Below are 52,634 nucleotides of genomic sequence, written 5' to 3'. Positions count from 1 at the left end.
TATGGCCCACTCAAAGAGAAGCAAGAAACTTAGCTGGGGGCGAAGCCCCCGGCAAACCATCACTAAATACTAAAAATATCCATCGTCCCGATGGAAAACCCTGCTACACAACTTTCTTGACGCTACCCGTTTCTCCAATTCCTGTAGAGAATAGGTGCACTTTTGTCCTTATTGCGGTTCTGCAGGGAAGCGGGGGATTAATAGGTGTACTTTTGGCGTTATTTTTGGGGCGGCTCCGTTATATGACTTTTTCCCTCGACGTTATCTTAATTTCGCCGACGCACCTGTCGCTTAATTACTCATCACACTCTCGCCACCCCTGCACACGACTAACCTTATTACTTATCACGCCCTCGCCACCCTACACACGACTAACCTAATTGCACATCACACCCTCGCCACCCTGCACACGACTAACCTAATTGCACATCACGCCCTCGCCACCCTGCACACGACTAACCTAATTGAACATCACGCCCTCGCCACCCTGCACACGACTAACCTAATTGCACTTCACACCCTCGCCACCCTGCACACGACTAACCTAATTGCACATCACGCCCTCGCCATCCTGCACACGACTAACCTAATTGGACATCACACTCTCGCCACCCTGCACACACTAACCTAATTGGACATCACACTCTCGCCACCCTGCACACGACTAACCTAATTGGACATCACACTCTCGCCACCCTGCACACGACTAACCTAATTGCACATCACGCCCTCGCCACCCTGCACACGACTGACCTAATTACTCATCACGCCCTCGCCCGCTGCACACGACTGACCTAATTACTCATCACGCCCTCGCCATCCTGCACACGACTAACCTAATTGCACATCACGCCCTCGCCACCCTGCACACGACTAACCTAATTGCACATCACGCCCTCGCCATCTTGCACACGACTGACGCCCTCGCCCGCTGCACACGACTGACCTAATTACTCATCACGCCCTCGCCCCCTGCACACGACTGACCTAATTGCACATCACGCCCTCGCCACCCCCCACATCACGCACTCTCTTACTCATCACACGACTTCCTCCCCCGCAACCTCTGCCGATTTTTAACCGATCTATCAACCTTCATCTAACGCCACAACCTCCGGCCTAGCGAACTTGCATCTTTTGCGCTCCGCGCGCGCATTCGTTGCGTTTTCGCCGCAAAAGTTTGCGGGGCTGGCTGCAGCGTTTGCGCGTTCGCAGGGACGCCTCCGCCTTATGATAGATGCATACGAAGCAGGGCAGATATAGCCCGCGATCGATCATAAGGAGGATCTCGAACGATGATTCAATTAAAGCAAGCAGCGAAGGTGTATGAGCTGGAGGCGGGAAGCTTCACCGCGCTGAAGGAAACGGATCTCCACATTGCAAAGGGAGAGTTTGTCGCGATTATGGGACCAAGCGGCTCGGGAAAAAGCACGCTGCTCCAGCTGCTCGGCGGCTTGGACCTGCCGACCCGAGGCTCCATCGCCATAGATGGCGTCGAATTGAGCGGCCTCAGCGAGAAAGAGCGGACGTTGTTCCGCCGCACGAAAGTCGGCTTTGTCTTTCAAAACTATCAGCTGCTGCCGATGATGACGGTTGCCGAAAATATCGCGCTTTCCCTTGCGGCGAATAAAACGCCGAAGTCGGAAATCGACGTCACAGTCTCCCGTCTAATCCGCGAGGTGAATCTGGACGGTAAAGCGGCAAGCTTCCCGTCACAGCTTAGCGGCGGGCAGCAGCAGCGCGTGGCGATCGCAAGAGCGCTGGCGATGAAGCCGAGCCTGATTCTGGCGGATGAGCCGACGGGCAACCTTGACCGGAAGAACGGTCAGGACGTGCTGCAGCTTCTTTCCCGTCTCAATAAAGAAGAGGGCATGACGGTCGTTATGGTCACGCATGACCGAGACGCGGCTCAGACGGCGGACCGCATCATCACGATGGTGGACGGCGAAGTCGCCAAGGAACGGGAAGGAGCGGGAGCGCGTTGAATCTCTGGCAAATCGCATGGCGCAACCTGATGCGCCGCAAAATGAGGACGATGCTGACCATCCTCTCCATTATGATCGGGGTAGCCTCCACCTTCGCGGTGATTGCTGCCGTTGATTCCGCAAAGAAGGCGTTCCCGCTGTATATGAAAGAAGCCTTCGGCAGGGCCGACTATTCGGTGCTCGGTACCGAGGCTTACTTCGACGAAGACGTCTATGAAGACGTTAGCCGAATAGAGGGCGCGCAGGCTGTCTCCTATCTGAAGCAAAGCTCTACGCTCGTGTGGGAGGAGGAAGGGGTAACGGCCATCCAAAAACGCGTCGACCTCAAGGGCTTCAGCCGGCTGGATACCGGACTGACCGGCTTCAAGGTCGTCGAGGGCGATTTGAGTAACGACGGCGCCGTTATTACGGACCGCACGGCAAAGGTATGGAAAGCGGAGGTCGGCGACCGCATCGCCTTCGCGACGGATAACGGCATAAAAGAACTGAACATTAGCGCTATCGTCAAATATACGGCCTCGCTAATGGGGCCGTCCAGCTGGATGATGGCGAAGTACCACCCGTGGACGGTCGCCGTTCCGCTTGAATCCTTGCAGGAGTGGTACGGCAAGTCCGGGAAGGTCGAAAGCATTCTTGTCCAAGCGGAGAAGAGCGCCGAACTGGACGCCATCGGACAGCAGCTCGACAAGCTTGCAAGAGCAAGCGGCGAGGTCTATATTCAGCCCACCATTCTGGACCTTGACGCGCAATACAAAGATGCCGATACCTTTTTCTTGGCCTTGTACATAGCCGGGTTCCTAGGCATCGCGCTGAGCGCGTTCGTTATTTTTAATACGCTGTATGTAAGCATGAAAGAGCGGCGAAACGAGTTTGCCGCAATGAAAACAATCGGCTATACGCCGCGCCAGCTAAGTAACTTTGTCTTATTCGAGGTGCTGCTGCTAGCGGTCATCGGAACCGTCCTCGGTCTAATCATCGGTTTTGGTCTTGCGATTTTGCTGAAGGCCGTCATCTTTATGGTATTCAGCGTCCACGCCGACGTCGGGATGGAGCTTTGGAAAGGTCTTGTCATTTCCTCGCTAGCGGGCTTGGCCGTTCCCGTCCTCGCGTCCCTGTACCCGATTCGGCAAGCCGGGAAGGTCAGCGTCGTTGCCGTGCTTAAAGAGAACAGCGCGGAGAAAAGAAAAGGCGGCAAGTGGCGGCTGCCGGCAGGTCTGCTGCTGATCGGGTCGAGCTTCTTCATCAAGCATCTGCTGCTCGTTGTGCCGCTTTTGGCCGGAATAGCTCTCGTGTTCCCGGTTTTGTTCCAAGCTTTTTCGTTCCTGCTTCGGCCGCTCTATCGCGCGGTATTCGGCTTCAGCGGCGAGATGGCGGCGCGCAACCTGAACCGCAGCTTGGGCCGTACGTCAATGACGGCCGTCATTCTGAGCATCGGCATTGCCATGGTCGTGCTGATGAGCTCGCTGAACTCGGCGTTTATTCAAACCTATGAGCGCGTCATCCACGCGACCTACGGCGGCAACCTGGACATTATGTTCCATCATATTGAACCGACTGACCTGGAGGAAATGAAGCAGGTGGACGGCGTTGCCGACGCGGTAACCTATCCGCTGCAGGCCGTCGTCTGGACGCTGGGCGGAAACGAGCGTCTGCTGCCGGTATATGGCGTAGGCGCGGATTGGATCGACCGCTTCCCCCTATTCGATGCGGGCGAAGGGACGCAGCCAAGCGAGCTTATTGCGAAGCTTCAACCGGACGAGATTATGCTCGACCGAGCGGCGGCAAGCGTATGGGGCGGAGAAGTCGGAGAGTCGCTCACCTTGGATACTATCGACGGTCCGAAGCCGTTTAAGGTGGTTGCCGTAATCGAGACGATGAAAAACAGCGGCTACGGCGCCATTATGAAGAACGAGCACTTCCGCGAGCACATTGGCCTGAAATATGAACGGAACGCCCTAATTCTGAAGGACGAGTCGGCGTCTCCGCTGCAGCTTCGCGAGAACCTATTCGATCAGTTCGGCTCGCGGATCGAGAGCATGTTCGGGCCGGAGGATTGGGTCTCGGTGGTCGGCGCGACCTATACGGGTTCGTTCAGCATTGTGAACTTCCTGATTGTGCTGTCGATTCTCATCTCCGGCATGGGCATCGCGAACACGCTGCTCATGAACATTATGGAACGAATCCGCGAGCTCGGCATGATGCGGGCCGTCGGCGTGACGCGCAGGCAGCTGATCCGCATGATTTTGCTGGAGGGCTTCGGCATCGGACTGACAGCGACTGTAATCGGTTGCGCCTTCGGCGTGCTGCTCATCTACCAGACATCGACTTTCCTTGCGATTAATTCGCTGACGTATACCTTCGGCGTGTCCTGGATGATTATTGGCGCGATTGCGTTGTTCGGCATCCTGGTCAGTCTGGCGTCCAGCTTTGCTCCGGCATCGAAAGCAGCTAAAACTCCATTAAGCGAGGCGTTGCGTTATGAATAAAAAGGTAATGATTCTTTCTGCGATAGTAGCCGCTCTCGTTCTTCTAACGGCATGCGGAAGTAACAACAGCTGGGAGAATGAGGAGGTGACCGTCGTCAGCGACCGGCTGATGGCGGACACCGTTAAGGCGGAATGGACGATTGAGAACGGAGAGGCGGGCAAGGACGCGCTGATTCGTATTGCAGTCGAAAATAAGGACGGCGAGCCTATTGAAGCGTTCGACCTGAATCATGAGAAGCTGCTTCATTTGATGGTCATCAGCAAGGACTTGTCTTATTTCAACCATATCCATCCCGAGCACGTCGGCGGAGGCGTATTCGAAATCCGGAACGTATTCCCCGCAGGCGGCGACTACCGGCTCATAGCCGATTTGAAGCCGGCTGGAGGCGACGCCATGACAAAGATGGAATGGGTCTCGATCGAAGGCGCTGAAGCTGAGGCGGTCCCTGTAACTCCTAACCTGGAGCCGCAAACGGCTGGAGGCACAAACGTCAAGCTGTCCATCGATAAGCTAGGGGTGAAGCAGGAGACGACGCTGCGATTTGCCATGACGGATGAGCAATCGGGGCGCCTCGTTACCGATTTGGAGCCGTATTTGGGAGCGATCGGCCATGTCGTCGTGCTCTCCGAGGACGGGGAACGGTACGTGCACGTCCATGCCGAAGAGGGGCAGGGCGCCGGGCCGGTGGCCGTATTCGAGACGGAGTTTCCATCAAGCGGCTTGTATAAAATATGGGGCCAATTTCAGCGGCAGGGTGAAGTGTTTACGGTGTCCTATGTCGTAAATGTCCAATAAGGAGGCGCATAGCCATGGAGGAGCTCCGCAAGTTCTTACCCTATGCGGACAGACAGAAAACGTTATACGCGATCGGGTTTGCCGGAAGCCTCTTCCGCTTCCTTATTCCGCTGTCCGTACCTCTTGTCATTAAATATTTGTTCGACGAACTGCTGCAGAACGGCGAACTAACTGATATAGAGAAGACAGAGAAGGTGCTGCTCGTGTTCGGCATCCTGCTCGCCGTATTTTTCTTGGTTCGCGGGCCGATGGAATATGTCCGGCAGTTTTTCATGCACAAGGCGAACAACAATATTATCAGACAGATGCGCATGGACGTGTTCCGCAAGGTGCACAGGCTGGACGCCGGGTATTTCGCGAATCATAAAAGCGGAGAGATCGGGGCGCGGTTTTTCGAGGATATCGAAAAAATACGGGGACTGATGACGGCGCTCTTCGCGAACATCTGGATTGAGATGATCGTGCTGGCGTTCGTCATAGCCGCCATGCTGTTGATGAACGTGAAGCTTGCCTTTCTTGCCGTATTGTTGGTCGGCATTCAATTTGGGCTCGCTCATCTCCTGGCCAAGCGGCTGAAAAGAACGACGCGCGAGGTCATGGAGTGTCGTTCGGTGCTGAGCGGCTTCGTCTACGAAAAAATCCAGGGGGCCGTACTGGCCAAACTGTTCGCCGCCGAAAAAAGAGAGGAGCTGGCGTTTGAGGACCGGCTGCGGCGCTACGACACGTTAACGGACAGACAGGCGCGGCATCAAGCGCTGACCATCTCGTCCGTCAATGTGCTAAGCGACGCGACGCCGTTTATGATCGTCATGATCGGCGCGCTGCAGGTCATTGACGGCGGTCTCACGCTCGGCAGCTTGATCGCATTCTTCGCCTATGTGGACCGGATGCGAGCGCCGGTCGCCGCGCTGGTTCAGGCGTTCCCGTCAATTACCGAAGGGAGCGTCGCGCTCCAGCGGATCTTCCGGTTTCTCGAGACGCCATCGGCTATCCGAGAGATCGAAAAGCCGGTGCCGCTCAATAAGTTCGAACAGGCTATTGAATTCCGCCACGTCCGGTTCTCGTACGATGGGGGCCGGGAAATTGTGAAGAATGTCTCCTTCGCGATCGAGAAGGGGAAAACCTACGCGTTCGTAGGCGGGAGCGGCGGCGGGAAAAGCACGATTATACAGCTGCTGCTTCGAATGTATGACGCGGGAGGCGGCGCTATCCTGATTGACGGACGCGATATTCGGGACTATTCGCTCGCAAGCTTGCGCAGCCGGATGGGCGTGGTGACGCAGGATCATTTCCTGTACAGCTGCTCGATCAAGGACAACATCAAGCTGGCCGGTCCCGACGCGTCTGACGAAGAGGTGGAGGCGGCTGCGCGGAAAGCTTTTGCCCATGAATTTATCGCGTCTCTATCACAAGGGTATGACACGGAAATCGGCGAGCGGGGCGTAAAGCTGTCCGGCGGCCAGAAGCAGCGCATCGCGCTGGCCCGCGTTTTTTTGAAAAATCCGGATATCATTCTGCTGGACGAAGCGACAAGCGCGCTGGATAACGAAAGCGAAGGCGCCGTGCAGGAGGCGATAGAGGCTTACGGACGCGACAAGACGGTCGTTATGATCGCGCATCGGCTCTCAACGGTATTGCATGCGGATACGATTTTTGTGCTGAAGGAAGGACGGATTGTCGAGCAGGGCAATCATCAGGAGCTGCTTCAGCAAGGCGGGTATTATAAGGAGCTGTGGGCGATGCAGACCGAAGAGGAGCTGCCATCCCCGGCGAAAGAACCGGTCGTTGTATAGCGACGCCGGAACTTTGGCTATAGTCAAACAATACCATGGGCTCGCGGCAAAGACGCTTTATACTGGTGAAAAAGCATGAAGGGAGTAAAGCCGATGCACAAGCGTCTGCCAGCCTTGCGGTCTGTGCTGGAGCCGAGTGGTCTCTCGCTCTTTTTGGCCCCGTTTTATGGGGTCGGCGAATGGAAGGAATGCGTGTTCTGGCTCCATGGGTTAAACGATACGTACCGGGTTCGAACGACGGAAGGGTTATTTATTTTGCGCGTGTGCCGCACAGAGTTGCGGGAAGAGGATGCCGCTTACGAGACGGAATTGTTAATGGGGTTAAACAAGGCGCTTGGCGATGGGGCAACGGGGGTGTCGGAGGCGGTCTCGAGAATCGACGGGGGGCTGTATACGATGCTTGAAGCGCCGGAAGGCCATAGGGCGGCTATATTGTTCCGGTATGCCGAAGGGCAGGAGAATACTCTGCATGATGAGGCGTCATGCTTTGTTTTCGGTAAGTCTGCCGCCGAGCTGCATTCGGCCATGGACCGGGTTCAGACGCGTTCCATTAACAGATTTACCCTTGATACAAGCTTCCTTATCGATCAGCCTGCAGCAAAAATTATCGAATATATAGGCGCCGGACACTGCGCCGCGCCGTTTCTTCGCCAATTCGCGGAGACGCTCAAGGAGCGGATCGCTGCTGCTGCGGCAAAGGGGCTGGACTGGGGGCTCTGCCACGGCGATATGCATGGCAACAATAACGCGTTTCAACGTGACAATGGCTTCATTCACTATGATTTTGAGTGGGCGGCTCCAGGCTGGCGCGCTTACGATTTGGCACAGGTGCGGATCCGCAAGCGTCAGCCGAGGGAAGAGGACCGCGAGCGTCTATGGCAAGCCGTAATGTCCGGCTACCGTTCGGTTCGGCCATTCTCTGCCCAGGATGAAGAAATGATCGATACGTTCGTATGGGTCCGACGCCTATGGGTGATGGGTCTGGATGTTTTGTTTATCCCAAGCACTTCCGGTGCGCTGGATTACGGGGAAGAGTGGCTCCAAAGCTTTGTAGACGAGTTCCGAAGCGCGAGGTTGGAGTAGGGCGAAAGCATGAACGGTCCCGCCTGTACACTTTTCCCATCCAACAGCCCAATAAATATTTGGAAGAGGCTAGCAACCCTGATGATATTTTTAACGTTCAATAGATAGCGTTTGTATCATGGAGAGGAGCTAACGATATGAAGCAGCTGTTTATGGGCATATTGCTCGTTATGGCGCTAGCCGTTTCATCTTCACCCGTTCATGCGGCGGCAAAGCCTATTCAAATCAAAATTGACGGAGTCGTGGTCGCGTCCGACGCAGAGTCCGAAATCAAGAATAAGCGCACGATGGTGCCCCTGCGTATGATTAGCGAATCGCTGGGAGCCCAAGTCGAATGGTCGAAACAGGGCATTATCATTACGAAAAAGGACACGCAGATCAAGCTGAGACCTGACAGCGACAGCGTAACAACGAACGGGAAAACGCTGCTTCTGGACGCGGCGCCATACATTAAGAACGGCCGGACGATGGTTCCGCTTCGATTCTTTTCAGAAACGTTTGGATGCGGGGTCGATTACAAAGATGCCGTGGCGGCGGTCGATTGCGGAGCGTTGGTTATCCGCGATACCGAAATAGAAACGATGAGGCATGAATATCATATGACCATGGGCGGCGTTGTGCGGCAAATGGAGGGGAATGCGCTGAATGCGGCAATCTATGATGCCTTTATCGAGCACAAGGGCGGCTCGGTTGAAGCTCCCGCCGATTATTCATGGATGTACACGATAGATGTTCTTGGCTCCTATTACAAAGCCGGACAATATGATTTTTTGGACGCGGATGGAAACAGCGTGAAGCAATACGATATTTATTCCTTGATCAAAGCCTTTCCGGCGGAACTACTAGAGGGGCGTCCGGAGGTGCTGCTTCATGACGTTACGGATAACAAGTGGTATTTATTCAGCGATAAAGGGAAAGAGATCATTAGTGAGATGATAGATACGGCTGATCATTACGGTTTCCTGCAAGTGATCAGCAATACGGTGGCATAAGGGAACGGCGAGGCAGCCTGGTGGAGCTGGCCTCGCCTTTTTTTAAGCTTCGTGCCATCTCCCCATCATAATGGTGTTATAGTAAAGCCCGTCCGACAGCAGCTTGTCCTTTTGAAGCACGCCCTCGATTTCAAAGCCGAGTTTTTTATAGAGGGCAATCGCCTTTTCATTCGTTTCCAGCACGTTTAGCGTCACTTTTCGGATGCCGTTCCGGTCTGCCCAAGCGAGCGATTCCTTCAGCAGGTTATTTCCGATGCCGTACCCCCAATACGCCTGCAGAACGCATACGCCGAATTCAGCCTTATGGGAGAACCGCTTCAAATCCGTCCCTTCACAGCGCGAAAATCCAACGATCCTTCCTTTTGCTTCGGCAACCAGAAATAGATTTCTCGGCCTCTCCGTGTCCATTCCGATCACTTCCTTGAATCCAGCGGGATCGATGAACGCCTCGCCCCTATCCCGGTCCATATTTTCCGTTTCGCCATCGATCTGAAGCCGTACGGCAGACAATTGCTCGGCATCGTCCGCGACGGCGGAACGAATGGTGTACGCAAGTTCTTTTACCTCAAAATGCCGGTCATTGATTCTCATGATGATTTCCTCCAAATGATGCAAAAAATCGATGAATTAAAGGTAATCGATTCAGCCGTTTTTTTCAATTGTCCCGGCGGAATGGAATAACGGATTGACGTGACACCAAATGGTGTCTTATAATGGGATTGTCACCAGACAGTGTCCCAGTAGAGGGAGAGGGTGTTGTGAGCGAGAATAACCCGTTGCGGGATGTGTTTGACGCGATTGCAGATCCAACCAGACGCCGGCTCATTCAGTTATTAGCAGAGGCGGAGGAGCTTCCGCTGCATGAATTAACGTCGCAGTTTTCAATGGGCCGCACAGCGGTATCGAAGCATTTAACGATTTTAAAAGAAGCGGGATTGGTGCTGGACCGGAAGGTCGGCCGCGAAACGCGGTTTCGGCTAAACGCTGCGCCGCTTAAAGAAGTTCAAGATTGGGTAGCTTTCTATAGCAGGTTCTGGAGCATCAATATGCTGCGTTTGCAGCGGCTATTAGAGGAGGAAGAAGAATGAGTTTAACCTTATCCATGGATTTTCAGTTCAAGACATCGATCGAGAAGCTTTGGTCCGCCTTGACGGATTCCAGCAAGCTTGCCAAGTGGGTGGCTAATATTCATACCGGTCAGCCGATGGAAAATGATTTTGAACCCGTCGTGGGCCGCCGTTTTCAATTCCGCACGCAGCCGAATGAATATTGGAACGGGATTATCGAAGGCGAAGTCTTGATCGTGGAAGAGCCGCATCGGCTATCCTATACTTGGGCGAGCGGCGAAAAACATACGGTTACCTGGACGCTGCAGGATCTGGGAGACGGAAAGGTTAACCTTCACCTTGAACAAACCGGAATTTCCAATGCGCCGGCACTGAACGGGGCTAAGTTTGGCTGGAGCAAGTGGTGCGGCGAGCTTGAAAAGGTTGTGGCCTAAACGGTAAAGGTAGAGGCGCGCCGGTTGCCTGTCAGCCGGAGCCGCAGGAGCCCGCGAACGCCGCGGGCTTCTCGCTTTTCGGATAGAAAGGGGGATCTGGATGGTTAAAGGCGAAAGAAATACGAAGATCGATCCTTATTTCAACAAGCTCAAGAAGTGGAAGGAAGAGTTCGGGCTGTTAAGGGAAATCGTGCTGGATTGCGGGCTGACCGAGGATTTCAAATGGATGCACCCTTGCTACACGTTCGACAATAAAAACATCGTATTAATTCATGGCTTTAAGGATTATTGCGCGCTGCTGTTCCACAAAGGCGCGTTGTTAAAAGATCCCCACGGAATCCTTGTCCAGCAGACGGAAAATGTACAAGCGGGGCGCCAAATTCGGTTCACCGGCGTTCAACAAATCGAAGAGATGCAGCTGATTTTGAAGGACTATATCGATGAAGCCGTCGAAGTTGAAAAGGCCGGCTTGCAGGTGGAGTACAAAAAAACGAAGGAATACGCCATTCCTGAAGAGCTGGAAAATAAATTCGTGGAAATTCCCGATTTGAAAACGGCGTTTGAAGCTTTGACGCCGGGGCGGCAAAGGGGCTACATGCTGTATTTTTCCTCACCCAAGCAGTCCAAAACCCGAGAGTCGAGGATTGAGAAGTATTTAGGGCATATCCTGAGCGGAAAAGGATTGGACGATTAGTTGATATCGGTTAAACTCCGGGCTTAGCGCGGAGTTTTTGTTTTTTTAGGATTTCCTATTCCAGAGCGCTGCGTGTTAGGATGATAGAGCGGAAAGGAGGCTCCCGTTCATGGAATCACATCTAGCTGAACGTATTAAGATTTCGCCGGGCTTTTGGGAGGGATTGCGACAATTAGGGATTTCCGCTCAGGATATAGCTCGAAAAGCGCGATTGCCGCTTACCGTTATGACCGATTCGGCTGGCGTCACCGCCGATCATTATTTTGCAATCTGGGAGGCCTATTCCGATCTCATCGGCAATACGGCTGAAGGCATTATCAAGCTTGCCGCCGCTTTTGAGACAGCGAAGTACCCGCCTGCCGTCTTAGCGATTTACCACGCTCGCGACTATCGCGACGCTCTATATCGTATGGCTCGTTACAAGCAGCTCTGTCCCCCCGAAAGGCTGCGCATCGCCGAGAATGGAGAGGACTGTTCCATCGAATTGGAATGGCTGAGCTCCGATCGACCCGGACCGCCCGTGCTGATCGGAATTACGCTCGCGGCTCTATTGGAATTTGGGCGCAGGGGCACTGGCCGTCTTTTGGCTGCGCGCTCTGTCGAATTTACGCATTCGATGGGCAATATACAAGCTCTTGAAGCTTACTTCGGGTGCCGGGTGCGGGTTGGCGCCGAACGCAACCGAATGACGCTGTTTCGAAGCGACTTAGACCTGCCTTTTGTTTCGTACAACGAGGAGCTGCTGGAAGTTTTGACTCCGGCGTTGGATCAGTCGCTGAATGAACAACAGCGTAAGCTTTCCCTTATAGAGAAGGTCAAACAAATAATAAAAAACGGTCTATCAGGCCGTCCCGACATTCAGACCGTCGCTTACGGGCTGGGAATGAGCGGCCGCACGCTGCAGCGCCGCCTTGCTGACGAGGGGGCGACCTTCAAGCATCTATTGGCGCAAGCCCGTCATGAGCAGGCAAAGGCGTATTTGGCGGATCCATCGCTCGATATTAAAGAAGTGGCTTTTTTGATTGGCTATGAGGACCAAAACTCATTTTACCGCGCTTTCCGGCTTTGGGAAGGCGACACGCCTTCCCATTGGCGGTCTCTCGCGTACAGGAGCGAAAGCAGCTAGTATCATTTCATGAATTGGCGCGCAAGGCAAGAATGTTGGCATAGGACGCTAGTTACGGCGCGGTTCGGACAAGGTAAGATGTTTTCTATCCAAAGCACCAACACGATATTAGTCATGGATAGGAGAACAGCAAAATGGATATGGGATTAAGCAACAAAACCGCGCTCGTTACCGGATCGACGAAAGGCATAGGCAAAGCGATTGCGATTGAGCTCGCCAGAGAAGGGGCGAACGTGCTCATCAACGGGCGAAATGCGGAGGAGGCGGAGCGGGTCGTAAACGAAATAAAGGCGGAATTTCCGGACACCTCTCCTCAAAATGCCGCAGCCGATCTTGTGGATAGGAAGCAAAGAGAAGCCTTATTCGAAAAATACCCCCGCATCGATATTTTAGTTAATAATATGGGCATTTACGAAATAATGCAGTACGAGGACACTAGCGATGAAAGATGGGAAGCCTATATCCGCACAAATGTGCTGGCCGCAAACGGACTGTCTAAATTTTATTTGCCTAACATGCTGAAAAACGATTATGGCCGCATTCTATTCATCGCCAGCGAGGAAGCCGTCATGCCATCAGGACAAATGCCCCTGTATGCGATCACCAAATCCATGCTGTTGTCATTGTCCAAAAGCTTGTCAAAGTTAACAAGAGGAACGGGAGCTACTGTCAATACGATCATGCCGGGGCCGACGCTCTCCGAAAAGGTCCATCAAATCATTGAGGGATTATACCCAAGCGAGACCATGACGTTTGCAGAGAAAGAGAAGCAATTTATGGCGGCAAACCTGCCTCAATCGGAAATCCAGCGGTTTATTAGGCCTGTTGAAATCGGCAGACTGGCGGCGTTCGTATGCAGTCCCCATTCATCCGCGTTCAAAGGCTCTCCGATCCGGATGGATGGCGGAATGGTGCCGACGATTTTCTAGTTTTCAAAGCTTGCAGCCGGTCATAACGACCGGCTGTTTTTAATGCGAAATAAATTATTGACCAATCAGTCCGGAAATGATAAGATGGTTTCACAAAGAGGAGGTGCGAATTGGTAAGCGGCATTACTTCTATTTTTTTTGTTGATTTCAGACCGATCAGTCTAATATAATGGGCCGGTTTGAACGATCGGGCTAACCCAAGCCGACTTTTCTTGATTGATCGATCCGGAAAATGTAGTATGGGGAGGTGAAAGGAGGCATTTTACATTGGCTAGAAGCAAGGAATTCGATTCGACACTCGTCCTGCATAAGGCGATGGAAGTATTCGGTCATTATGGCTATGAAGGCACATCGCTGCAGATTTTGCTAGAAGGTCTGGGCATCGCAAGGCAAAGCCTATACGATACCTATGGTACGAAAAGGGATCTCTTTGTTAAGGCGGTAAAGCATTACATCAATGAGAAGTCTTTCGCCGTTGTTGCTTATTTAACACAGACCCCTTCCGTCAAAGAAGCGATCTCCGGTATATTCGCCGCCATTGCGGATACCTTGAAGGATGAGCAGCGGCGCAAGGAATGTCTCATCCTGTACAGCGCAATTGATCAAGTCCCTCATGACCCCGAGATTGCGGAGCTTTTTGAACAAGATAAAGTCCGTCTGGAGCAAGCGCTTTATGAGGCTTTGGTCCGCGGCCAGCAACGGGGAGAAATCGGAACAAATCAGGATCCGCGCGCGCTGGCAAGATACTTTTACCACGCGAGATACGCGCTTACGCAAGCGGCGAAATTGACAAATGACCCGCTGGTTATCGACCAAATAACGGCCGTAACGTTGACCGTCCTGGACAAAGAATGAAGCGTAAGAACGCTTCATTCTTGCAAAATTCAGACCGGTCCATTATTTTGTCTATTTCGGACTGATTGGTCTATAAAAAGAAAGGAGTATGAACAAATGAACACGAGCAAATTTAAAGGACTGGCGCTTTTTATACTGGCGATCTCGCAGCTGGTCATGGCGCTTGATTACACGATTATTTTTGTAGCAATGCCGTCGCTTGGCAGCGACCTCGGTTTTTCGGCGAATCATTTGCAATGGGTGGTCAGCGCCTATTCGCTGGCCTACGGAGGGTTTCTGCTCATTGGAGGACGGCTATCCGACCTGATGGGCAGACGCCGGATGTTCATTATCGCAATGGGGTTGTTCGGACTGGGCTCGCTGCTAGGCGGCCTAGCGGAATCGCAGCTGCTGCTGATCGCGGCCAGAGGGCTGCAGGGCATTGGAGCGGCGCTGTTATCTCCGGCAACATTGTCGCTGATCATGTCTAATTTTGCAGAGGGGCCGGAGCGTAACCGGGCAATGGGCGTTTGGGCCGCTATGGGCGGCGTCGGTTTGTCGCTGGGCTTGCTGCTTGGAGGGATGCTTACCAGCTATGTCGGATGGGAAGCTACTTTCTACGTCAACGTTCCGATTGCGCTGCTGGTTGTTGTTTTAGCGCCGGTCGTTCTTGCCGAAAGTAAAATAGCTTCGGAGACGAGAAGGTATGACGCTGCCGGTACGGTATCGGTTACCGCGGGCCTCCTGCTTGTCGTGTATTATCTGATCCAGTCCCCGGTAGACGGCTGGCTGAGCGTTTCTACGCTCCCTTATCTGCTAGTTGGCGCGGTCCTCTTACTAGCTTTCGTACGCATTGAGAAACGAGTCAAGGAGCCGCTGCTGCCGTTTCGTATATTTCGCAACCGCAATTTAACAGGCGCTGCATTAACGGCTTTCCTATTCTCGGCTTCGTTCGGCTCCTTGTATTACTTTCTAACGCTCTATACGCAAGGCGTTCTGCATTATACGGCCATTCAATCGGGCCTTAGCTTCTTGCCGCTGACAATCAGCGCTTTTTTGGGTGCTAAACTGATCAACAAAATGCTTGCCGCTGTCGGGACGGCCGGCACAATCGCTTCGGGCATGGGGCTTGGAATGATCGGCTTCCTGCTGCTCAGCAGACTATCTGAAACGGGATCGGTCTGGGGAATGATTCCCGGCACAGTTATCATCGGCCTCGGGCAGGCGCTTGTATTTACGACCATGTTTATTGCCGGCAGCACTGGAGTCGAGCGCGAGCAGCAGGGGATTGCCTCTGCGGTTGTTTCGACCGGCCAGCAAATAGGAAGCGCGGTCGGTCTGGCGGTTATTATGGCGGTGATCACGACTGGTCTTGGCTCGAGCGCAACCTTGGAAACGATGAAGCCGGCCGACCTTAATGCCGCAATTCATATCGCCTTTCTAATCTCGGCGGTTGTTACGGTAATCGGAATTGCAGTAGCCTTTACTGCGCTCAAAAAGTCAAATCCGTCGGCTAAACAGGATATAAAAGCGACGGCTTCCCATTAACTTTATCCTTCCGCACCGGTAACGGATGCAGCCGGTCATTTCGACCGGCTGCTGCTGCTGGCTAAAGCTATTGCATCCCGAAAGAGAGCCCGAGCCTCATGGGCCAATTATTGGATGGGGCGAATAGACTGGTCCAAATTACCAGTAAGCGCTTTAAAAATTCCGAGAGCCCAGAACCCATGCGGGATTTCGGCGTTTGGACAGCCCCCTGAGACCTAATTCTGTGAAAAGGTTAATCTTTCTTGCTTTTGGACCGTGTTATAATTTTGCCAGAAAGCTCGGATGACGAAAGTGACGATAAACCGGTACTTTTAATAACACGGGGAGGTAGTCATGATTAGAGGAAGCAAGCGAACTTGCAGGCATGTGTTGATCGCAATTTGCGCGATGCTCCTGCTCACGATTGGGCCGTTATCGGCTATGGCCGCGCAGGATGGAAAGGCGGCGGTCGCGGATGACGTCACGATTAAGCTTGACGGGGAAGTTATTCAGATTAGCGATCCAGTGCGCAAGCTGGACGGAAGATTGTTTTTGCCCGTAGCAAAGGTTGCTGAATTGTTCGGCGCCAAGGTGAAATGGGATAACAAGACGGAAGAAGCAACGATACATACTACATATGGCGACGTCATTGTATTCGGCAACGAGGTGCCGGTCGTTTATTTTAACGAGGGACGGTACATCCTGGGCGAGATACCGTTCATCGCGGAAGGGCGGATGTATATTCCGCTGCGCGACACCGCTGAGCTGCTGCACGCATCTGTAAAGTGGAATGACGCGGAGAATACGGCGGAGCTTACGACCGTGGAGCCTGCTGTCGTGACGGCAGAGGCAGGTATCGACGAGATTAGCAAGACGACGGGCATTAGCAAGACCGAACTGTTGGCTCGGAACGGGTTGGATAGCAAAGACACGATCAAGGCGGGCACGAAGCTTCGTGTTGTCATTCCATCTGTTCTGGATCATAAAGCTAAGCCTTTTACGGAAGAAGATTTGGAGCTGCTGGCCAAGATTACACAGGTTGAAGCGGGCAATGAATCGTATGAGGGACAGCTCGGCGTTGCTAATGTCATTCTAAATCGGGTGAAGGACCCGCGCTTTCCGAGCTCCATTAAAGGCGTCATTTATTCGGGCAAGCAATTCCCGCCGGCGCATAACGGCATGCTGGACAAAGCGAAGCCGAACGCAAGCGTTCTTCGAGCCGCGAAGGATGCGTTAAACGGCAAAAACAATGTAGGGAAAGCCGTCTATTTCTTTAACCCAAAGGTATCGACCGGATCCTTCTGGGACAGCTTGGACGTTATTGTCACGATTGGTCATCACAGCTTTGCCAAATAGGCCATAAGGAGCCGAGCGAAGGGGCGGTCAACGCCTCGAATCGCGCGGCTCTTTTATTTGCCGGCGTTCGCCTTGCATTTTAACAAAAACTTGCGGTGTGCTATACTGTATACACCGTAAACAATTTTGGAGGATACCGAATATGCCGGACAGCCATAAAAGCCGTGAAGAAGCGCTGGAAGCTCTGCCGGGCGGAGTGAAGCTAAGCTGGGGCATTGTGAAAAAGCCGCGCAGAGGACCGAAGGGGGAGCTGAGTATCCCTCAAATTGTCGAGGCGGCTATTGCCATTGCCGATAAGGACGGACTATCTGCCGTATCGATGAGCCGTGTCGCCCAGTCGCTAGGGTTCACTCCGATGTCGTTGTACCGCTACGTGACAAGCAAGGACGACTTGATCAAGCTAATGCAGGACGCGATTTGCGACATCCCTATACCGCCGGAGAGAAGCGATGTGGGCTGGCGCGATGAGATGCGCGAATATGTGCGGGAAACGGTGCGCATATTCCGCGAGCATCCCTGGTACGCCGACATCACCATTGACAGCATTCCGCTAACGCCGAACACGCTGCGGCTGCTGGATTGGATGCTAAGAATTATGAAGGATTTTCCGGTAAATGATTTTGAGAAAATGTCCTTTTTGCTCCTGATCAGCAGCTACGGCAGGGCATGCGGCATGATCGAGCGGGATATGAATCGGCTGATCGCGTCCGGCGGAAGCGCGGATGAATTCGGCGGACTTCAATATACGGCTGCCCTTAAAGAACTGATCAAGCCGGAAAGTTACCCGCATTTATACCCGGTTCTTATGTCCGGCGCGTACACGGGGGAAACGGAGAATCCGATCGAGAACGACCTGGAATTCGGCTTGGACAGAGTGCTGGACGGCATTGAGCAATATGTGGAAGCGAAGCGGGCGGCGCAAAATAAAAACAGCGATTCGATATAATGTCGAATCGCTGTTTTTATTAGCGGCGTCCCGACTTCTTGCGGAAGGCGGCAGCGCTCCAGACGAGAGCCAGCAGCAGCAGGCCCGCGCACCAGAGAAGGGCGATCCAGCCGTTGTCGCCGACTGGCGCTCCTGCGAGAAGGGCGCGCAGCGTTTCGATAACCGGCGTAATCGGCTGATGATTGGCAACTCCCTGGATCCAAGAAGGCATCGTGTGGGTCGGCACGAAAGCGCTCGACAGGTACGGGAGAAACAGCAGCGCGAAGCCGTATCCGCTGGCGGCGGACGGGCTGCCCGTCACGAGTCCGATCGCGGCGAACAGCCAAGTGAACGTCAGGATGAACAGCACGATCAGGCCGAAGGCTGCAAGCCACTCGAGCACATTGGCGGAAGGCTCGAAGCCGACGAGAAGAGCGACCAGGATAACGATGCAGGTCGCCAGAACGTTGCGGACAACGCTGGCTGCCACATGCCCGGTAATGACGCTGGCGGCCCGGATCGGCATCGTCCGGAACCGGTCGATAATGCCGTTCGTCATATCCGTCGCCACGTCAACCGCCGTACTGGAGGAGCCGAAGCCTGCGCACAGCAGAATGATGCCGGGTACGACATAGTTGACGTAATTGCCGGTGGGATCCAGCGCACCGCCGAAAATATACGTGAACAGCAGCATAAGCATGATAGGGAGCATAATGGCCATTAAGAGCGCTTCGACATTTCGAAGGCTGTGACGCAGGCTGCGCCCGATAAATACGGCGTTGGTCGTAAATAGGGAAGCGTTTCGTTGTACCGTTTCTAATGGTCTCATGATAAGACAGCCTCCTTTTTCGCGGAAGTATCCGCGGCTGATGTCGTTAAGGCAACGAAAACATCGTCCATGCTTGGTTTTCGAATATGGATACGCGTATCGGCCGGCAAGGAAAGCATCATGTCGTTCAGCGTTTGCCGAACATCCGCCATCCCCCCGCTAGTCGGGATCGAGGCAAGGAGCTCATCGCGGTTGTTCCAAAACTCGATGACATCGCCGCCAACCCGCGATTTCAGCTCCTCCGCGGTGCCGGAGGCGACGATCCGGCCGCCGTTAATAACAGCGATCGTATCGGCGAGCTCATCCGCTTCCTCCAAATATTGCGTCGTCAGAAAGATCGTCATGCCTTGCTCCTTCAAGCGGAGAATAATGTCCCATAGCGCTCTCCGGCTGACCGTATCGAGTCCGGTCGTCGGCTCGTCGAGGAAGAGAACCGGCCTGCTGACGATGAGGCTGACCGCGAGATCCAATCTTCTTCGCATGCCGCCCGAATACGTTTTTGCCCGTTTGTTCGAGACGCTCTCCAAATCGAACTGCCTCAATAATTCCTTTGTCCGCTCCCGCGATTCCGCGGAGCTCAGCCCGGACAGCCTGCACATCATGCGCAAATTTTCTTCGCTGGTGAGCACCTCGTCGACCGCGGCGAATTGGCCGGTGAGGCTGATCGATTGCTTCACCTCTTTTTTCTGGCGGACGACGTCGTAGCCGGCGATCCTGGCCGAACCCTCGTCTGGAGCCGTCAGCGTCGACAGGATATGAATAAGCGTCGTTTTGCCTGCTCCGTTCGGACCGAGCAGGGCGAAGATGGTTCCGTGCGGAACGGTTAAATCAAGTCCTTTCAGTACGGCGTTTTGGCCAAAGCTTTTACGAAGTCCCGCGACTTCAATGGCATATGCGCACATGAATGATCACCCTTTCATAAACTGTGGATTGTATAAACAGTATATGACGTAATCAGTTTATAAAACTCAGTCTCGGGGCTGATCTTTTGATCGTGCAGCAGCATTAGTTTTATGAGTGAGTCTGCCATTCCGAAGAGTGAATGGAAGAGCGTAAAAGCGAGGCGAACAATGAATAACCGGATCGTCCTAGATGCTTCAGCTGTTACGTGAATAGAAAGAGGGCGATCCGCCTAAACGGGCCGCCCTCCTAAAGTCAGTCACTTAAACCATCCCTTATGATTAAACCACAACAGCAGCCCGCCTCCGATTGTGAACATCAGTCCGAGTGCCGCGAAATAGCCCCATTTCAGCTCCAGCTCCGGTATATGCACGAAGTTCATGCCGTAGATGCTTGCAATAAACGTCATCGGGATAAAAACGGCCGTCATGACGGTTAATGTTTTCATAATCGTATTCATCCGGTTCGAGTTGATGGACAGGTAGCTGTCGCGCAAATCGGACGTCATCTCGCGGTTCGATTCGATCATCTCGGACAGCTTCAGCAGATGGTCGTGAACATCGATAAAATAAACCCGCAGCTCCTCCATATCGTGAATCCGGTCCGAGTTAATGATGCGGTACAGGAGATCGCGCATCGGCACGACGGTGCGTCTCAGCTTCAGCAGCTTCGAGCGGATGTCGAAAACGTTGTCCATAAGGGTCTGGATCGAATCCGCGCTGACGTTGTTTTCGATGTCGTTCAATTCCTCCTCAATCTCATAGACGCAAGGAAAATATTGGTCCACCAATTTGTCCATTACCAAATAAGCTGCGTAGATAGGCCCTTTCCGGGCGTCTTTGATCTGATTCACCAGCTTGCCCCACGCGTCCTCGATTTCTCTCGAGTAATTGTGATGGAAGGTGACGATGTAGCGGTCTCCCAAGAAGAGGTCAATCTCTTCGGCGGCGAAAGTATTGGGATGGAGGGCGTGCATAACAAAAAAGTGCTCGTTCTCGTAATGATCCAGCTTCGGCCGCTGGAGCAGATGGAAGCAATCCTCCACCGCCAGCGGATGGAAATGGAAGTGCGTGTCTAGTAAGACGGCTTCCTCTTCGGTCGGCTTGTTGAAATCGACCCAGTACCATTTGATATGCGATTCGCACAGGTCATTCAGCGGAACGTCGGTTAGAAGCTGATCATCATGGGTGTAAGCAAGCGTACGGATCATTGCGGCTTGTCTCCTCGTCTCCACGCTCTTATTTGATCGAACGTATGGACAATGTCGCCGTGAATGACAATGTCGAAGAGGCTGTCCATTTCAGTCGCCTCGCGGTTAATAATGGCCAGATCGGCATTGCGGGAGCGCCGCGCATAGCGAGGCAATTCGTTAACGGGATAAACCTTCAGCGAGCTGCCGAGCGCCAGGAAAAGATCGGCTTCATCGCTTGCGGCGAAAGCCTCCTCGATAAACCGCACGCGCCCCTCGAACAGGACGACATCCGGCTTCAGTATAAAATGGTCCCGTTCGCATCGCGGCACCTCCTCGCCAAGCAGATGCTCCAGTCCGTAAACGGCGCCGCATTTCGGGCAATGGGCCGAGTTCAGCGTGCCGTGCGCCTCCAGCACACGGGTGCTGCCTGCTTTACGGTGCAGCCCGTCGACGTTTTGCGTAACGATCGTTACGTCTTTGCCCTCCAGCTCAAGCTCCCTTAAGAAGAGGTGCCCGCCGTTCGGCTCGTATTGCTGCAATGCATGAAATCCGAAAATCTCCTTGAAATATGTCCAAAACGACTTTGGCTTGTGATGGAAATAGGTCTCGGACAAGATTGCCTCTACACGCAACCGGCCTTCATATAATCCGCCTCTGGAACGGAAGTCCGGTATGCCGCTTGCCGTACTGATGCCTGCTCCTGTCAGCACGGCAATGCGTTTGGCTGTATCGAAGGCTTGCGCTAATTGCGCCAGCTTTTCTTTTTGGTTCATGAAGACTCACCTCAACTCGCTTAGCATGCTTCTTATTGTTCATTATACCGAATGACGGGTTTGGGGGATACCAGATCCTGGCTGCGACGCCTTACTACTCATCATAACCAAAGGAAAGGCATCAATCGCAAATGTTTGGCTATTTAGCGGCTAACCCGCAGTTAGTACAATAAGGATGCGGTTAAATGAACCGTCCCCGCATACTGCAGAAGGAAACCAAACGAAAGGAGGATAAGCGAAACGTCGTTAAGCCAAGTAGTGAAAGCGCTATCACTCATGAGGTTTAAGGAGGAAACATGAATAAAAAATGGTTTGTCTATGTGCTGCTGATCGCCATGACCGTGTCGCTGCTGCCGCTTCAAGCCAGCGCGTTTAACGGTGAGGTCGCGCAAGGCTCGGGTTCCTATTCGACGGTTCTCCCGCCCGGAGCGACAAATACTCAAAGCGCGATATTCAAAACAAGCAACGTAACAGGGGCTATGCCGACGAACGACTGGTGGAGCAGCTTGGCCTGGGATACCTATTCCGAGGCGCAGTATCCGCACCCGCTAGCCCTTAAAAATCAGTCGAACGGTATTCGGATTTATTACCCGGGCAATCGTATTTCGTCGAATTCTTCCTGTATTTGCGGGTGGATTAACGACATTCATGATTTCACGGTCGGCCATACGGGAACGTCATCCTTCCCGGACGCCAAGGTTGACGGCTTCAGCGACTGGTTCGTGAAGGCTCGTTACCAGAACGGCGCGAACGCGATGAACGTTACTTACGGTCATGGCTCGCCCTATGTCTATTTTACGTATTCCGGAGGGAGTCCCAAGCTCTCATTCTATACACCTCCGACCATTTGGTCGGGCAGCAGCTCCTCGCCGGTGCTCGGCATTACGATGGCGGGCGCGCATTACGGCTTGTTCGGGGCGACAGGCAGCACCTGGAGCGGTATCGGCACAGGCACGCTGACGAATAACGGCAGCTCCTACTTCTCCATCGCCGTCCTGCCGGATAACTCCCAGCAAACGCTGAACAAATTCGCGCAATACGCCTACTCCCATGTGACGAATACGCAGGTCAGCTATTCCTACAACGCGGCGACCAGCGAAGTGACGTCAACCTTCACCTACACGACTGAGGCGAAGCAAGGCTCGCAGCAGGGCACGATCTTCGCCTTATATCCGCATCAATGGAAGAACTCTACGAAATCCCTTTTGTCCTACACCTACAACTCTGTGCGCGGCACGATGAAGACGGCGGAGGGCACATCCTTCCAGACCAAAATGAAGTTCACCGGCGTGCTTCCGACATTGCCGGACAAAGGCTCTTACAACAAAGCGACGCTGCAGCAATACGTCAACGAGGCGGAAGCCGAAACCTTCTCGGGCAGCGGCGACACCTATTGGGTAGGGAAGCGGCTTGGCAAGCTGGCGACGCTGGCGCCGATCGCGGACCAAGTCGGCGATACGGCCGCAGCGAACAAATTCCGCAACGAAATCAAGACAATCCTGCAAAGCTGGTTCAAGGCAAGCGACGCTTCGGGCAACCTGAAAAGTCAAAATGTGTTCTACTACAACAGCAATTGGGGGACGCTGATCGGCTATCCGGACAGCTACGGCTCAAGCGGGGAATTAAACGACCACCACTTCCACTACGGCTATTTCATTAAAGCGGCGGCCGAAGTGGCAAGGGTCGACAAGGCCTGGGCGCAAAGCTGGGGACCGATGGTCAATCTGCTCATCCGCGATATCGCGAATACGAACCGCAGCGACAGCATGTTCCCTTTCTTGCGCAATTTTGATCCGTATGCGGGCCACTCTTGGGCTTCCGGCCACGCAAGGTTCGGCGACGGCAACAATAACGAGTCCTCGTCCGAAGGCATGAACGCGTGGGCGGCGATGGTGCTGTGGGGCCAAGCCACAGGCAATACGGCGGTGCGGGATACGGGCATCGCATTGTATACGAACGAGATGAACGCAATCAACGAATATTGGTTCGACGTCTCGGGCACGAACTTCCCGGCAGGCTTCACGCGATCGACCGCAAGCATGGTATGGGGCGGCAAAACCGTCGGAGACGGCACCTGGTGGACCGGCAATCCGGAGGAGGTGCACGGCATCAACTGGCTGCCGTTCTCAGCCGCGTCGCTCTATCTCACCCATCACCCGGCGTATACGAACGAGAACTATACCGCGCTGGTGAGCGAGAACGGCGGGACAAATTTCGACGCATGGGAGGATCTGATCTATATGTACCGCGCGATCTCGAACCCTGCGGAGGCGAAAAGCTTCTGGTCGGCGCGCGGGGCGGCGCTCGGCGCCGAGGCCGGCAACTCCAAAGCGAACGCGTACCATTGGATTTACAACCTCGACGCGGTGGGCAACGCCGATCCGACCGTGACGGCGAATACGCCGCTGTATGCGGTCTTTAACAAAAACGGAGTGAAGACGTATGTCGCCTACAACATGTCGAATTCGCCAATCACGGTTACGTTCTCCGACGGGACGGTCGTCAATGTTCCGGCGAACAGCTTCAACACGGGCAACGGCGGCGGAGGGGGCGGCGGAGATACGCAAGCGCCGTCCGTGCCGACCGGTCTAACCTCCACGAAGACGAGCAGCAGCGTAACGCTCTCCTGGAACGCTTCAACGGACAACGTGGGGGTGGCCGGATATGAGATTTATCGGTACGGCATTCTCATCGACACCACGACATCGACGACGTATACCAATGTCGGCTTATCGCCGGGAACGCCTTACTCCTACACCGTTAGAGCGAAGGACGCCGCGGGCAACGTATCGGGGCACAGCGCCGCCCATAACGTGACGACCGATTCGGGCAGCGGCGGCGGCCAGCAGCAATACGTGACGTCGGACTTTACGGCAACCGTGACAAGACCGTCGTCCTCTTCGGAGAAAATCACATTTGCTCCGGCGACGCCTGCTGTATATGTCGACATCCATTACACCGTTAACGGACAAAATCAGCAAAATGTAAGGATGGTCAACAACAATGGCGTTTGGGAGCATACGATTAACAATTTGAGCGCGGGCCAAACGATGGATATCTGGTTCACCTATGAGAAATCCGGGCCGCAATACGATTCCCCGCACTATATTTATCAGCATTAACAAACAACGAGCCTGCAGCTGTTGCTGCAGGCTTGTTGCCGTTGTGTTGCGTGTCTGCGAAATTGGCCATCCGCAGCCGCGCATGTGCATTATTCGGCATCCCCGGCTTTCTTGCGTTCGCGGAAACGGCGCACCTTCATCAGGTTGCCGCAGGTTTTATCCTCGCAGTACCGTTTAGACCGGTTGCGGGTATCGTCAAGAAAGACCCATTTGCAGTTGTCGTTATCGCAAAGCCGGATGCGGCTGCCTAGACCGCTCGCCAAGGATTTGACGAAATCAGCGGCAGCTTCGGCAAGCACGGCATTCCAGGAGTTCTCCTGCGGCTGCCATTCCAAGCGCACGTCCTCGCCGTGAAGGGCCGCCCGGCGGACGACCGCGCTTCGCTGCAGCTGTTCGTTGACGGCGCCCATCATAGGCTCGGTAACGCTGCCGCCTTCATACAGCCGCTGGGCGAATTCCCGCAGCAGGTCCCGGAAGCGCGCCATCTCCTCCAGCTCTGTCGCCGGTGCCGGCACAGGGGCGGTTAAACGATGCTTTTGCAGGAACGCACTCTGCCATTCCGGCTGCGGAAGCTTGTCTATCGCATGCCCGTCGCCTCTCCAGTCATGCCATAGGCTGTTGGCGTAATCGATCCATAGTTCGCTCACTTGCGTTGACCTCCAAGAGATGTGTAACTACCTAAACGAAAATAGCTAGTTGCAATTATATGCATCTTATGCTACCTTTTCATTGTAACGCTTAAAACTCTAATTAGCTAGTTACATTTTATTCGGCGAGGAGATGAAAGGATGAGCTTGAATCGGGTACAGCTGCTGCTTTTGCAAAGAGAACATGCATGGAGCACAGAAGAATGGATCGTTCCGCTTGCCGTCGCATTGGAAGGCGTAACGGCGGAGACTGCCGCATGGGAGCCGGAGGGCGGCGGCAATTCGATCTGGCAGACGGTGCTGCATATCAACTATTACAATGAGCGTCTGCTGAAACGGCTGACCGGGGAGCCGCTAGGCATTACGCTGCCTACAAATAACGCTACATTTGAAGGGGCGGGAGGCAGGGCGGACGAGGAACAGTGGAAGGACACCGTTCGCAGGACGCAGGAGCTCGCAGCGAAGCTTCGCGATGTTATCGCAAGCTATAGCGACGAGGATTTGGAGAAGCCTTACGGCAATTGGACGGTCGGCGAAGAGCTCGCGACTTGGATGCTGCATGACGCGTACCACAGCGGCCAAGTTGTGCTTATCCGCAGACAGCTCGGCAAATGGCGCGGTTAGCGCAGGACTCTGCGCTCCGTTTATTCATGATATACTCTTCCTATCTTAGCCGTTAAGGAGTGTCGCGCATGCACATATCAAAACCGATTGAGGGCTTATATCCGCCGCCTTTTGACCGCTACCTCGTTCTTGTGCCGGAAGGGGATATCGCGCAAATGCTTCAGGAGCAGGAACGAGAGATTGCGGGTCTGTATCGAACGTTCAGCGAGGAACAGAGCTTGCTTCGTTACGGTGAGGGCAAGTGGAGCTTGAAGGAAGTGCTCGGTCATATTATGGATACCGAGCGCGTAATGAGTTATCGGCTGCTTATTGCCGCGCGAGGCGACAAAACGCCTCTTCCTGGACATCCCGACCAATTTGTGAACGGCACAAGCTTTGACCGCAGGACGCTGGAATCGTTGCTTCATGAGTTCCATACGGTAAGGTCCGCCGCGTTGTCTTTGCTGCAAAGCTTGACGCCGGAGGAATACGCGAATACGGGCATCGTGAGAGAAAGCGCAACGTCCGCCTCTGCCTTGGCATACTTTATTCTCGGCCATGCGAAGCATCATGTCACGATCATTCGCGAGCGTTACTTGCCGCTGCTGTAACGGCAGCATGACAGATTGGATGCAACCTTTCCCCTCTATGTGCCGTCCGATGGGTGGAGGGGGATGAAGGATGCGGAAGACGGTGTCAGTAATCATTGTTTTGTTGTGCTGGAGTTGGATGCTCCCAAATGAGACTTTCGCCTTAAAGTGCGCAGAGCCTCCGCTGATCGAGGAAGCTTATGAAGTCTATGACGGTATCGTTCTAGCTGAGGTGGATGCAATTCGTGTGCGCGGCGACCATCGTGCCCTGACATTAACGGTTCTAGAGGGCTTCAAAGGAATAAGCGACGATAGGTTAAAAGTAGTCGAAGATTTGAACTGGGGCGCCAGCGAAAAGGAAGAGCCATATTTATTCTTTTTGAAGCAAAGCGCTGACGGCTCATGGGAGGTTCCGCTATGTTCGGGAGCGAGGAAGGCTTCCGATTCTGCGGATCATCTAGAGTTTTTGCGCAATAAGACAGCTGCGGATACCCCGATAGTTGTACCTGTGATAGACATTTCTTCACTACCTACGATAGACATGAGCAAAATGGAGCTTCATATTAACCAGGCAATCCCAGCCGACAACAGCCGCGGCTTCTATTCTTCATTAGCCTGGTTGGCTCCGCTTGGCGCGGGTCTGCTTGTCTTGGCGGGATTGTGCTGGATCCGTTATACAAAAAAATAAGGAAAGAGGGACGGTGTTCTGCCGTCCCTCCTTCTATTCCTTCAGCTTCCCTGTCGATTCCCTAAAAATCGGCTCCGTCTTTACGTGCGTAATCTGGTACGGTCTTGCGGGATCCTTCACGCGCGCAAGGAGTATATCCGCCGCAATATAGCCCATCTGATTGTTTGGAATATGCGACGTCGTCAAATGAGGATCCACGATTCGCGATTCTGGAGAATCATCGAACCCGCATACCGCCACGTCCTCCGGAATGCGCACATTTCGATTTTTGAGCGCCTTCATCAGGCTGATTGCAATAAAATCGTTGGCGCATACAAAAGCGGTGGGCAGCTCGCCCATTTTATTCAATTGCTTATCCATCCAATCCGGCTCGGAGAAGAACAACCGGTCCTCGTCGACGACGCAGACGGATGGATCAAGCTCCAGCTTGGCGTCGGCGAGCGCCCGATTAAACCCCGCCCATCTCTCGTTAAAGCTTTTACAGTGATTATAATCCCCGACAAAGCCCAGCCTCGTATGTCCGTTCTCAATCAGCCTGCTTGTCATTTTGTAGGTGCTGTGTTTGTTCTCCATCAATATAAGATCTGCCCGAAGATCGGTATAAAAAACCTCCGACGTCGAATCGATGAAGATTGTCGGTATGCCCAAGCTGCACACCAGCTCGGTATACCCCTTATGGAACATTTCGATGCAGATAATGCCATCCACCTTGGAGGCTTCGAAATTTTTGGGGAGGACCATCGCGTCAACCTCATATTCACGAACCATATGGATGGACAAGTTATAGCCCTCCGAGCTGATTTTGCTTTCCAGACCGTTCAGCAGCAGCGAGCCGAAATGAGAGACGCCCGGCAAATTGCAGGTGAGAAGGGCGATATTGCCTGGAGCCTTCGCCATTAAGCTGTCCGTATCGACGTAGGCGAACTGCTTGTATTTAAGCTCGATCGCTTTCTGAATGACTTTGTTTCTTGTTTCCGCAGGAATGCTTTCAGCGCCGTTCAGTGCCTTTGACGCCGTATTTCGGGATATGCCCAAAGCATTGGCAATGTCCTGTATCGTAACCTTTCCTTTGGCCATATGAAGTACCACCTTTATCAGAATGCCTACTAGAATTGATTATATTAACCTTACAACAGTTGGGCAAAAATATCAATTTTGCATTTACAAATGAAAAAATAAATAAGTGTATTTGTAAAATTAAAACTAACTTTACAAATGACAAAATTTGAATTGTGCATTTTGTGCAGGATAGTTAGTGGGAAATTTAAGGAAAACAGCTGCGCTTTTATTGCGAAGGGGCGGTTTTTAGCCAATTTGTACCGATTTTCCGGCAATTCTATGAAATAAAGGCAGCGATTATGACAAATATACCAATGCAAATGACAAAATAATTTGTGCATATTATGTTGACATTTGCTCCTTTTAGGTGATAAATTGAATGTGCAGATGGAGATGAAAGCCCTTACTTTTAAGATTACAAATGTTTACTTGAATCATTGCATTCGCTGGATAGGGGGAATGAACGTGCAAAAAACTATGCGTTTTATGAAAACCAACTATTTTTTATACTTGCTCATCGCGCCTGCTTTTCTATTAACGATCATTTTTAAGTACATACCGATGTACGGCGTTCTGATCGCGTTTAAAGACTTCAGTTACAGCAAAGGCATACTTGGGAGCGAGTGGGCTGGCTTTGACCATTTCGCCAAGTTTCTCAATGCGCCGAATTTCGAGGTTATCTTTATGAATACGCTGAAGCTCAGCGCTTACGGCTTACTGCTGGGCTTCCCGGTCCCGATCCTGCTCGCGCTTATGCTGAACCAGCTGCGCAAAGCCGCAGCGAAAAAGAACATTCAGCTTATCCTGTATGCGCCCAATTTCATTTCCGTCGTTGTGATCGTCGGCATGCTGTTCGTCTTCTTGTCCCCGACGGGGCCCGTCAACAAAATCGTAACGCTGGTAACGGATCACCCGATTACGTTTATGTCCGATCCGGAATACTTCCGGGCGATTTATATTTTGTCCGGGATATGGCAGACGGCCGGCTGGTCCTCCATCATCTTTGTGGCCGCGCTGGCTTCTGTGGATCCGGAGCTGCACCATGCGGCCAATATGGACGGGGCAAATCTTCTTCAACGAATATGGCATATCGATCTGCCGGCGCTAAAGCCGGTCATGGCTATTCTATTTATTTTGTCGGCGGGCGGCATTATGGCGATCGGGCATGAGAAAGCGTTCCTGATGCAAACCGCGCTGAATATTCCGACCTCGGAAATTATCGCGACCTACGTATACAAGGTGGGCTTAAAGGCGGGGGATTACTCGTATTCCGCGGCGATCGGCTTGTTCAATTCCGTTATTAATATCATTTTGCTCGTCTTTGTCAATTACGTCGTCAAAAAATTGAATGAAGGCGAAGGCCTGTACTAGGAGGGGAGTCGTTATGAACGTTAAGCCAACGCGGCTCGATCGTGCCGTTCTAGCCATTAATGCCTGTCTGCTGACCTTGACGGTGCTGGTCGTCATTATTCCGCTTCTATATGTGGTAGCGGCCTCCTTCATGGAACCGACGGCCCTGCTGAACAAGGGAATATCGTTGAACCCGGCCGACTACAGCATTGAAGGCTATAAGCTGATTTTGGGCAATGAAGCCATGCTTCGCGGATTCCTTAACGCCGTTTATTATTCGGCCGCTTTTACTTTCGTCACCGTGGTCGTCTCCTTATTCGCCGGCTACCCGCTTGCCGTTGACAATTTCGCTGGGAAGAAGTTTTTTATGACCGTTTTTGTCTTCACGATGTTTTTCGGCGGGGGGCTAATCCCGACGTTCTTGGTCGTCAAGGATCTCGGCATGCTGAATACGCCATGGGCCGTCATTCTGCCGGCAGCGATTAACGTGTGGAACATCATATTGGCGAGAACCTTCTTCAAGGGGATTCCGAAGGAGCTTAACGAAGCCGCGAAGGTGGACGGAGCTGCGGAGCACCGTATATTCTTCGGCATCGTCCTTCCGCTGTCGAAGCCGATTATTTTTGTTCTCGCGCTGTACGCGTTCGTCGGGCAGTGGAACTCTTACTTTGACGCGATGATTTATTTGGAGGACCAGAAGCTGTACCCGCTGCAGCTCGTGCTTCGGTCGATTCTGATTCAGAACCAAGTGGATCCCAGCATGATTACGGACCGAACGGCGATGGCCGAGATGAAGCGTCTCTCGGAAATTATTAAATACGCGTCGATTGTCATCTCGAGTCTCCCGCTGCTTGTGATGTATCCGTTCTTTCAGAAGTACTTCGAGAAAGGTGTCATGGTCGGCTCCCTGAAGTAGGGAGAAGGCTGGCATATAGAAGACTACATAGGAGGGGTTAGCATGAAAAAGAAAATGGGTAAACGATCGGCAGCGGCGGTATCATTGGCGGCTCTGCTGCTTGTAACGGCGTGCACGAACAATTCGGGAGGAAATCATGGAGGAGACGGCGCCGACGGCTCGAAAGTCACGCTGGAATTTATGACGCAGAGCTCGCCTCTTGCGCCGGCCGATCCGAACGAGAAGCTGATTTTCCAGCGGATGGAGGAGGCGACCGGCATTCATATCGAATGGACCAACTACACGAACGACATCTTCGCAGAAAAACGAAATTTGGCGCTCGCCACGGGCGATTTGCCGGATGCGATCTTCGACGCGGGACTCGGCGATTACGATCTGCTCCGGCTCGCGGAGGACGGCACGATCATCGCGCTGGACGACATCATCGAAAATCAGATGCCGAATTTTAAAAAGGTGCTTGAGGAGGCCCCGCAATATAAAGCGATGATCACAGCGCCGGACGGCCATATCTATTCTCTGCCATGGATTGAGGAGCTTGGCGCGGGCAAGGAAAGTATTCACTCCGTTAATAACATGCCATGGATTAACGTAGATTGGCTGAAGAAGCTCGGTCTCGAAATGCCGACAACGACCGAAGAGCTGAAGCGGGTGCTGATCGCCTTCAAGACGCAGGATCCGAACGGCAACGGGCAGGCGGATGAAATTCCGATGTCCTTCATTAACTCCAACGGCGGCGGCGAGGATCTCGGCTTCCTGTTCGGCTCCTTCGGCGAAGGCATGAACTGGGATATGACATTGGTCAGCAATGACGGAAAGGTTTCCTTTGCGGCGAGTAACGAAGGGTTCAAGGAGGGCGTTAAATATTTTAATGAGCTGTACCAAGAGGGTCTTATCGACATTGAGTTTTTGACGCAGGATTGGAACACGTACGTGGCCAAAGGGAAAGAACATGTATACGGCCTGTACTTCACCTGGGATAAAGCGAACATTACCGGCATGAACGATAGCTACCAGCCGATGCCGGCGCTGACCGGACCGGGCGGCATTAAAAATGTGACCCGAACGAACGGCATGGGCTTTGACCGGGGACGGATGGTCGTAACGAAGGATAACGATAATCTCGAGGCGACAGCGAAGTGGATGGATAAGCTGTATGAGCCGCTTCAATCGGTGCAGAACAACTGGGGAACGTACGGCGACGAGACGCAGCAGAACATATTCGAGTTCGACGAGGCTTCGCAAATGCTGAAGCACCTTCCGCTGGAAGGGACGGCTCCCGCCGAGCTGCGCGGCAAAACAAGCGTAGGCGGGCCGCTTGCGATCCTGGATACCTATTATGGAACCGTAACGACGAAGCCGGACGATGCGGCATGGCGGCTTGATATTTTGAAGAACGTCTATGTTCCGGACATGAAGGGCGAACATATTTATCCGCGCGTATTTTTCTCCCTGGAGGAATTGGACCGATTGTCCGCAATTGAAACGGATATGTTCGCTTACGTGCTTCAGAAACGGACGGAGTGGATCGAGAACGGTAAAGTCGACGCGGAATGGAAGGACTATTTGGCGGAGCTTGACCGTCTAGGGCTGCAGGAGTGGCTGCAAATTAAACAGACCGGCTACGACAGAAGCACCGGTCAATAAAAAAGAGATAGGAGTGTGGAGAGCATGCTGAACGTTAGAGAAGAAAAATACCGTCCGCAGTTCCATTTCACGCCGCCGGCGAACTGGATGAATGATCCGAACGGCATGGTGTATTACGACGGGGAGTACCATTTGTTCTACCAGCATCACCCGGACGGCACAACATGGGGACCGATGCATTGGGGGCATGCCGTCAGCTCGGATCTGGTGCATTGGGAGCATCTGCCGATCGCGCTCGCACCGGATGAATACGGCACGATTTTTTCCGGCAGCGCCGTTGTCGACTGGAACGATACGACCGGATTTTTCGAAGGCAAGCCGGGGCTCGTCGCGATTTTTACGCATTCGGATCACGATCAGGAGCTGAACCGTCCCAGGCAGCGGCAAAGCTTGGCGTACAGCGCGGACAAAGGACGGACGTGGACGAAGTACGAAGGGAATCCGGTGCTTGCAAGCGATACGCTCGTCGACTTTCGCGATCCGAAAGTATTCTGGCACGAGCCGAGCGGCAGATGGATCATGATCTTGGCGACCGGAGACAGGGTTCAGCTCTATACCTCTCCGGATTTGAAGGCTTGGACGTTCGGAAGCGAGTTCGGACAGGCGGAAGGCTCGCATGAAGGCGTGTGGGAATGTCCGGATCTGATCGAGCTTCCAGTGGCCGGGACGGATGATACCAAATGGGTGATGCTCGTCAGCATCGGCGACAATCCGGATTGTCCCGAAGGATCGAGAACGCAATACTTCATCGGCGATTTCGATGGCTCGACGTTTACGAACGATAATGCGCCCGGTACGGTTCTATGGCTGGATCACGGCAGAGATAACTATGCCGGCGTCACTTGGTCGAATGCCGATGGGCCGGCGAACGGGAAGCTGTTCATTGGTTGGATGAGCAACTGGAAGTATGCGAACCTGACGCCGACCGTCAGCTGGAGGAGCGCGATGACGCTGCCAAGAGTGCTGTCGCTTCGGAATGGAAGCGAAGGCATTAGAGTCATTCAGCATCCAATCGGGAGCTTGACCGCGCTGCGTGGCGAGACGAAGCAGTGGGGCGAGACGGCTGTGGTGCCGGGGCGGAATTTACTTGAGGGCGTTCATGGCGGCGTCTGCGAAATCGTGTGCGAGCTGGAGCCGGGTGAAGCGGCGGAGGTTGGAATAAAGCTTAGGGCTTCGGAAGACGAGGAGACGGTCGTCGGCTACGACATCGCTTCCGAGATGCTGTTCATCGACCGCCGGAGGTCAGGGGAGTCCGCATTCCATCCGGAGTTCGCCTGCAAGCACGGCGTGCGGCTGCTGCCGCATGAAGGGCGGATCAAGCTGCATATTTTCGTCGACCAATCGTCAATCGAAGTGTTCGCGAATGACGGGGAGGCTGTGCTTACCGACTTGATTTTCCCGGATCCGCGCAGCACGGGGATGGAATTGTACGCGCAAGGCGGCAGCGCGAGATTGCTTACATTTTCCCTGCATGTCTTGAAATCGATGTATTCGGCTGTTACTGTATAAGGAAAATGGCTGGAGAATGCGAGGGTGAAGACATTGGCTTTATATGGTGCAATTGAAGGCGGAGGCACGAAGTTTATTTGCGGTGTTGGCAATGAAGAGGGGGCAATTCTTGATTTTATTTCGATCCCCACGACAACGCCGGAAGAGACGCTTGGTCAAGCGATGGCTTATTTTGCAGGGAAAGGCATCGAAGCGATCGGAATCGGAACGTTCGGTCCTATCGACGTGAACCCGTCGAGTCCGGCCTACGGCTCGGTAACGAAGACGCCGAAGCCGCATTGGAGCGGCTATGACCTGATCGGCCATGTGAAGAAGCATTTGGATCTGCCGATCGGTTTCGATACCGACGTTAACGCCGCGGCGCTTGGCGAGACGGTATGGGGCGCAGCCAAAGGCTTGTCCAGCTGTTTGTATCTGACTATCGGCACAGGCATCGGTGGCGGAGCGGTCGTAGAAGGGAAGATGGTTCACGGCCTTACGCATCCGGAGATGGGACATATTTCGGTTCGGCGCCACCCGGAGGATACATACGAAGGCTTCTGCCCGTTCCATTCGGATTGCCTGGAGGGACTGGCGGCAGGGCCGGCAGTCGAGAAGCGTTGGGGCAAGAAGGCTTACGAGCTGGACGCCTCGCATGACGCATGGCGCTTCCAAAGCTACTATGTTGCTCAGGCGCTTGTGAACTACATCCTTATTTTATCTCCGGAGAAGATTATTCTGGGCGGAGGCGTTATGAATCAAGCGCATCTGTTCCCGCTTATCCGCGCGGAGGTACAGCGGTTGCTGAACGGCTATGTCTATCATCCCGCCGTGCTTGAACATATCGACGACTACATCGTAAAGCCGGGCCTCGGCGACAAAGCCGGTCTAAGCGGCGCGCTTGCGCTGGCTATTCGGGCTGCGGAGCAGCGCAAATAATTTCATGAAGACGCTAAGCTTGCTTAGCGTCTTTTGCCTGTTGTGCGATAAGATAAATCCAATGATTCAAGGGGGAGTTTGTCGTGAAATTTTCGGTATGCATTGACGCCCTATACAACGGAAGACCTTCTGTGGAAGCCATTCGAGCCGTGCATGAGGCCGGGGCGGAGGCGTTCGAGTTCTGGTCGTGGACGAATAAGGATGTGGAAGGCATCCGCAGCGTGAAGGATGAGCTGCGCCTAAGCCTTACGACGCTGCTTACGAAATCCAACAACCTGGTCGATCCCGCGCACAGAGAGGAGTACCTGGACGGTCTTCGGGAGACGGTCGAGATCGCCCGCCGGCTTGGCTGCAGCCGGATTCTGACGACGACCGGGCAAGATACGGGCGGCCCTCGTGCCGAGCAGTACCGGTCGATCGTGGAAAGGCTGAAGGAAGCCTCGGCCATTGCGGAGAAGGCCGGTATGACGCTGCTGCTCGAGCCTTTAAATACGAAGGTGGACCATCCGGGCTACTTCCTGTCGAGCTCGGAGGAGGCTTTTTCAATCCTTCGCGAGGTGGGCTCCCCAAGCGTAAAGCTGCTTTTCGATATTTACCACCAGTACATTACCGAAGGCGAGGTAATCGGAACCATCCGCGAGCATATCGGCAGCATCGGACATTTCCATGCGGCCGGCTATCCCGGCAGGCATGAGCTTCATATCGGTGAGATCGATTACGGGCCTATCTTCAGCGCAATTCGGGATACCGGGTATGACGGGTATGTCGGCTTGGAATATTTTCCGGCCGGGGAACCGGGGGAAGGGATTCGAACAATTATTGGCCGACAAAAGGCTCTATGAAAACGCAACCATTCGGACTAAAATAGGTTCATATTCTTTTTTTATATCGATTATCGATTTCTAAGCTGGAGGAGTGTTTATTATGCCGTTAGTGGATATGCCGCTTGATAAATTGAAGGAATACCAGGGCCGAAATCCCCGTCCCGCCGATTTCGACGCGTATTGGGAACGCGCCCTTGCCGAGCTGCGCGCCGTGGACGCGCAGGTTGAGCTCGTGCCGAGCTCGTTCCAGACGCCGCAGGCGGAATGCTTCGATCTTTATTTCACCGGCGTTCGCGGCGCCCGCATTCACGCGAAATACGTTCGTCCGAGAGCGGTGACCGAGCCTCATCCCGCTGTGGTGCTGTTCCACGGCTACACGGGCCATGCGGGCGACTGGAACGATAAGCTGGCTTACGCGTCGCTTGGCTTTTCCGTGCTGGCGATGGATTGCCGCGGCCAGGGCGGCAGCTCTGAGGATACGGGCGGCGTCAAAGGGACGACGCATAACGGCCATATTATCCGCGGTCTGAACGATCATCCCGACAACTTGCTGTTCCGCCACATTTTCCTCGATTGCGCCCAGCTGGCGGGTATTGCGATGTCGCTGCCGGAGGTCGACCCGGAGCGGGTGTATGCGGCGGGGGGCTCGCAGGGCGGAGCGCTTACGATTGCTTGCGCCGCCCTTGAACCGCGGGTGAAGAAGCTTGCCCCGATCTATCCGTTCCTGACGGATTACAAGCGAACATGGGAAATGGATTTGGCGAAGGACGCGTATCAGGAGCTGAGAACTTTCTTCCGCCATTTCGATCCGCTGCACGAGCGGGAGGACGAAATTTTCGAAAAGCTAGGATATATCGACCTGCAGTATTTGGCTAACCGCATCCGCGGCGACGTGCTGATGTTTGTAGGGCTGATGGACACGGTGTGTCCGCCGTCCACACAGTTTGCCGCCTACAACAAAATGACGGCGCCCAAGGAGCTGGTCATTTATCCGGACTTCGGTCACGAGCATTTGCCTGGAGCAACGGACCGTACCATTCAATTTTTCTTGAAGGAATAGCAAAAAGAAACCAGCCGCTTCGATCGCCGAAGCGGCTGGCGTTTTTTCGCGCGCTGCGGCTGTTACTTCAACAGCGCTTCGGTCATTTGATCGGCTGCTCTAGCTGTTGAGAGCCCGCTCGCGGCCGCTTGGGCGAAGATCCGCTCCAGATTATTGTAAATGCGCTCTGTATCGCGCTTCGCCTTAGCGGCATCGGCGCCCTCAAGCTCGGCGGCCGTCACGATGATTCCTCCCGCATTGACGGCATAGTCCGGCGCGTAGAGGATGCCCCGCTCATGCAGCCGGTCGCCATCCTCTTCGGCAGCAAGCTGATTGTTGGCCGCCCCTGCCACGGCGGCGCAGCGAAGCCCCGGAATCGAGGCTTCATTCAGAACGCCGCCAAGCGCGCATGGGGAGAACACATCGCATGGAACCGATACAATCGCATTGGGGTCGCATGGCGCAGCCCCGAACTCCGCTGCCGCAAGCCGGACGCGTTCGGGATCAACGTCGGCCACGATGAGCTTGGCGCCCGCCTCGCTTAAATAACGGCATAGCTTATAGCCGACCTTCCCGAGTCCTTGCACGGCAATGACGCGGCTATGCGGCGATTCCGATCCATAGACCCGTTTCAGCGAAGCTTGTATGCCTAGAAATACACCGTATGCGGTCATCGTAGCCGTCAGCTCGTTCGTCGCCCCAAGCGAGCCGGTCGTATCCGTCACATAGGAGGTTTCTTCCCGCACCCAATCCATATCCTGTACCGTCGAACCGAGATCCAACCCTGTAATATAGAGACCGTTTAATTTTTGAAGCTGCTTTCCTAATGTTCGAAACCATGTTTCCCGCATGCGGGATGAGCCTGGCCTTGCGATAAGAACGGCTTTGCCTCCCCCGTACGGAATGCCGGCGAGCGCAGACTTGTACGTCATGCCCCGCGCCAGACGAAGCGCGTCTAGGGCCGCCTCTTCTTCGCTTCCGTAATGCATCATCCGGCAGCCGCCGAGAGCGGGGCCAAGCTTCGTGTGATGAACCGCGATGACAGCCTTGAATAGGGTGGAGCGATCTTGCAGGAAGATAAGCTGTTCATAGTCTTGCTTCCAAATGTCCATGCCTGCGCCTCCCATAGAGCCGATACGCGCGTATCGCTTGATAGATTAGCATATTCTCGGCGGCTGGACTTGGTCTAGACAGTTGACAATGAAAATGAGAATTGTTATCATCTGAGCAGGCGATAAGGTTAAGCGCTGAGACATACAGGACAAGGGGAGTTTACATTGAACGGACAACGCAATACATTGAAAATGACCGGTCTTATCAGCATTATGCTTCTAGCGTTGCTTCTAACCGCTTGCGGTTCGAATAATAACGGGAATCAGGGCGCGGCATCCGAATCGCCGGCGGCGGAGACGGCGACTCCAGCGCCTTCCGAGGAGCCGGCAGAAAGAAAGCTGACCGACGGCCTGGGCCATGAGGTGACGATTCCGGCCGAACCCAAACGAATCATCGCGTCGTACCTGGAGGATTATCTGGTAGCGCTGGACACGATTCCCGTCGCGCAATGGTCGGTTGCAAACGGTAAGCAGGAGTATTTGAGCGATAAGCTTGGCGATACGCCAACTATCGCTTACGACCTGCCTTTCGAGGCAGTGCTTGGCTTTGAGCCGGATCTTCTTATTATCGGCGGGGCGAGCGGAGTAGAAGGCGACAAATACAATCAATACTCGGAAATTGCGCCGACGTTCGTGCTTGGAGATGAAGTGAATAATGACTGGCGTCAAGCTCTTTTGAAGATCGGCGAGGTGCTTGGCAAGTCGGAGCAGGCGCAGCAAATATTGGACGATTATGAGACGAAAGCATCCGAAGCGAAAGCGACGCTGCAAGCAAAGGCTGGCGGAGAATCTGCGGCGGCGATCTGGCTCGTGTCGGGATCGTTCTATGTCGTTAGCGATTCGGTGTCGAGCGGCGCGGTCTTGTACAAGGATCTCGGCTTGGCAATTCCGGAGACGGTTAAGGAAATTTCGGCAGCAGCCGAAGCGAACTGGAATGCGATCTCGCTTGAGAAGCTGGCGCAGCTTGATGCCGATCATATCTTTCTGATCAACAGCGACGGCTCCGGCGCCGAAGCGCTGAAAGATCCGGTATGGAGCAGCATTCCGGCTGTGAAGAACGGCAACGTATACGAGTTCGGCCGAGAAAAAAGCTGGCTGTATACCGGTCCGATCGCCAACTCGCAAATGATCGACGATGTACTGGCAAGCATGGCGAAATAAAAAATGACAGGGCAAGACAGCGGCGGCCCCTTACCGGACTTTGTTCGGGAGGGCGCCGCTTTTTTTTGCGCAATTGCGGCGCTCCTTTCGGTCTTTACCCGATTTCATGGTAGAATCGATTTGAAGATAGTGGTAGAGAAGAGAGGAGCAGGAGATGAGTATGAGCCAGAGAACAATCAAATGGGGCATTTTGGGCTGCGGCGGCATTTCTTCGACGTTCGCGAAGGATCTGCGGCTGGCGGAGGGCGCCGAGCTGACGGCGGTTGCGGCAAGATCGCTGGAGAAGGCGGAGCAGTTTGCGGAGCAGCATGGCTTTGCCCGCGCCTATGGCAGCTACGAAGAGCTGTTTAACGATTCGGAAGTAGAGATCGTGTATGTCGGAACGATACACCCGCTGCATAAGGAGCAGGTTTTAGCTTGCCTGCACGCGGGAAAAGCGGTTCTTTGCGAGAAGCCGTTCACAATCAATGAGGCGGAAGCCCGGGAGATTGCGCAGCTTGCGCGCGACAAGAAGCTGTTCGTTATGGAAGCGATGTGGACCCGGTTTCTCCCGCCGATTGTCCGGACGCGCGAGTGGCTGAAGCAGGGCCTCATAGGAGATGTGCAGCTGGTGAAGGCGGACTTCGGCTTCGACGCGGGCTGGAATCCGGAGGGGCGTCTGCTAAGCAAGGAGCAGGGCGGCGGCGCGCTGCTTGATGCCGGCGTCTATCCGGTATCGTTCGCTTCCATGGTTTACGGCGAGCAGCCGAAGAGCATTCAGAGCAGCGCGCATATCGGCGAGACCGGCGTGGATGAGCGCTTCTCGCTGCTGTTCGAATACGATGGCGGCAGAACGGCTATGCTGAACGGCGCCGTGCGGCTCAGCCTCACGAACGATGCTCATATATTCGGGACAAAAGGTTATATCCATATCCCTAATTTCTTGTTCTCGAACAAGGCGAGCCTTCATGTCCAAGGCCAGGACCCGGTGACGGTAGAGGACAACCGCCAGTTCGCCGGCTACAAATACGAGGCCGAGGCGGCGATGGCCTGCCTCCGCTCGGGAATGCTGGAGAATGAAGACATCACGCTGGATGAAACTGTCGGCATTATGGAGACGATGGATCGCATTCGGAAGCAGTGGGGCTTAGTTTATCCTTCTGAGCAGGGCGAATAAAGGCTAGCCAGGCTGCCTGCAGCGGGAGCCGTCCCTCAAGCGGAAGATCATCTGCTGCGGGACGGCTCTTTTTGTTGTCCGGGGGATGTCGCCATCGACTTCTAAGCTATGCCTGGGCGGCCTTTCTCAGCTCGCTCACAATGGGAATAAGCGTCTTAAAGCTTTGAACCATGGCTCCCTCCGAGCCGAAGTTGAGAACGATATGCGTATCCGTCTCAGGGTCCCAGAAGAGATGTGTGGCCAGCACGCCGATATGGCCTTTTAACCGGGGCAGCCCGCGCAGCAGGAAGAAAAATTGCTCGAACCGCACCTCCATCATGCCCAGACCGTAGTGCAGACCGGGACGGAAGCGATGCTCGGCGTTATCCATCGTCTGCAAGGTGGAAGCCTGCAGCAGCTTTCCTTCTCTTAAGGCGCGGCCGAACCGAAGCAAATCATCCGTTGTGGAGACGAGACCGCCTCCGGCCCAATCGCAGCTAAGGCTGCGGAAGCCGCTTATTTCGCTGCCGTTGAACCAAATAGGAGCAAGTGGTTCGGCTGTACCGGATGAAGGCTCGCTGCGGTAAAGCATATAGGTGTCGCGCATGCCAAGGGGGTCCAAGATGCTGCGATGCAGGTCATGCTCGAACGTGCCGCCGGTTATGCGCTCGACCAGAAGTCCAAGCAGAATGTAGCCGGTGTCGGAGTAATGGAACCTCGTTCCGGGCGGAGCGACCGCATGCTGTTGTTCCCGCGAAAAGTCGAGCAGCTCCCGGGGTGCCCAGTGGCGGTCAGGCTGCTCCAGGATCAGCCGGCCGAAGGGGATGCCCGAATGGACCCGGCCACCGAAATAATCCGCGACGCCTGACGTATGGCTAAGAAGATGACGGACCGTAACATCGCCTGCGTAATCCCGTCCCTTATGAACGAATAGTCCGTTCAGCTCGCCGGAGTTGAAATATTCCGCGATACGGGCGCCCCATTCAAGAGAAGCTTTTTCGAGCAGCTGCCCGATCAGGACGGCGGTGAACATTTTGCCGATGCTTGCGATATGGTAAGGTCTTGGCGCCGGCGACGCAGCGTAACGGTAATCGATCCCGAGCTTGCGCGAAAAGATGCGTCCTTGGAGATCCGCCGCTTGTCCGCGCGGGACGCCTCCTCTCTTCCCGCGCGAGCATTTCTCGAACAAGGCGTCGAATCGGCGGGTGATCATCGCGGTGACATCCGCGCTCAGTTGCGGAACGGTCATGTGTATCCCTCCATCGGTTGATTTGGATGATTTTATATATTACTATTGGATATATTACTAATCGTAATATGGTTTATCGTATTCTGCAAGAGGCAAGGAGAGAACGGAAGATGGAATTTGTTATTTTGGGCCTGTTAATGATACGCAGCCAAACGGTCTATGAACTGAATCAAAGCTTCAAAACGGGCGTGTCCCTGTTCTACAGCGCCAGCTACGGCAGTCTGCAGACCGCGCTCAAGAAGCTGCTCGAGAAGGGCTGGGTAAGCTATTCGGAGGAAGTGGAGAACGGAAGGCATAAGAAGGTTTATGCGGTGCAGCCTGCCGGCAAGGAGGCGTTCGCCGCCTGGATGAAAAGCGAGACGCCGGACAGCAAGCTCGAGGTTACGGCGCTTTCCAAAATGTATTTTCTCGGTCTGATTGCCGATGCGGAGGAAAGACGGACTATTTTGCGGGAAATTACGGATAAGACCGAGCAAGCGCTGGCGGGGCTGGAGGCCCTTAACCGGGAGCTTGATCAAATGGAGGTTCCGGAAGCGTACCGCGGCCTGTTCCGGTACCAGCTGAAGACGCTGGAATACGGAATCGGCGCCCATCGGTTCGCGCGGGACTGGTTCGCCAAGGAGCTTAAGGAGCTGGAGCGGCTGCCCCGTTCCGAAGACGTCTGACCGGACCGGTTTGTCACTCTTGTCACCGGTGCGGTCATGGCTCTATACGAGGCATAAGGCCGGTGATAGAATCGGATTAAGAGCTGGCGATAGAGGGTGACGGCATACATGATTCGGATTATGATTGCGGACGATCAGCGGCTGCTGCGGGAAGGGCTGCAAACCATCCTACAGGCGGAGGAGGGGCTTTCCGTCATCGGCTTGTGCGAGAACGGGCAAGAGGCTTGGCGGCAAACGATAGAGAACAGGCCGGATGTCATTCTGATGGATATTAAAATGCCCGTGATGGACGGCATCGAAGCGATGCGTCTTATTAAGCGGGATGCGCCGGATACGATCGTGCTTATGCTGACGACCTTTGCGGAGGACCGGTTCATCATCGACGCGATGGCAGGAGGGGCGGACGGCTTCCTGCTGAAGGATATGCCCTCGAAGCAAATTGTCCGCACCATTCGCGAGGCGATGGACGGCGGAGTCATGCTGCCTGCGGCGATCGCGTCGAAGCTGGCGGCGAGGCTGTCGGTGCTGAGCCGCGGTCGCGCGGATTCGTTCGACGAGCAGAAGCTGAGCCGTCTAGGCTTGTCCTTCACGGAGCGGGAGCGGAAAATTATGCTGCTCATGCTTGAGGGCTATTCCAACCGGCAGATCTCGAGCACGTTATTTATGGGCGACGGGACGGTCCGCAATTACATTAGCGTTATTTACAACAAGCTGGGCACGAGCGACCGGAAGGAAGCGGTAGCAGTCATGCGCGGGCTGCTGCTGGATGACGGGCCATGATGACCCTAACGCCCAAATTCCGTTCCGCTCTGCTGTGGCTGTTGGCGTGCGCGGTTATTTTAACTTGTTTTCTGCCGGCCATGCTGGTGGAGCGCCCGAGCTTCGCGGAGAAGGGACGCGCCTCGTTTACGGTGTTTATTCGCGATTGGCAGGCCGCGTATGGTCCGGAGAAGCCGCAGGAAGCGGACTGGGTGCCGTTCGACAGCGCGCTTAAAGAAGGGCTGTCAGGCTTCGAAGGGACGGTATGGCTTCGAAAAACGGTGCCGGAGCTCGAATGGAGAAGCCCTTATTTGTTTTTTTCGGGCATGAAGCGGTTCGAGGCAGCGTTAGACGGCGAGCCGCTGTATGCCTTCAACATGGAAGGCAAACGCAGGCATATCGATCCCCGATCGATGCTCCACCCGGTGCCGATTGAGCCGGCTGATGCCGGCAAGGAGCTGCTCATCAAGACGGTGTGGGCGGGCCAGCCGTTCATCGGCAACGACATGGTGCTGGCCGGCGAGCCGGATCAGCTTCTGTATGCGCTGCTGCAAGCGGAGGCGGGGTATTATATTTATTCGATTCTGTATATAACGGCCGGCTTCGTCGCTTTGACTTTATATTTGCGGCGGAAGACCACCTTATACGGCTGGTTCGGCCTGCTCGGCCTCTGTCTAGGGATGAACCTGCTGTTATCGTGCCGCGTGCCGCAGTGGTTCGTTCCGCTCGGGGAGCTGTATTACTGGAGAGATCTGCTGCTGCCGGTCGGGATGATTGCATTCGTCGGCTTTTACGGAGAGGCGATGGGCGCCGCCCGCAGGCGGTTAATGCGGGCGGCTCGGTCTATTCTCCTTCTGTATGGAGCCGCGGTACTCGCCGCTGCGGTGTGGCACCAGCCGCTTTACATGAGACTGACGACGGAGGCTGCGGTCATTATTGCGGGAGCGGGCATGCTTGTGGTCTTATTTGCGCTGCTGCGATACCGGCAGTCCCCGGAGCGCGGGGAGGAACGGAAGTGGATCGTGCGAGGCTGCCTCACGCTCACGGCGTGCACGATTGCCGGGTTTACCGTTTCGCTATTTCCCGTCCCGATGAATGAGCTGCTCGCGATGAACCGATATGTCTACCGGGTCTTAGAAGGGTTACAGCCGAACGGACTGCTGCTGTTTATGATATGCATGATCATGGTCATGATCAGCGGCGTTCGGCGAGTGCACCTGGAATCCGAGCGGAATGCGAAGGAGCTGCTTGCGAAAAACCAAGAGCTGGAGCAGTTTCATCGCGGCTTGGAGCGGCTTGTCGATCAGCGCACCGCCGAGCTGGAGCAGGCGAACCGAATTTTATCGGTCACCTTGCGCGAGAAGGCGGAATCGCTGGCCGAGCTGTCCGTGATGGAGGAACGCAACCGCATCGCGTACGAGATCCACGACGTCGTCGGGCATACGCTGACGGCCGCCATCGTACAGCTGGAGGCGACGAAGACGCTGGCCGAGCGAGACGGCGGCATCCCGGACGGGAAGCTGGATATGCTCATTGGGCTCGTTCGCAAAGGGCTCGACGATATCCGCAAGTCCGTGCGGCTGCTTAAGACGGAGGAGACGCCGCCGCTTTCGCTGGAGGAATCGCTGCGCGAGCTTATTCAATATACCGAAGATACGATGGGCGTCCGTATCGAGGCGCAAATGGAGATTCCGCACGGGCTCGCGCTGGGCAAGCTTTCGGAGCAGGTGCTGTATCATGCGCTGCAAGAGGGGCTGACGAACGGCATTCGCCACGGCCGATGCAGCCGCTTCCGCTTCACGCTGCAGACGGCGGGCGAGACGCTGCGCTTCCGCTTGACCAGCGACGGCGAGCCGTTCGGCTCGGCGGCGCCGGGCTTTGGTCTTACGTCGATGAAGGAGCGCGCCGAGCTGCTGGGCGGCATCGTCTCGATCCGCAGCGGCGCGGCGGATGACGGCTCGCCTTGCGGCTGCGAGCTCTCGATCGAGCTGCCGCTTGGCTAGCGTGAACAATATGCACTAGGCCGTACGCCTCGCGCACCACATGACAAAACGGATGACATCGTGTCACTATCTTGGCGCGCGCAGATTCTTTTACAATGAGGACGTTGGAATCTTGATGCGGGAGGCTGCGGCAAATGAAAAAGCATTACGATGTGATCGTGGTGGGCGCGAGGGTCGCCGGTTCGGCGTTTGCTTACGAGATGGCGAAGGCGGGATATGAGGTTCTGCTGCTGGATAAAAGCACGTTCCCCAGCGATACGTTGTCGACGCATAATTTTTATGGGAACTCGCTTGCCATGCTGCGGGAGATGGGCGTACTCGAAGCGCTGCTGGCGACGGGCACGCCGACTTACAAAAGGGCGGTCGTCCAGTTCGAGGACGCCGTCATCGACGGTTTTTTCCCCGAGGTGATGGGGGAGACGGAATGCTTGTGCATCAGGCGGACGCATCTTGACGCCATTTTGTTCGAGCATGCTTCGGCGCAGGAGCGCGTAACGGCGCTCGAAGGGTTCCGCGTGGCGGAGCTGATCGAGGAGGACGGCAAAATTGTCGGCGTGGCTGGCGTTTACCAGAACGGGGAGCGCGGGCAGTTCCGGGCGAGGCTTGTCGTAGGCGCGGATGGAAGGCATTCAAGAGTGAGGCATTTGGCGGGGAGCGCATGCCTGCAGGCGGTGCCGACGGATTTTGCCTCGTATGTCGGGTATTACTCGAACTATAAGCAGGATGGAGAGCTTCATGCCGAGCTGTACAAAATGGGCGATAAAATCGCGATCGTGTTCCCGACCAGCGACAGGCTTTACGTCGTAGGCGTTATGTTCCCGCTCAAAGACGAAGAGTGGATGAAACGGTTCAAAGCGTCGCCGGAGGAAGCGATGAACCGTATTCTTAGAACCGGCTTTGCCGGCTCCCCGCTGCCGGAGCGGATCCTTCATGCCGAGCTTGCCATGCCGATAAAAGGTCTGCTCGGCTATGACAATGATTGGCACCAAGGCATGGGACCGGGCTGGGCGCTGGTAGGAGACGCGATCACGTTCAAGGACCCCGCCGTCGGCCAAGGCATGCAGGACGCGCTTTACGGCGCGCGTATTCTGACCGGCGTGCTGAGCGGCTTCCCGGATTGGGATGCGAGTTGGGACGAGATGGCGAGCCTGTACCAGGCGCGAATGGAAGAGAAGATGATGTTCCACTTTCATCTGGCCTGCCAATATACGAAAAACGCCCCTTTCACAGAGGAGCAAAAGCTGGTGAACCGATTAATCGCGTCCAGCCCTGAGGCGACTTCATCGTTTCTGGGCATTTACAATCGGGCCGCCGGGCCGCAGGAGCTCGAGCAGGCGATTCATCGTCTCATTCCAGTTCAAGAGGCTGCCTCTGGATCATCGGAACCGGCATAATAGAGGCCATTAATTATATAGCCGATTAATTATTCGTCTCCTAAATAAAGGCTGCTCCCCTCCAGACGAGGTCGGGCGGCTTTTTGCATGTTCGCGGCTATAAAATAAGATTGCCTACTCTTTTGCATCCATTTGTGGTATCCTTAGACGCTATATGATGATATTTACCATTCGCACGTTTATCCATAGGAGAATACAAAGATGAACTTCAAAGATTTACAGCTTAAACCCGAAATATTGAAGGCGCTTGCCCAAGAAAACTACGAGTCTCCGACTCCGATTCAGGAGCGCTCTATTCCGTCCGTGCTGGCAGGGCGCGACCTGCTCGGCTGCGCGCAGACGGGCACCGGCAAGACGGCCGCATTCTCGCTGCCGATCATTCAGCTGCTAAGCGGTCAGGCCGCGCCGCGGGGGAAGAACCGGCCGATCCGCGCGCTGATCCTTTCGCCGACGCGCGAGCTTGCGCTGCAAATTTCGGATAACATTGTCGCGTACAGCCGGTATACGGATTTGAGCTGCCTGGCGATAGTCGGCGGCGTCTCGCAGCAAGGCCAGGAGCGCGCGCTGGCGCAGGGCACGGACATCTTGATCGCAACGCCGGGCCGTCTGATGGATTTGATGAACCAGAAGGTAATCGGCCTGCAGGCGGTCGAAATTCTTGTGCTCGACGAGGCCGACCGGATGCTGGACATGGGCTTTATTAACGATGTTAAAAAAATTATTGCCAAGCTGCCCGGCAAGAAGCAGACGCTGTTCTTCTCGGCGACGATGCCTCCTGAGATCGAGCAGCTCGCAGGCAGCCTGCTGACCGATCCGGTGAAGGTGGAGGTTACGCCGGTATCGTCTACGGTGGACCGGATCAGCCAGTCCGTTTATTTCGTGGACAAGCCGAATAAACAGATGCTGCTGAACGATCTGCTTCAGGATCGAAGCATCGGCTCCGCGCTTGTCTTTACGCGCACGAAGCATGGCGCGGACCGCGTCGCGCGCGGGCTGAACCGCATCGGCGTAACAGCGCAGGCGATTCACGGCGACAAGTCGCAAAATTCCCGGCAGAACGCGCTGAGCAACTTCAAAAGCGGGGCGACACGTGTGCTGGTGGCAACCGATATTGCGGCTCGCGGAATCGACGTCGAGGATTTATCGCATGTGATCAATTTCAACCTGCCGAACATTCCGGAGACGTACGTGCACCGGATCGGACGGACAGGCCGCGCCGGGAACAGCGGCGTCGCCATTTCCTTCTGCGAGGCGGAGGAGCTCCCGTACTTGAAAGACATCGAGAAGCTGATTAAGAAGAAGGTGCCGGTTGTTGAAGAGCATCCGTATCCGATGACGGAAGGAGTGGCTCCTGCGGCAGCTGGCGTACAGACTCAGAAGCAGCAGAACGACCGCAAGCCGAAGCGTCAGGGCGGACAAGCGCAGCCGCAGAAGGCGCAGGGTCAGCCGAAGGAAGGCCAATCCCAGCAGAAGCAGAAGCAAAGCCAGACTCAGGAGCGGCAGACGCCGAAGCAGAACCAGGCTCAGCAGCCAGGACAGCCGAAGGCGGAGCAGACGCAGAACCGTCCGGCCGGTGAGGCGAAGCGGCATCCGAAGCAGCGGAATGCCGGCCATTCGGAGAAGCAGGCTCTCGCCGGACAGCAAGGACAAGCTCAGAAGCAGAGGAGCGCACAGCCAGCTTCGCAGCGTCCGGAGAACGCGGCCAAATCCCGAAAGCCGCAGACGCAGCGGCTGCAGTCGAGGCAGGAAATTCATCAGGAGTCCGGTAAGGTAATCTCCGTTTTGTCCGCTCCGTGGTCGAGCTTTAAGCCGCGCGGGCGCTAATAGAGGATTGACTTATTACCATAACCCCCTATAATTAACTGTAAATATAAGGGGATGCGTAACTGGCGAAAACGTAGATCACTACGGGGGAGCGCATCTGTCATACGAGCCGTTCGCCTGGGCAAAGCATTTGGTTGTTTATCAGCCAAATGCTTTTCTATTTTCCGAAGGGAGCAATAGAACATGGGGAAAATGCGAAATGTAGCGGTACTGCTGTATGAAAGAGCGGATACGCTCGATGTGACGGGGCCTTACGATGTATTCGGGGCCGCTGGTTTTCTGGGCAAAGATTTCAGCGTCTATACGTTCTCGCTGGATGGAGACGGTCCGATCCGCACGGTCAGCGGCCTAGCCATTCTGCCGGATTACAGCGCGGAAAACTTGCCTGCGCCGGATATTCTCGTAATCCCGGGCGGCTGGGGCGCGCGGCAAGAAATGCACAATGAAAGGCTAACGAGCTGGATACGGGAAACTGCAGCAAATACGGAGATCGTCCTGTCGGTATGCACAGGCGCTTTGCTGCTGGCGAAGGCGGGCCTGCTTGAGAATTTGGGCGTCACGACGAACCGCCGCGCAATGGACCTGCTCCGAGAAGCGGCTCCGGCAAGCGCGACGGTCTATGATAACGTCCGTTATGTCGACAACGGCCATATTGTAACATCCGGCGGCGTGACAGCCGGAATTGACGCCGCTTTGTATCTTGTATCGAGGCTTCACGGGGAGCAGCGGGCGCTCGAGACGGCGTCCATGCTGGAGTACCAGTGGAATCGGGAGCTGCCTGCGGTTGTTCGGGGCGAGGCGCTCACGATTCGCAGAGCGACAAATGAGGATGCCGCAGCGCTGAGGGCTTTGCTGATCGAGGCAGCCGGCTGGATTCAATCGGTCCACGGCATTCGGCAGTGGCGGGAGCAGATGTTCACTCGCGAGATCATTGATGATTTTATTCGGGACTATGAAGTGTTCGTCGCCCTCCAAGGCCAAGAGCTAGCCGGCTGCTTCTCCGTGCATTGGGGCTACGAGGAAATTTGGGGAGAGAAGTTCCACGACGACGCGGGTTATGTGCACAGGCTGACGGTATCCCGTTCGCGCAAAGGGCAAGAAATCGGCAAGCAGCTGCTTGACTGGGCGGAAAACTATATCCGGGAGCGGGGCAAGAGCTGGCTGCGCCTGGACTGCATGGCCGAGAACCCGAGTCTCAACAGCTATTATCAAGGGCTGGGCTTCATCCTCCAAGGCCGCTTTGACGCTTCGGGGTGGAGCGCCAACCTGTACGAACGAAAGATTCGGCAAGTGTAATTTTTAATTATGACAGCCAAGATGTCATCGTTAGCCTGCTAAGCTGAGTTCATTCCGCTTAGAGAGGAGTCTAATAATGACAATTAGCTATAATTCGCAATACCAACCATCGGGGGAAATTCGCCCTTTCCGCATCCGCGTTCCGCAAGAGGAGCTCGACGGCTTGATGGAACGGCTCGATCGGAGCCGGCTTCCCGAGCTGCCGGATACCGGTTGGGAACGCGGCGTGCCGCTGACGTACTTAGCGGAACTCCAAGATTACTGGAGGCGCAGCTATGACTGGCGCAAGCACGAAAGCAAGCTTAATGAGCTGCCGCAGTATGTTACGACGATTGACGGCCAGAACATTCATTTCCTCCACATCCCGTCTGCGGAGCCGAACGCGATTCCGTTAATGCTTATTCACGGCTGGCCGGGCTCGTTCGTGGAGTTTCTGGACGTCATCGAGCCGCTGACTGCCCCGAGCAAAGGCGATAGGGAGGCAGGGATCCCCCCTTTTCATCTGATCATCCCGTCCATTCCCGGATTCGGTTATTCGATTCCGCTTAAGGAGCCGGGCTGGACGCCCGCCCGAATTGCGGGAGCCTTCCTCCAGTTGATGGACCGACTCGGGTACGCGCGCTTCGGCGTCCAGGGTGGAGACAGCGGAGCTTTCATTGCGCCGGAGATGGGAAAGCAGGCGCCGGAGCGCGTCATCGGTGTTCATGTTAACGCGCTGCTTACGTTCCCGTCCGGCGAAGACGGCGAATTTGAAGGCTTGACGGAGGAAGAGCAGCAGCGCTTGGCTCGGCTGGAAAGCTTCAACGACGGCTATTTGCAGATCCAGTCGAAGAGCCCGCAGACGCTCGCCTACGGGCTGCATGATTCGCCGGTCGGGCAGCTGGCTTGGATTGCGGAAATATTTAAGAAGTGGACGCATCCGGAGGGCGAGCTGCCGGAAGCTTCCATCGACCGGAACCGCCTGCTGACCAACATCAGCCTGTACTGGTTTACCGGGACCTCCGGCTCCTCCGCGCAAATCTACTATGAGTCGATGAACGATCCGATGGCTTGGGCGCCGAAGGAACGCGGAACCGTGCCGACAGGCGTATTGGTCGCGAAGTCCCATGACACGGCGATACGGCGTTTCGCGGAGAGGGAGCACCGCATTATCCATTGGACGGAACGCGGAGATGGCGGCCATTTCTATGCGATGGAGCAGCCGCTTCGATTCGCGGAAGACGTGCAGCGTTTTTTTAAATCGGTGCTATAAAATCTGCTATGCTGTTCGAAGATTGGAGGGGAACGGAAGTGAAGCTGGACCGCTTGCTTGCGATTACGATGGAGCTGCTGACGAAAAAAAGAGTGAGGGCCTCCGAGCTGGCTGCGCGGTTCGAGGTGTCAACCCGAACGATATACCGGGAGATCGAATTGATTAACCAAGCGGGCTTTCCGGTCGTCTCCTTCACAGGCGCTGACGGCGGTTTCGAGCTGATGGACGGCTTCTTTCTTACGAAACAGCAATTCACCGTGCAGGATTTTTCGATCATTTATAAGCTTATACAGGGCATCGAATCGGCAGTCAGCGGCAAGTATACCACGCTTAAGCATAGAATCGGCTCCCTGCATCCCAAGATGAGCGAAGAGGATACGGATGATATTCTTCTTGACCTGAGTACGGCCCCGGAAGAAAAAGAGCCCGTACGCATGCTGAGCGCTGCGATCCATGCCCGAAAGGCCGTTTCGTTCAATTATAGAAGCTCGACGAATGACGTGACGGAGCGAAGCGTAGAGCCGGCGAAGCTGTACTGGGAGCGCGGCGCGTGGTATGTGGAGGGATATTGTCTGAGCCGGCGGGCGAACCGGTGGTTTCGAATATCTAGAATAACGCGGCTTCAGCTGCTGGAGGAGCATTTCCTGCCTAGAGAACCGGTTCCGGATTCGCCGGCGAATCCGCCTCTCGGCATCGCGGCGCATCTGCGCTTCGAGCCGGCGGCAGAGCCGCGCGTGTCCGAGCAGTTCCGGGAAGAATGCCGGCATTGCGGCGACCATATTGAGGTCAAAACGGTTTTTTACAAGCTGGAGTATGCGGTATCCATAATTCTTAGTTATGGGTCGAAGGTTGTGGTCGTTTCTCCGCCTGAGCTGAAGGAGGCGGTGTCGGCTGAGCTTAAAGCAACCCAAAGCCGCTATGACTCTTGAGTCTTCAGAATGTGTTACAGCTAGGCAATATCCCGTGCATTCCAGCGGGGAAGCGCGATATAATCAAGAAGCATACAACTTAGATTTAACAGGAGGAACTAATATGAGCATTTATCATTATTCCGCGACCGCGATGAACGGCAAGGACGTTTCGCTGGGCGAGTACAGAGGGCAAGTCGTATTGATCGTAAATGTCGCGAGCCGATGCGGGTTCACGTTTCAATACAAGGATCTCCAGACGCTATACGAAAAATATAAGGACCGGGGCTTCACGATTCTTGGATTCCCGTGCAATCAATTCGCCGATCAAGAGCCGGACAGCAACGAGAAGGTACAGGCGTTTTGCACACTCAATTACGGCGTTTCCTTCCCTATGTTTCAGAAAGTAAACGTCAGGGATCACGAAGCGCATCCTTTATTTACATACCTCGCAGGTTCGAAGTCTTTTGCCGGCTTCGACGAAACCCATTCTGCGGCAAAAATCTTGCTGGCTCTCATTCAGGAAAAAGTTCCGCACTACATGGAAGGCGATTCGATCAAATGGAATTTTACGAAGTTTCTGGTCGGCCGCGATGGAAATGTGCTGGAGCGCTTCGAGTCCACGGCGGATCCGTTCGAGCTCGAACCGGCGATTGAGGCAGCACTGCAAAGGTAAAGAAATGGAACCGCCGGCCATGTCCGGCGGTTTTTTCGTTATGGATGCAATGGGTAGAAATCATCCTTTCCCCTCGTTTACCTCCTTTTGATCTCTCATTTATGCATTTCACCCCTCTAAAAACGCAACTAACCGCAAATGGCATTGCAGTCTCGGAAAATGGTGGTATTCTGTGTACAGAAAAGCTGAATCGGAGCACCAAGAGAGGAGCGGTAAGCTTGAAGCTTATCATAGACCAGTCACTGGAGCATCAAGAGGTCGAAATTACGATTAAATGCGGAATGATTGACGAGAACCTGGAGCGGCTGATCGCGCAGATCCGGCTGTATTCGTTCGCTATTCCCGGCAAGAAAGACGGCGTCAGCCATCTGATCCGGCTCGAGGATGTGTTCTACTTCGAATCGACCGATAACAAAACGTTTCTATACGGCGAGAAGGACGTGTACGAATGCGGTTATAAGCTTTATGAGCTGGAAGGGCATCTGGCGAGCAGCCATTTCGTCCGGATCAGCAAATCCTGCATCTTGAACGTGGCGAAGCTGTCCAGCGTGCGGGCGCTCCTGAACGGCA

Annotated in this window: 47 protein-coding genes and 1 riboswitch (1 of these 48 only partly in view); of the genes, 38 read left to right on the top strand and 9 right to left on the bottom strand. The window is 54.6% G+C overall.

What is annotated here, in order from left to right; all coding sequences use genetic code 11:
- Window positions 1-1,295: 1,295 nt before the first annotated feature.
- The 6 genes from D3P08_RS24000 to D3P08_RS23975 all read left to right on the top strand — a co-directional run bounded on the left by D3P08_RS24000 (window position 1,296) and on the right by D3P08_RS23975 (window position 9,135).
- The gene (locus tag D3P08_RS24000; RefSeq protein WP_119602666.1) at window positions 1,296-1,985 is read left to right on the top strand and encodes an ABC transporter ATP-binding protein; all 690 of its coding nucleotides are present in this window, start codon (window positions 1,296-1,298) and stop codon (window positions 1,983-1,985) included.
- Window positions 1,982-4,471 carry an ABC transporter permease gene (locus D3P08_RS23995; RefSeq protein ID WP_119602665.1) on the top strand — a complete coding sequence of 830 codons (2,490 nt, stop codon included), beginning with the start codon at window positions 1,982-1,984 and terminating at the stop codon, window positions 4,469-4,471. The genes D3P08_RS24000 and D3P08_RS23995 overlap by 4 nt, the downstream gene beginning before the upstream one ends.
- Window positions 4,464-5,267 carry a hypothetical protein gene (locus tag D3P08_RS23990; RefSeq protein WP_119602664.1) on the top strand — a complete coding sequence of 268 codons (804 nt, stop codon included), beginning with the start codon at window positions 4,464-4,466 and terminating at the stop codon, window positions 5,265-5,267. Before D3P08_RS23995 ends, D3P08_RS23990 begins: the two co-directional genes overlap by 8 nt.
- Window positions 5,268-5,281: 14 nt before the next feature.
- Window positions 5,282-7,060, top strand: coding sequence for an ABC transporter ATP-binding protein (locus D3P08_RS23985; RefSeq protein WP_119602663.1), 1,779 nt, complete (start codon window positions 5,282-5,284; stop codon window positions 7,058-7,060).
- Window positions 7,061-7,153: 93 nt separating this feature from the next.
- Window positions 7,154-8,143 carry a phosphotransferase gene (locus D3P08_RS23980; protein WP_119602662.1) on the top strand — a complete coding sequence of 330 codons (990 nt, stop codon included), beginning with the start codon at window positions 7,154-7,156 and terminating at the stop codon, window positions 8,141-8,143.
- A gap of 137 nt (window positions 8,144-8,280) precedes the next feature.
- Window positions 8,281-9,135 carry a copper amine oxidase N-terminal domain-containing protein gene (locus tag D3P08_RS23975; RefSeq protein ID WP_119602661.1) on the top strand — a complete coding sequence of 285 codons (855 nt, stop codon included), beginning with the start codon at window positions 8,281-8,283 and terminating at the stop codon, window positions 9,133-9,135.
- Between the two features lie 42 nt (window positions 9,136-9,177).
- Here the strand turns inward: D3P08_RS23975 and D3P08_RS23970 are convergent, their stop codons facing one another.
- Window positions 9,178-9,726: a GNAT family N-acetyltransferase gene (locus D3P08_RS23970; protein WP_119602660.1), complete on the bottom strand. Its 549-nt coding sequence runs from the start codon at window positions 9,724-9,726 to the stop codon at window positions 9,178-9,180.
- A gap of 167 nt (window positions 9,727-9,893) precedes the next feature.
- Here D3P08_RS23970 and D3P08_RS23965 point away from each other — a divergent pair, with 167 nt between their 5' ends.
- The 9 genes from D3P08_RS23965 to D3P08_RS23925 all read left to right on the top strand — a co-directional run bounded on the left by D3P08_RS23965 (window position 9,894) and on the right by D3P08_RS23925 (window position 18,048).
- Complete coding sequence (locus tag D3P08_RS23965) at window positions 9,894-10,223, top strand: ArsR/SmtB family transcription factor (protein ID WP_119602659.1); 330 nt, start codon at window positions 9,894-9,896, stop codon at window positions 10,221-10,223.
- On the top strand, window positions 10,220-10,636 hold the full coding sequence (locus D3P08_RS23960; protein WP_119602658.1) for an SRPBCC family protein: 417 nt from the start codon (window positions 10,220-10,222) through the stop codon (window positions 10,634-10,636). The genes D3P08_RS23965 and D3P08_RS23960 overlap by 4 nt, the downstream gene beginning before the upstream one ends.
- A gap of 100 nt (window positions 10,637-10,736) precedes the next feature.
- Window positions 10,737-11,330 (top strand): YdeI/OmpD-associated family protein, encoded by a 594-nt coding sequence (locus tag D3P08_RS23955; RefSeq protein ID WP_119602657.1) that lies wholly within the window; start codon window positions 10,737-10,739, stop codon window positions 11,328-11,330.
- Window positions 11,331-11,439: 109 nt separating this feature from the next.
- Entirely contained in the window at window positions 11,440-12,456 is a 1,017-nt protein-coding gene (locus tag D3P08_RS23950; RefSeq protein ID WP_119602656.1) for an AraC family transcriptional regulator, read from the top strand.
- Between the two features lie 134 nt (window positions 12,457-12,590).
- Window positions 12,591-13,385 carry an SDR family NAD(P)-dependent oxidoreductase gene (locus D3P08_RS23945; protein ID WP_119602655.1) on the top strand — a complete coding sequence of 265 codons (795 nt, stop codon included), beginning with the start codon at window positions 12,591-12,593 and terminating at the stop codon, window positions 13,383-13,385.
- Between the two features lie 267 nt (window positions 13,386-13,652).
- Window positions 13,653-14,240: a TetR/AcrR family transcriptional regulator gene (locus D3P08_RS23940; protein ID WP_119602654.1), complete on the top strand. Its 588-nt coding sequence runs from the start codon at window positions 13,653-13,655 to the stop codon at window positions 14,238-14,240.
- A gap of 96 nt (window positions 14,241-14,336) precedes the next feature.
- Entirely contained in the window at window positions 14,337-15,767 is a 1,431-nt protein-coding gene (locus D3P08_RS23935) for an MFS transporter (protein WP_119602653.1), read from the top strand.
- A 333-nt stretch (window positions 15,768-16,100) separates the two neighbouring features.
- The gene (locus tag D3P08_RS23930) at window positions 16,101-17,102 is read left to right on the top strand and encodes a cell wall hydrolase (protein ID WP_119602652.1); all 1,002 of its coding nucleotides are present in this window, start codon (window positions 16,101-16,103) and stop codon (window positions 17,100-17,102) included.
- 142 nt (window positions 17,103-17,244) lie between these two features.
- Entirely contained in the window at window positions 17,245-18,048 is an 804-nt protein-coding gene (locus tag D3P08_RS23925) for a TetR/AcrR family transcriptional regulator (protein ID WP_119602651.1), read from the top strand.
- 19 nt (window positions 18,049-18,067) lie between these two features.
- Here D3P08_RS23925 and D3P08_RS23920 read toward each other — a convergent pair whose 3' ends face one another.
- The 4 genes from D3P08_RS23920 to D3P08_RS23905 all read right to left on the bottom strand — a co-directional run bounded on the left by D3P08_RS23920 (window position 18,068) and on the right by D3P08_RS23905 (window position 21,721).
- Window positions 18,068-18,856 (bottom strand): ABC transporter permease, encoded by a 789-nt coding sequence (locus D3P08_RS23920; protein ID WP_119602650.1) that lies wholly within the window; start codon window positions 18,854-18,856, stop codon window positions 18,068-18,070.
- A complete protein-coding gene (locus tag D3P08_RS23915; RefSeq protein ID WP_119602649.1) occupies window positions 18,853-19,758 on the bottom strand; it encodes an ATP-binding cassette domain-containing protein in 906 nt (301 codons plus the stop codon). Before D3P08_RS23915 ends, D3P08_RS23920 begins: the two co-directional genes overlap by 4 nt.
- Before the next feature lie 257 nt (window positions 19,759-20,015).
- Window positions 20,016-20,966 (bottom strand): magnesium/cobalt transporter CorA, encoded by a 951-nt coding sequence (gene corA, locus D3P08_RS23910; RefSeq protein WP_119602648.1) that lies wholly within the window; start codon window positions 20,964-20,966, stop codon window positions 20,016-20,018.
- Window positions 20,963-21,721, bottom strand: a complete 759-nt coding sequence (locus tag D3P08_RS23905) for an NAD-dependent protein deacylase (protein ID WP_119602647.1) — start codon at window positions 21,719-21,721, stop codon at window positions 20,963-20,965. The genes corA and D3P08_RS23905 overlap by 4 nt, the downstream gene beginning before the upstream one ends.
- Before the next feature lie 296 nt (window positions 21,722-22,017).
- On the opposite strand from D3P08_RS23905, the gene D3P08_RS23900 reads away from it, so the two are divergent.
- Window positions 22,018-24,843: a glycosyl hydrolase gene (locus tag D3P08_RS23900; RefSeq protein ID WP_119602646.1), complete on the top strand. Its 2,826-nt coding sequence runs from the start codon at window positions 22,018-22,020 to the stop codon at window positions 24,841-24,843.
- 89 nt (window positions 24,844-24,932) lie between these two features.
- On the opposite strand, the gene D3P08_RS23895 is transcribed toward D3P08_RS23900, so the two are convergent.
- A complete protein-coding gene (locus D3P08_RS23895; RefSeq protein ID WP_119602645.1) occupies window positions 24,933-25,490 on the bottom strand; it encodes a CGNR zinc finger domain-containing protein in 558 nt (185 codons plus the stop codon).
- 141 nt (window positions 25,491-25,631) lie between these two features.
- Between D3P08_RS23895 and D3P08_RS23890 the strand changes: the two genes are divergently transcribed.
- The 3 genes from D3P08_RS23890 to D3P08_RS23880 all read left to right on the top strand — a co-directional run bounded on the left by D3P08_RS23890 (window position 25,632) and on the right by D3P08_RS23880 (window position 27,371).
- Window positions 25,632-26,114, top strand: a complete 483-nt coding sequence (locus D3P08_RS23890; RefSeq protein WP_119602644.1) for a DinB family protein — start codon at window positions 25,632-25,634, stop codon at window positions 26,112-26,114.
- Window positions 26,115-26,182: 68 nt separating this feature from the next.
- Entirely contained in the window at window positions 26,183-26,704 is a 522-nt protein-coding gene (locus tag D3P08_RS23885; protein ID WP_119602643.1) for a DinB family protein, read from the top strand.
- A 70-nt stretch (window positions 26,705-26,774) separates the two neighbouring features.
- Window positions 26,775-27,371 (top strand): hypothetical protein, encoded by a 597-nt coding sequence (locus D3P08_RS23880; protein ID WP_119602642.1) that lies wholly within the window; start codon window positions 26,775-26,777, stop codon window positions 27,369-27,371.
- Window positions 27,372-27,404: 33 nt separating this feature from the next.
- On the opposite strand, the gene D3P08_RS23875 is transcribed toward D3P08_RS23880, so the two are convergent.
- A complete protein-coding gene (locus tag D3P08_RS23875; RefSeq protein WP_119602641.1) occupies window positions 27,405-28,448 on the bottom strand; it encodes a LacI family DNA-binding transcriptional regulator in 1,044 nt (347 codons plus the stop codon).
- Between the two features lie 441 nt (window positions 28,449-28,889).
- Between D3P08_RS23875 and D3P08_RS23870 the strand changes: the two genes are divergently transcribed.
- The 7 genes from D3P08_RS23870 (at window position 28,890) to D3P08_RS23840 (ending at window position 36,651) form a co-directional block, all read left to right on the top strand.
- On the top strand, window positions 28,890-29,801 hold the full coding sequence (locus tag D3P08_RS23870) for an ABC transporter permease (protein ID WP_119602672.1): 912 nt from the start codon (window positions 28,890-28,892) through the stop codon (window positions 29,799-29,801).
- Window positions 29,802-29,814: 13 nt separating this feature from the next.
- The gene (locus D3P08_RS23865; protein ID WP_119602640.1) at window positions 29,815-30,696 is read left to right on the top strand and encodes a carbohydrate ABC transporter permease; all 882 of its coding nucleotides are present in this window, start codon (window positions 29,815-29,817) and stop codon (window positions 30,694-30,696) included.
- A 42-nt stretch (window positions 30,697-30,738) separates the two neighbouring features.
- The gene (locus tag D3P08_RS23860; protein ID WP_119602639.1) at window positions 30,739-32,340 is read left to right on the top strand and encodes an ABC transporter substrate-binding protein; all 1,602 of its coding nucleotides are present in this window, start codon (window positions 30,739-30,741) and stop codon (window positions 32,338-32,340) included.
- A gap of 24 nt (window positions 32,341-32,364) precedes the next feature.
- The gene (locus D3P08_RS23855; RefSeq protein WP_119602638.1) at window positions 32,365-33,849 is read left to right on the top strand and encodes a glycoside hydrolase family 32 protein; all 1,485 of its coding nucleotides are present in this window, start codon (window positions 32,365-32,367) and stop codon (window positions 33,847-33,849) included.
- A gap of 33 nt (window positions 33,850-33,882) precedes the next feature.
- Window positions 33,883-34,767 carry an ROK family protein gene (locus D3P08_RS23850; RefSeq protein WP_119602671.1) on the top strand — a complete coding sequence of 295 codons (885 nt, stop codon included), beginning with the start codon at window positions 33,883-33,885 and terminating at the stop codon, window positions 34,765-34,767.
- 83 nt (window positions 34,768-34,850) lie between these two features.
- Window positions 34,851-35,609 carry a hydroxypyruvate isomerase family protein gene (locus D3P08_RS23845; RefSeq protein ID WP_119602637.1) on the top strand — a complete coding sequence of 253 codons (759 nt, stop codon included), beginning with the start codon at window positions 34,851-34,853 and terminating at the stop codon, window positions 35,607-35,609.
- An 82-nt stretch (window positions 35,610-35,691) separates the two neighbouring features.
- A complete protein-coding gene (locus D3P08_RS23840; protein ID WP_119602636.1) occupies window positions 35,692-36,651 on the top strand; it encodes an alpha/beta fold hydrolase in 960 nt (319 codons plus the stop codon).
- 62 nt (window positions 36,652-36,713) lie between these two features.
- Here the strand turns inward: D3P08_RS23840 and D3P08_RS23835 are convergent, their stop codons facing one another.
- The gene (locus tag D3P08_RS23835) at window positions 36,714-37,742 is read right to left on the bottom strand and encodes a Leu/Phe/Val dehydrogenase (protein ID WP_119602635.1); all 1,029 of its coding nucleotides are present in this window, start codon (window positions 37,740-37,742) and stop codon (window positions 36,714-36,716) included.
- Window positions 37,743-37,907: 165 nt separating this feature from the next.
- Here D3P08_RS23835 and D3P08_RS23830 point away from each other — a divergent pair, with 165 nt between their 5' ends.
- A complete protein-coding gene (locus D3P08_RS23830; protein WP_338068743.1) occupies window positions 37,908-38,903 on the top strand; it encodes an iron-hydroxamate ABC transporter substrate-binding protein in 996 nt (331 codons plus the stop codon).
- A 160-nt stretch (window positions 38,904-39,063) separates the two neighbouring features.
- Window positions 39,064-40,059 (top strand): Gfo/Idh/MocA family protein, encoded by a 996-nt coding sequence (locus D3P08_RS23825; protein WP_119602634.1) that lies wholly within the window; start codon window positions 39,064-39,066, stop codon window positions 40,057-40,059.
- A 106-nt stretch (window positions 40,060-40,165) separates the two neighbouring features.
- Here D3P08_RS23825 and D3P08_RS23820 read toward each other — a convergent pair whose 3' ends face one another.
- Window positions 40,166-41,287 carry a serine hydrolase domain-containing protein gene (locus D3P08_RS23820; RefSeq protein ID WP_119602633.1) on the bottom strand — a complete coding sequence of 374 codons (1,122 nt, stop codon included), beginning with the start codon at window positions 41,285-41,287 and terminating at the stop codon, window positions 40,166-40,168.
- Window positions 41,288-41,397: 110 nt separating this feature from the next.
- Between D3P08_RS23820 and D3P08_RS23815 the strand changes: the two genes are divergently transcribed.
- The 10 genes from D3P08_RS23815 to D3P08_RS23770 form a co-directional block, all read left to right on the top strand.
- On the top strand, window positions 41,398-41,952 hold the full coding sequence (locus tag D3P08_RS23815; RefSeq protein WP_119602632.1) for a PadR family transcriptional regulator: 555 nt from the start codon (window positions 41,398-41,400) through the stop codon (window positions 41,950-41,952).
- Window positions 41,953-42,060: 108 nt separating this feature from the next.
- A complete protein-coding gene (locus tag D3P08_RS23810; RefSeq protein ID WP_119602631.1) occupies window positions 42,061-42,732 on the top strand; it encodes a response regulator transcription factor in 672 nt (223 codons plus the stop codon).
- Window positions 42,729-44,714 carry a sensor histidine kinase gene (locus D3P08_RS23805; protein WP_119602630.1) on the top strand — a complete coding sequence of 662 codons (1,986 nt, stop codon included), beginning with the start codon at window positions 42,729-42,731 and terminating at the stop codon, window positions 44,712-44,714. The genes D3P08_RS23810 and D3P08_RS23805 overlap by 4 nt, the downstream gene beginning before the upstream one ends.
- A 134-nt stretch (window positions 44,715-44,848) precedes the next feature.
- The gene (locus tag D3P08_RS23800; protein ID WP_119602629.1) at window positions 44,849-46,108 is read left to right on the top strand and encodes an FAD-dependent oxidoreductase; all 1,260 of its coding nucleotides are present in this window, start codon (window positions 44,849-44,851) and stop codon (window positions 46,106-46,108) included.
- A 201-nt stretch (window positions 46,109-46,309) separates the two neighbouring features.
- Window positions 46,310-47,932 carry a DEAD/DEAH box helicase gene (locus D3P08_RS23795; protein ID WP_119602628.1) on the top strand — a complete coding sequence of 541 codons (1,623 nt, stop codon included), beginning with the start codon at window positions 46,310-46,312 and terminating at the stop codon, window positions 47,930-47,932.
- Between the two features lie 48 nt (window positions 47,933-47,980).
- Window positions 47,981-48,062, top strand: a riboswitch (ZMP/ZTP riboswitch).
- A 53-nt stretch (window positions 48,063-48,115) separates the two neighbouring features.
- A complete protein-coding gene (locus D3P08_RS23790; RefSeq protein WP_119602627.1) occupies window positions 48,116-49,228 on the top strand; it encodes a GNAT family N-acetyltransferase in 1,113 nt (370 codons plus the stop codon).
- Window positions 49,229-49,304: 76 nt separating this feature from the next.
- Window positions 49,305-50,480, top strand: a complete 1,176-nt coding sequence (locus D3P08_RS23785) for an epoxide hydrolase family protein (RefSeq protein ID WP_119602626.1) — start codon at window positions 49,305-49,307, stop codon at window positions 50,478-50,480.
- A 38-nt stretch (window positions 50,481-50,518) separates the two neighbouring features.
- A complete protein-coding gene (locus D3P08_RS23780) occupies window positions 50,519-51,409 on the top strand; it encodes a helix-turn-helix transcriptional regulator (RefSeq protein WP_119602625.1) in 891 nt (296 codons plus the stop codon).
- A gap of 103 nt (window positions 51,410-51,512) precedes the next feature.
- The gene (locus D3P08_RS23775) at window positions 51,513-52,064 is read left to right on the top strand and encodes a glutathione peroxidase (RefSeq protein WP_119602624.1); all 552 of its coding nucleotides are present in this window, start codon (window positions 51,513-51,515) and stop codon (window positions 52,062-52,064) included.
- A 218-nt stretch (window positions 52,065-52,282) separates the two neighbouring features.
- Window positions 52,283-52,634, top strand: partial view of a LytTR family DNA-binding domain-containing protein gene (locus D3P08_RS23770; protein ID WP_119602623.1) — the 5' portion only. It continues 86 nt past the right edge of the window; the window shows 352 of its 438 coding nt (coding positions 1-352); it begins with the start codon at window positions 52,283-52,285; the stop codon falls past the right edge of the window.

The organism is Paenibacillus nanensis, assembly GCF_003583765.1.
Classification (GTDB): Bacteria; Bacillota; Bacilli; order Paenibacillales; family Paenibacillaceae; genus Pristimantibacillus; species Pristimantibacillus nanensis.
The sequence above is the reverse complement of the archived record's forward strand: the minus strand, read 5'-3'. Positions and strand labels throughout refer to the sequence as shown.

Coding starts and splice junctions, on each gene's coding strand:
- D3P08_RS23835 (WP_119602635.1), bottom strand. CDS start 37,742: ATGGACATTTGGAAGCAAGACTATGAACAGCTTATCTTCCTGCAAGAT.
- D3P08_RS23920 (WP_119602650.1), bottom strand. CDS start 18,856: ATGAGACCATTAGAAACGGTACAACGAAACGCTTCCCTATTTACGACC.
- D3P08_RS23790 (WP_119602627.1), top strand. CDS start 48,116: ATGGGGAAAATGCGAAATGTAGCGGTACTGCTGTATGAAAGAGCGGAT.
- D3P08_RS23825 (WP_119602634.1), top strand. CDS start 39,064: ATGAGCCAGAGAACAATCAAATGGGGCATTTTGGGCTGCGGCGGCATT.
- D3P08_RS23900 (WP_119602646.1), top strand. CDS start 22,018: ATGAATAAAAAATGGTTTGTCTATGTGCTGCTGATCGCCATGACCGTG.
- D3P08_RS23885 (WP_119602643.1), top strand. CDS start 26,183: ATGCACATATCAAAACCGATTGAGGGCTTATATCCGCCGCCTTTTGAC.
- D3P08_RS23875 (WP_119602641.1), bottom strand. CDS start 28,448: ATGGCCAAAGGAAAGGTTACGATACAGGACATTGCCAATGCTTTGGGC.
- D3P08_RS24000 (WP_119602666.1), top strand. CDS start 1,296: ATGATTCAATTAAAGCAAGCAGCGAAGGTGTATGAGCTGGAGGCGGGA.
- D3P08_RS23775 (WP_119602624.1), top strand. CDS start 51,513: ATGAGCATTTATCATTATTCCGCGACCGCGATGAACGGCAAGGACGTT.
- D3P08_RS23930 (WP_119602652.1), top strand. CDS start 16,101: ATGATTAGAGGAAGCAAGCGAACTTGCAGGCATGTGTTGATCGCAATT.
- corA (WP_119602648.1), bottom strand. CDS start 20,966: ATGATCCGTACGCTTGCTTACACCCATGATGATCAGCTTCTAACCGAC.
- D3P08_RS23800 (WP_119602629.1), top strand. CDS start 44,849: ATGAAAAAGCATTACGATGTGATCGTGGTGGGCGCGAGGGTCGCCGGT.
- D3P08_RS23880 (WP_119602642.1), top strand. CDS start 26,775: ATGCGGAAGACGGTGTCAGTAATCATTGTTTTGTTGTGCTGGAGTTGG.
- D3P08_RS23935 (WP_119602653.1), top strand. CDS start 14,337: ATGAACACGAGCAAATTTAAAGGACTGGCGCTTTTTATACTGGCGATC.
- D3P08_RS23945 (WP_119602655.1), top strand. CDS start 12,591: ATGGATATGGGATTAAGCAACAAAACCGCGCTCGTTACCGGATCGACG.
- D3P08_RS23985 (WP_119602663.1), top strand. CDS start 5,282: ATGGAGGAGCTCCGCAAGTTCTTACCCTATGCGGACAGACAGAAAACG.
- D3P08_RS23915 (WP_119602649.1), bottom strand. CDS start 19,758: ATGTGCGCATATGCCATTGAAGTCGCGGGACTTCGTAAAAGCTTTGGC.
- D3P08_RS23890 (WP_119602644.1), top strand. CDS start 25,632: ATGAGCTTGAATCGGGTACAGCTGCTGCTTTTGCAAAGAGAACATGCA.
- D3P08_RS23795 (WP_119602628.1), top strand. CDS start 46,310: ATGAACTTCAAAGATTTACAGCTTAAACCCGAAATATTGAAGGCGCTT.
- D3P08_RS23905 (WP_119602647.1), bottom strand. CDS start 21,721: ATGAACCAAAAAGAAAAGCTGGCGCAATTAGCGCAAGCCTTCGATACA.
- D3P08_RS23810 (WP_119602631.1), top strand. CDS start 42,061: ATGATTCGGATTATGATTGCGGACGATCAGCGGCTGCTGCGGGAAGGG.
- D3P08_RS23860 (WP_119602639.1), top strand. CDS start 30,739: ATGAAAAAGAAAATGGGTAAACGATCGGCAGCGGCGGTATCATTGGCG.
- D3P08_RS23865 (WP_119602640.1), top strand. CDS start 29,815: ATGAACGTTAAGCCAACGCGGCTCGATCGTGCCGTTCTAGCCATTAAT.
- D3P08_RS23925 (WP_119602651.1), top strand. CDS start 17,245: ATGCCGGACAGCCATAAAAGCCGTGAAGAAGCGCTGGAAGCTCTGCCG.
- D3P08_RS23870 (WP_119602672.1), top strand. CDS start 28,890: ATGAACGTGCAAAAAACTATGCGTTTTATGAAAACCAACTATTTTTTA.
- D3P08_RS23855 (WP_119602638.1), top strand. CDS start 32,365: ATGCTGAACGTTAGAGAAGAAAAATACCGTCCGCAGTTCCATTTCACG.
- D3P08_RS23975 (WP_119602661.1), top strand. CDS start 8,281: ATGAAGCAGCTGTTTATGGGCATATTGCTCGTTATGGCGCTAGCCGTT.
- D3P08_RS23785 (WP_119602626.1), top strand. CDS start 49,305: ATGACAATTAGCTATAATTCGCAATACCAACCATCGGGGGAAATTCGC.
- D3P08_RS23990 (WP_119602664.1), top strand. CDS start 4,464: ATGAATAAAAAGGTAATGATTCTTTCTGCGATAGTAGCCGCTCTCGTT.
- D3P08_RS23805 (WP_119602630.1), top strand. CDS start 42,729: ATGATGACCCTAACGCCCAAATTCCGTTCCGCTCTGCTGTGGCTGTTG.
- D3P08_RS23815 (WP_119602632.1), top strand. CDS start 41,398: ATGGAATTTGTTATTTTGGGCCTGTTAATGATACGCAGCCAAACGGTC.
- D3P08_RS23960 (WP_119602658.1), top strand. CDS start 10,220: ATGAGTTTAACCTTATCCATGGATTTTCAGTTCAAGACATCGATCGAG.
- D3P08_RS23820 (WP_119602633.1), bottom strand. CDS start 41,287: ATGACCGTTCCGCAACTGAGCGCGGATGTCACCGCGATGATCACCCGC.
- D3P08_RS23955 (WP_119602657.1), top strand. CDS start 10,737: ATGGTTAAAGGCGAAAGAAATACGAAGATCGATCCTTATTTCAACAAG.
- D3P08_RS23970 (WP_119602660.1), bottom strand. CDS start 9,726: ATGAGAATCAATGACCGGCATTTTGAGGTAAAAGAACTTGCGTACACC.
- D3P08_RS23840 (WP_119602636.1), top strand. CDS start 35,692: ATGCCGTTAGTGGATATGCCGCTTGATAAATTGAAGGAATACCAGGGC.
- D3P08_RS23980 (WP_119602662.1), top strand. CDS start 7,154: ATGCACAAGCGTCTGCCAGCCTTGCGGTCTGTGCTGGAGCCGAGTGGT.
- D3P08_RS23950 (WP_119602656.1), top strand. CDS start 11,440: ATGGAATCACATCTAGCTGAACGTATTAAGATTTCGCCGGGCTTTTGG.